The sequence below is a fragment of the Paenibacillus agilis genome, from assembly GCF_007786455.1.
GTDB classification, from domain to species: Bacteria; Bacillota; Bacilli; order Paenibacillales; family Paenibacillaceae; genus Paenibacillus_B; species Paenibacillus_B agilis.
The window spans coordinates 57062-114732 of the sequence record NZ_VNJK01000005.1 but is presented as its reverse complement, the minus strand read 5'-3'; the positions used below and the strand labels follow the sequence as shown (position 1 = coordinate 114732).

45 protein-coding genes and 1 riboswitch (1 of these 46 cut by a window edge) are annotated in these 57671 nt (G+C 42.7%); of the genes, 28 read left to right on the top strand and 17 right to left on the bottom strand.

What is annotated here, in order from left to right; genetic code table 11:
* The 6 genes from FPZ44_RS23135 to FPZ44_RS23110 all read left to right on the top strand — a co-directional run.
* On the top strand, window positions 1-768 hold the 3' portion of the coding sequence (locus FPZ44_RS23135) for a hypothetical protein (RefSeq protein WP_144994428.1). 609 nt of this gene lie to the left of the window's left edge; 768 of the gene's 1377 nt are visible here — the last part of the coding sequence; its start codon lies beyond the left edge, outside the window; the stop codon is at window positions 766-768.
* A gap of 215 nt (window positions 769-983) precedes the next feature.
* Window positions 984-1859 carry a radical SAM/SPASM domain-containing protein gene (locus FPZ44_RS23130; protein WP_144994426.1) on the top strand — a complete coding sequence of 292 codons (876 nt, stop codon included), beginning with the start codon at window positions 984-986 and terminating at the stop codon, window positions 1857-1859.
* A 106-nt stretch (window positions 1860-1965) separates the two neighbouring features.
* Window positions 1966-2074: riboswitch (SAM riboswitch) on the top strand.
* A gap of 111 nt (window positions 2075-2185) precedes the next feature.
* Window positions 2186-3196 (top strand): methionine ABC transporter ATP-binding protein, encoded by a 1011-nt coding sequence (locus FPZ44_RS23125; RefSeq protein ID WP_144994424.1) that lies wholly within the window; start codon window positions 2186-2188, stop codon window positions 3194-3196.
* The gene (locus FPZ44_RS23120; RefSeq protein ID WP_418789205.1) at window positions 3189-3857 is read left to right on the top strand and encodes a methionine ABC transporter permease; all 669 of its coding nucleotides are present in this window, start codon (window positions 3189-3191) and stop codon (window positions 3855-3857) included. Before FPZ44_RS23125 ends, FPZ44_RS23120 begins: the two co-directional genes overlap by 8 nt.
* 45 nt (window positions 3858-3902) lie before the next feature.
* Window positions 3903-4736, top strand: coding sequence for a MetQ/NlpA family ABC transporter substrate-binding protein (locus tag FPZ44_RS23115; RefSeq protein WP_186786211.1), 834 nt, complete (start codon window positions 3903-3905; stop codon window positions 4734-4736).
* 8 nt (window positions 4737-4744) lie between these two features.
* Window positions 4745-5974, top strand: coding sequence for an iron-containing alcohol dehydrogenase family protein (locus tag FPZ44_RS23110; protein ID WP_261378507.1), 1230 nt, complete (start codon window positions 4745-4747; stop codon window positions 5972-5974).
* Window positions 5975-6166: 192 nt separating this feature from the next.
* Here the strand turns inward: FPZ44_RS23110 and FPZ44_RS23105 are convergent, their stop codons facing one another.
* Genes FPZ44_RS23105 through FPZ44_RS23090 form a run of 4 tightly spaced genes read right to left on the bottom strand, consistent with a single transcriptional unit; the run spans window position 6167 to window position 8245 of the window.
* A complete protein-coding gene (locus FPZ44_RS23105; protein WP_144994420.1) occupies window positions 6167-6709 on the bottom strand; it encodes a phage tail protein in 543 nt (180 codons plus the stop codon).
* 21 nt (window positions 6710-6730) lie between these two features.
* A complete protein-coding gene (locus FPZ44_RS23100) occupies window positions 6731-7231 on the bottom strand; it encodes a phage tail protein (RefSeq protein WP_144994418.1) in 501 nt (166 codons plus the stop codon).
* A gap of 24 nt (window positions 7232-7255) precedes the next feature.
* Window positions 7256-7756 carry a phage tail protein gene (locus FPZ44_RS23095; RefSeq protein WP_144994416.1) on the bottom strand — a complete coding sequence of 167 codons (501 nt, stop codon included), beginning with the start codon at window positions 7754-7756 and terminating at the stop codon, window positions 7256-7258.
* 6 nt (window positions 7757-7762) lie between these two features.
* Window positions 7763-8245: a GNAT family N-acetyltransferase gene (locus FPZ44_RS23090; RefSeq protein WP_186786210.1), complete on the bottom strand. Its 483-nt coding sequence runs from the start codon at window positions 8243-8245 to the stop codon at window positions 7763-7765.
* Between the two features lie 232 nt (window positions 8246-8477).
* Here FPZ44_RS23090 and FPZ44_RS23085 point away from each other — a divergent pair, with 232 nt between their 5' ends.
* Complete coding sequence (locus FPZ44_RS23085) at window positions 8478-13388, top strand: cadherin-like beta sandwich domain-containing protein (RefSeq protein WP_186786209.1); 4911 nt, start codon at window positions 8478-8480, stop codon at window positions 13386-13388.
* A gap of 85 nt (window positions 13389-13473) precedes the next feature.
* Here the strand turns inward: FPZ44_RS23085 and FPZ44_RS23080 are convergent, their stop codons facing one another.
* Window positions 13474-13710, bottom strand: coding sequence for a DUF6953 family protein (locus tag FPZ44_RS23080; RefSeq protein ID WP_144994606.1), 237 nt, complete (start codon window positions 13708-13710; stop codon window positions 13474-13476).
* Between the two features lie 406 nt (window positions 13711-14116).
* On the opposite strand from FPZ44_RS23080, the gene FPZ44_RS23075 reads away from it, so the two are divergent.
* The 5 genes from FPZ44_RS23075 (at window position 14117) to FPZ44_RS23055 (ending at window position 20419) form a co-directional block, all read left to right on the top strand.
* On the top strand, window positions 14117-14833 hold the full coding sequence (locus FPZ44_RS23075) for a lysophospholipid acyltransferase family protein (protein ID WP_144994410.1): 717 nt from the start codon (window positions 14117-14119) through the stop codon (window positions 14831-14833).
* Between the two features lie 267 nt (window positions 14834-15100).
* The gene (locus FPZ44_RS23070) at window positions 15101-15817 is read left to right on the top strand and encodes a hypothetical protein (RefSeq protein WP_144994408.1); all 717 of its coding nucleotides are present in this window, start codon (window positions 15101-15103) and stop codon (window positions 15815-15817) included.
* 100 nt (window positions 15818-15917) lie between these two features.
* Complete coding sequence (locus FPZ44_RS23065) at window positions 15918-16580, top strand: HD domain-containing protein (RefSeq protein WP_144994406.1); 663 nt, start codon at window positions 15918-15920, stop codon at window positions 16578-16580.
* Window positions 16581-16807: 227 nt separating this feature from the next.
* Window positions 16808-19318 (top strand): excinuclease ABC subunit UvrA, encoded by a 2511-nt coding sequence (gene uvrA, locus FPZ44_RS23060; protein ID WP_144994404.1) that lies wholly within the window; start codon window positions 16808-16810, stop codon window positions 19316-19318.
* A 234-nt stretch (window positions 19319-19552) separates the two neighbouring features.
* The gene (locus FPZ44_RS23055) at window positions 19553-20419 is read left to right on the top strand and encodes a patatin-like phospholipase family protein (RefSeq protein ID WP_144994402.1); all 867 of its coding nucleotides are present in this window, start codon (window positions 19553-19555) and stop codon (window positions 20417-20419) included.
* A gap of 101 nt (window positions 20420-20520) precedes the next feature.
* On the opposite strand, the gene FPZ44_RS23050 is transcribed toward FPZ44_RS23055, so the two are convergent.
* On the bottom strand, window positions 20521-21630 hold the full coding sequence (locus FPZ44_RS23050) for a hypothetical protein (protein ID WP_144994400.1): 1110 nt from the start codon (window positions 21628-21630) through the stop codon (window positions 20521-20523).
* 361 nt (window positions 21631-21991) lie between these two features.
* Between FPZ44_RS23050 and FPZ44_RS23045 the strand changes: the two genes are divergently transcribed.
* The 4 genes from FPZ44_RS23045 to FPZ44_RS23030 all read left to right on the top strand — a co-directional run bounded on the left by FPZ44_RS23045 (window position 21992) and on the right by FPZ44_RS23030 (window position 25181).
* Window positions 21992-22894, top strand: a complete 903-nt coding sequence (locus FPZ44_RS23045; RefSeq protein ID WP_144994398.1) for an ABC transporter permease subunit — start codon at window positions 21992-21994, stop codon at window positions 22892-22894.
* Window positions 22895-22907: 13 nt separating this feature from the next.
* Window positions 22908-23819, top strand: a complete 912-nt coding sequence (locus FPZ44_RS23040; RefSeq protein ID WP_144994396.1) for an ABC transporter permease — start codon at window positions 22908-22910, stop codon at window positions 23817-23819.
* 201 nt (window positions 23820-24020) lie between these two features.
* The gene (locus FPZ44_RS23035; protein WP_144994394.1) at window positions 24021-24533 is read left to right on the top strand and encodes an SRPBCC family protein; all 513 of its coding nucleotides are present in this window, start codon (window positions 24021-24023) and stop codon (window positions 24531-24533) included.
* Between the two features lie 192 nt (window positions 24534-24725).
* Window positions 24726-25181 (top strand): SRPBCC family protein, encoded by a 456-nt coding sequence (locus FPZ44_RS23030; protein WP_144994391.1) that lies wholly within the window; start codon window positions 24726-24728, stop codon window positions 25179-25181.
* 79 nt (window positions 25182-25260) lie between these two features.
* On the opposite strand, the gene FPZ44_RS23025 is transcribed toward FPZ44_RS23030, so the two are convergent.
* The 4 genes from FPZ44_RS23025 to FPZ44_RS23010 form a co-directional block, all read right to left on the bottom strand.
* A complete protein-coding gene (locus FPZ44_RS23025; RefSeq protein ID WP_144994389.1) occupies window positions 25261-26103 on the bottom strand; it encodes a 1,4-dihydroxy-6-naphthoate synthase in 843 nt (280 codons plus the stop codon).
* Complete coding sequence (locus FPZ44_RS23020; RefSeq protein WP_144994604.1) at window positions 26100-26810, bottom strand: futalosine hydrolase; 711 nt, start codon at window positions 26808-26810, stop codon at window positions 26100-26102. The genes FPZ44_RS23025 and FPZ44_RS23020 overlap by 4 nt, the downstream gene beginning before the upstream one ends.
* A 279-nt stretch (window positions 26811-27089) precedes the next feature.
* Window positions 27090-28307: a hypothetical protein gene (locus FPZ44_RS23015; protein ID WP_144994387.1), complete on the bottom strand. Its 1218-nt coding sequence runs from the start codon at window positions 28305-28307 to the stop codon at window positions 27090-27092.
* Between the two features lie 61 nt (window positions 28308-28368).
* On the bottom strand, window positions 28369-29130 hold the full coding sequence (locus FPZ44_RS23010) for a C39 family peptidase (RefSeq protein WP_144994385.1): 762 nt from the start codon (window positions 29128-29130) through the stop codon (window positions 28369-28371).
* Between the two features lie 417 nt (window positions 29131-29547).
* Between FPZ44_RS23010 and FPZ44_RS23005 the strand changes: the two genes are divergently transcribed.
* On the top strand, window positions 29548-30114 hold the full coding sequence (locus FPZ44_RS23005) for an RNA polymerase sigma factor (RefSeq protein WP_186786208.1): 567 nt from the start codon (window positions 29548-29550) through the stop codon (window positions 30112-30114).
* A 165-nt stretch (window positions 30115-30279) separates the two neighbouring features.
* Here FPZ44_RS23005 and FPZ44_RS23000 read toward each other — a convergent pair whose 3' ends face one another.
* Entirely contained in the window at window positions 30280-31254 is a 975-nt protein-coding gene (locus tag FPZ44_RS23000; RefSeq protein WP_144994381.1) for a hypothetical protein, read from the bottom strand.
* 263 nt (window positions 31255-31517) lie between these two features.
* The gene (locus FPZ44_RS22995) at window positions 31518-32666 is read right to left on the bottom strand and encodes a hypothetical protein (protein WP_144994379.1); all 1149 of its coding nucleotides are present in this window, start codon (window positions 32664-32666) and stop codon (window positions 31518-31520) included.
* 240 nt (window positions 32667-32906) lie between these two features.
* Between FPZ44_RS22995 and fumC the strand changes: the two genes are divergently transcribed.
* The 3 genes from fumC to FPZ44_RS22980 all read left to right on the top strand — a co-directional run bounded on the left by fumC (window position 32907) and on the right by FPZ44_RS22980 (window position 35762).
* Window positions 32907-34295 (top strand): class II fumarate hydratase, encoded by a 1389-nt coding sequence (gene fumC / locus FPZ44_RS22990; RefSeq protein WP_144994377.1) that lies wholly within the window; start codon window positions 32907-32909, stop codon window positions 34293-34295.
* A 138-nt stretch (window positions 34296-34433) separates the two neighbouring features.
* On the top strand, window positions 34434-34853 hold the full coding sequence (locus FPZ44_RS22985) for an HXXEE domain-containing protein (RefSeq protein WP_144994375.1): 420 nt from the start codon (window positions 34434-34436) through the stop codon (window positions 34851-34853).
* A 129-nt stretch (window positions 34854-34982) separates the two neighbouring features.
* Window positions 34983-35762 carry an acyl-[acyl-carrier-protein] thioesterase gene (locus FPZ44_RS22980; protein WP_144994373.1) on the top strand — a complete coding sequence of 260 codons (780 nt, stop codon included), beginning with the start codon at window positions 34983-34985 and terminating at the stop codon, window positions 35760-35762.
* Here the strand turns inward: FPZ44_RS22980 and csaA are convergent.
* The 3 genes from csaA to FPZ44_RS22965 all read right to left on the bottom strand — a co-directional run bounded on the left by csaA (window position 35759) and on the right by FPZ44_RS22965 (window position 38305).
* Window positions 35759-36088 (bottom strand): chaperone CsaA, encoded by a 330-nt coding sequence (gene csaA / locus FPZ44_RS22975; protein ID WP_144994371.1) that lies wholly within the window; start codon window positions 36086-36088, stop codon window positions 35759-35761. The genes FPZ44_RS22980 and csaA overlap by 4 nt on opposite strands.
* Before the next feature lie 212 nt (window positions 36089-36300).
* Window positions 36301-37095: an SDR family NAD(P)-dependent oxidoreductase gene (locus FPZ44_RS22970; protein ID WP_144994369.1), complete on the bottom strand. Its 795-nt coding sequence runs from the start codon at window positions 37093-37095 to the stop codon at window positions 36301-36303.
* 190 nt (window positions 37096-37285) lie between these two features.
* On the bottom strand, window positions 37286-38305 hold the full coding sequence (locus FPZ44_RS22965) for an AraC family transcriptional regulator (RefSeq protein WP_144994367.1): 1020 nt from the start codon (window positions 38303-38305) through the stop codon (window positions 37286-37288).
* 544 nt (window positions 38306-38849) lie between these two features.
* Between FPZ44_RS22965 and FPZ44_RS22960 the strand changes: the two genes are divergently transcribed.
* The 4 genes from FPZ44_RS22960 to FPZ44_RS22945 all read left to right on the top strand — a co-directional run bounded on the left by FPZ44_RS22960 (window position 38850) and on the right by FPZ44_RS22945 (window position 46502).
* Window positions 38850-41246, top strand: coding sequence for a S8 family serine peptidase (locus tag FPZ44_RS22960; protein WP_144994366.1), 2397 nt, complete (start codon window positions 38850-38852; stop codon window positions 41244-41246).
* 467 nt (window positions 41247-41713) lie between these two features.
* Entirely contained in the window at window positions 41714-44017 is a 2304-nt protein-coding gene (locus FPZ44_RS22955; RefSeq protein ID WP_186786207.1) for a S8 family serine peptidase, read from the top strand.
* A gap of 213 nt (window positions 44018-44230) precedes the next feature.
* Window positions 44231-45463, top strand: coding sequence for an aminopeptidase (locus FPZ44_RS22950; RefSeq protein WP_144994362.1), 1233 nt, complete (start codon window positions 44231-44233; stop codon window positions 45461-45463).
* A gap of 172 nt (window positions 45464-45635) precedes the next feature.
* Complete coding sequence (locus FPZ44_RS22945; protein WP_144994360.1) at window positions 45636-46502, top strand: metal-dependent hydrolase; 867 nt, start codon at window positions 45636-45638, stop codon at window positions 46500-46502.
* Between the two features lie 725 nt (window positions 46503-47227).
* Here the strand turns inward: FPZ44_RS22945 and FPZ44_RS22940 are convergent.
* Together FPZ44_RS22940 and FPZ44_RS22935 are read right to left on the bottom strand one after the other, a co-directional pair.
* A complete protein-coding gene (locus FPZ44_RS22940) occupies window positions 47228-49039 on the bottom strand; it encodes a helix-turn-helix transcriptional regulator (RefSeq protein ID WP_144994357.1) in 1812 nt (603 codons plus the stop codon).
* Window positions 49040-49084: 45 nt separating this feature from the next.
* Window positions 49085-49705: a sensor domain-containing protein gene (locus tag FPZ44_RS22935; protein WP_186786206.1), complete on the bottom strand. Its 621-nt coding sequence runs from the start codon at window positions 49703-49705 to the stop codon at window positions 49085-49087.
* A 369-nt stretch (window positions 49706-50074) separates the two neighbouring features.
* Between FPZ44_RS22935 and FPZ44_RS22930 the strand changes: the two genes are divergently transcribed.
* From FPZ44_RS22930 to FPZ44_RS22915, 4 genes are all read left to right on the top strand, one after another.
* Window positions 50075-52294, top strand: coding sequence for a serine hydrolase domain-containing protein (locus tag FPZ44_RS22930; RefSeq protein WP_144994355.1), 2220 nt, complete (start codon window positions 50075-50077; stop codon window positions 52292-52294).
* A 145-nt stretch (window positions 52295-52439) separates the two neighbouring features.
* Window positions 52440-54659 carry a serine hydrolase domain-containing protein gene (locus FPZ44_RS22925; protein WP_144994354.1) on the top strand — a complete coding sequence of 740 codons (2220 nt, stop codon included), beginning with the start codon at window positions 52440-52442 and terminating at the stop codon, window positions 54657-54659.
* A gap of 105 nt (window positions 54660-54764) precedes the next feature.
* Window positions 54765-55973, top strand: a complete 1209-nt coding sequence (locus FPZ44_RS22920) for a serine hydrolase domain-containing protein (protein WP_186786205.1) — start codon at window positions 54765-54767, stop codon at window positions 55971-55973.
* 231 nt (window positions 55974-56204) lie between these two features.
* A complete protein-coding gene (locus tag FPZ44_RS22915; protein WP_144994353.1) occupies window positions 56205-57587 on the top strand; it encodes an acyltransferase in 1383 nt (460 codons plus the stop codon).
* The last annotated feature ends 84 nt before the right edge of the window (window positions 57588-57671 follow it).

The window sequence follows — 57671 nt, the reverse complement described above, 5'->3', positions numbered from 1 at the left end:
TTAATGACATCGTCTTTGCAAGGTTTTGATTATATTAAAACCATTTTGAGATACTATGATAGTAAGGGAAATCTATTAAAGACAGCAGAACGTCATGGTCCCTTAATCCATTTTGATAAAAATGAATATGTGTACGTAGTACGTTGGGATGAAGATAATTCGAAGTCAACGATTGGTGTGCGAGATGAAGCTGATAAGGTATTGTGGAAGTATACATACAAACATAAACAAGGGAAGTTGAAAAAAAATGAAGTAGAAAAAATGCGGAGAACTCAATTTTTTCCAGATGGCAAATTCGTAGTGTTTGCAGATATCTATGACAAAACAAAAGAAAAGGCGCCTCGCTTTGCCCAAATAAGTGTTTTTTCGAAGCATGGTAAATTGTTGTGGACGCATAAAGCGCAGACGCCAGATTCTATGTCCTATAAAATTTTCGGTGATCAATTATATGCCTTTGATTACAAAGCCGCTACGCTTGCAGAGGTTAACGATGGGAAGCTGACGAAGTCTGTTAAGCTCGCAAAAGAACCAGTAAATGAAGAAATGACTATTTTTACAGATGGCACATTTTATACAGAGAGATATGTAAGTGGTTGGAATGACAAAAATAACAAATTTCATTATTATGTCGGCGTTATAAAGCCTATACGTAATGTACTTCAAGTAATCGTTCCCGATCATACACGTCTGATATGGACTGATTCTACACAAGTGATGCTGATTAATTATACGAACAATCAGATTAGCTTGCTTCGTACAGGTCAGTAAGAGGGGCATACATATATATTGCTATGCACAATAAGGTGGAAATAGGAGACAGCTCAAGCAGAAGATACTGCTTGGGCTTTTTAGCTGTTTATAAAGCCAGTTCAGAGCCGTACACTTCATATTACAGCCAGACTATAGTAAAGTTAGGTGTAGTCATTTAAAAAATAACGTTATGCGTACACATATAGAGACAGATGAGGAATGAGGAACTGCCGTTGAGACAATTTAAAAAGGTTTACATTGAAATTACGAGCATATGCAATTTGGCTTGTACCTTTTGCCCACCTACCGAAAGGGCGAAAGGCTTCATCAAGCTCGATACGTTCAATCACGTACTTGATCAAGTAAAGCCGCATACAGATTTTATTTATCTCCATGTTAAAGGCGAGCCTTTGCTTCATCCGAAGATTGATGAGCTTCTGGATGCTGCACATGCGAAAGGGCTTAAGGTCAATATTACGACAAACGGGACGTTAATTACGAAAAATAAACATAAGCTGCTCGGCAAGCCTGCGCTGCGCCAAATGAATTTCTCGCTGCACAGCTTCGATGGTCATATCGGTTCTGAGAATCGGGAGAAATATTTGCGTGAAATTCTCTCGTTCGTTCGTGAAGCAGAAGAACATAAAGTTATTTTCTCGTTCCGTTTGTGGAATTTGACGCAGGACAATATGACGAATCTGGAGAAGCAGCGCAACCGCGAGACGTTGGAAGTATTGGAGAAGGAATTTGACCTCGACTTTAAGATTGAGGAAAAAGTCGTTCCAGGCAGTGGTGTTAAAATAGCGAATCGCGTGTATTTGAATCAAGACCATGAGTTCCAATGGCCGAGTCTGGATGCACCAGAGGATGATGGGAAAGGGTTCTGTTATGCGCTGCGCAGCCAAGCGGCTGTACTGGTCGATGGTACGGTTGTTCCGTGCTGTCTGGATGGCGAAGGTGTCATCAATTTGGGCAATGTGCATGAGAAAACATTTACGGAAATCATCGATGGGGAACGAGCGAACAATTTGTATTACGGTTTTTCCAACCGTGAAGCGGTAGAAGAATTATGCCGCAGGTGCGGATATAGACAGCGTTTCGGAACGTAATCGATAAATGTGACCGAACGAAACCCACAAGATTTTATTTAAAAATTTTGATTGACAACTTTTTCATATGTGTGTAATATTTCTTTCAATGCAACTTCATATTTTTACCTTATCAAGAGTGACTGAGGGAATAGGCCCTGTGACGTCCGGCAACCTTACCATCGAGTAAACGGTGCTAAATCCTACGGAATGTGAACCATTCTGAGAGATAAGTTAGCCAATGACACAAGTCTAACCTCTTTCTCTAGCGAAAGAGGTTTTTTTGTATACAGAAGGGACTATACGTACTGGCTAAGCAGCGAGAATGAAGCAATGGGGTGAGAGAGATGATCGAGATACAGAATCTCGTAAAAGAGTACAAGAGCAAGAAAGCAACGGTGCTCGGAGTAAACAATGTCTCCTTAACAATTCAAAAAGGAGAGATTTTCGGCATCATCGGACGCAGTGGAGCGGGGAAAAGCTCGTTGCTGCGCTGTATCAACTTGCTGGAAGAGCCGACTTCAGGGCATGTGTTCGTAGACGGTGTCGATCTGACGACGCTCAAGGGAGAGCAGCTGCGCCAAGCACGCCTGAAGATTGGGATGATCTTTCAACATTTTCATTTGATACGTGCGAAGACCGTCTATGAAAATATTGCATTCGCGCTCAAAGCGAATCGTAAGTCTCCGCAAGAGATCGAAGCGCGAGTTACTGAACTTCTCGAGATGGTTGGACTTGCGGATAAGCGGGATGCATATCCTGCGCAGTTGAGCGGCGGACAGAAGCAGCGCGTTGGTATTGCACGGGCATTGGCAAATGATCCGCATGTGCTGTTATGTGATGAAGCGACTTCAGCTCTTGATCCAGAGACGACGCAGTCGATTCTAGAACTGTTGAAGAAGATTAATCGGGAACTTCAGCTGACGATTGTACTCATTACACATGAGATGGAAGTTGTGAAGGATATATGTGATCGGATGGCTGTCATGCAAAATGGTATTATCGTCGAAGAAGGGAAGGTATATGATACATTCTCTGATCCGAAGCATTCGACTACGCAGTCGTTTATGAAGAGCTTGTTCCAATTCGAGCTGCCAGAACGCATGTTGAAGCAATGCCAAGGAACCATTGTCAAAATTCACTTCGTTGCTCCGCAAGCAGAAGAAGCAGTCATTACTGAAGTGCTTCGTGCGTTCGATGTTAGGGGTAACATTTTACACGGCAAGATTGAGTACATCCATGACAATCCTTTAGGCATTCTTATTTTGGAGTTATTAGGAGACGATGCTGAAGTACAGCGGGCGATTGATTATATTGCGAAACGAACGCATCGCGTGGAGGTGCTGCATCATGTTTGACTTTTCATCTGTGATTGAAATACTGCCGGATTTAAATAAATCATTTTTCCAGACACTTTACATGGTAGGGGTTTCGCTTGCGGCAGCCATTGTCGTCGGATTACCGATTGGGATTGTGCTGTTCGTGACGGATCGTGGATTATTTCTTGAAAATGTGGCTGTAAAGAACATTCTAGGTTTCGTTGTAAATATGATTCGTTCCATTCCATTTATTATTTTGATGGTGCTATTGTTCCCATTGACGAAGATGATTACAGGGACAACGATTGGTCCTACGGCTGCATCGGTATCCTTGTCGGTCGCTGCAATTCCGTTCTTTGCTAGGTTAGTAGAGCAAGCTTTGCGTGAAATTGATAAAGGAGTCATTGAAGCTGCGGTTTCAATTGGCGCAACCCCATGGATGATTATTAAAGACGTGCTGCTTCCTGAAGCAAAGCCAGGTATTATCCAAGGTATCAATATTACAGCGATTAGCTTGGTTGCTTACTCAGCTATGGCTGGTATTATCGGTGGCGGCGGTATCGGGGATTTGGCAATTCGCTTCGGCTACAATCGCTATGACGACACGATTATGTTTACAACCGTTGTCATTCTTATTTGCTTAGTACAGCTCATTCAATACGGCGGTGACTTCATCGCGAAAAAAGTGGACAAGCGTTAAGGCACATATATTTTACGGTTTAATAAAAGGTGGAGGGGTATTATCATGAAAAAATTTGCACTTATTTTATCCGTCATTTTAACGATTGGCTTGCTGGCAGGTTGCGGTTCATCTGACAAGTCTGGCTCTACAAATGAAGATACGAAAGCGCTGAAAATTGGCGCAACAGCTGGACCGTACAGTGATATGGTTACGAAAGTTATTAAACCGATTATGGAGAAACAAGGGTATACGATCGAAGTGATTGAGTTTGCTGACTATGTTCAGCCAAACCGTGCGCTTGGAAATGGAGAATTGCATGCGAACTTGTTCCAGCACAAAATTTATATGGAAAACTTCGCGAAAGAAAACGGTCTCCAGTTGTCTGAGCTTGTTATCGTACCGACAGCCCCAATGGGTATTTACTCGAACAAATATAAATCTCTAGAAGAGATTGCCGAAGGAAGCACTGTAGCGGTAGCGAACGATCCGACGAACTTGGCTCGTACGCTCGGTTTGCTGCAAGATGCAGGCTTGGTTACAGTAGACAGCAACGTTGATCCGCTGCGTGTATCTGAAAAAGACGTGAAAGATAATCCGAAGCAGCTTGTTTTCCAACCGATCGAAGCGGGACAATTACCGCGCGCGGTAGATAGTGTTGACCTGTCCTTAGTTCCAGGTAACTTCGCACTTGCAGCGAAGATGGATTTGCTGAAGGCTCTACAGTTGGAAGAGATGCCGGACGACTATCGTAACCGTGTCGTTGTAAACACGGCTGACCTAGAGAAGCCATTTGCAAAAGCGTTGAAGGCAGCTGTAGAATCACCGGAATTCGAGAAAGCGATTGATGAGAATTTTAAAGGCTTTGGCAAGCCTGAGTGGATGTTGAAAAGGAAGTGAGTGACATCGTGACAGCGTCAGCGTTGGATCAACGAATTGTCGTCAGAGGCGCGCCTGCTCTTTACTATTGTGAAGACGGGATTTTGAGCAGGTTGGAGTCATTGCTGCAGCCCTATAGTTTTCGCAGAGTACTCGTCATTCACGGCGATCGCTCTTTACAGGCTGCGCAGCCTTATCTGCCTCAACTGAAGCAAACAGAGGAGCACAATCAGGATCAGGAGCTCCAACGGGCTTTCGAGCATGGGCTGAGTGAAGAATTGATAGATGAGCTTGTTAAGGAGGGGGATGATCCATCCCTTTCCCTTATCTATGTTCGCTATCAAGGAGAATGCACGTTAGCCGAAGCATCTCGGCTAGCACAAGCTGCTCGAAATGAGCGTGCAGATGTAATCGTTGCGATTGGTGGCGGTAAAGTACTTGATGTAGCCAAAGCGGCGGCGTGTGAAGCAAAGTTGGAAGTTATTATGGTACCGACGCTGGCTTCGAATTGTGCGGCTTGGACGCCGCTGAGCGTATTTTATAACGAACAGGGGCAGTTTACGCACTATACGATATTTCCAAAAAGCTCGTTAATGATACTTGTAGAGCCGCGTATTTCCTTGGAAGCGCCTGTTGATTATTTACGTGCGGGCATCGCGGATACATTGGCAAAATGGTATGAGGCAGATGCACTTATACGCAAGCTGGAAGCGCCTGTTGCTGCGGTGCAAATTGCTCATCTTACGGCACGATTATGTCAAAGTGTGCTTTTGGAACATGGTTGGCAAAGTATCGCCGATGCGAAACGCGGAGAGCTATCATTTGCATTTGTAAAAGTGCTGGAGACGATTATTATGACGGGTGGTATGGTCGGTGGCTTTGGTGATCATCTAGGCCGCATTGCAGGAGCGCATTCCGTTCATAATGGACTGACAGTTGCTCCATCTACTCATCATCTGCTGCATGGCGACAAAGTTGCCTATGGCATTCTTGTGCAGTTGGTGTTGGAGGGAAACCTAGCAGAAGTAGAAAAGCTGCTCCCATACTATCAAAGCATGAATCTTCCTTATCAATTGTCGCATCTAGGGCTATCTGTTCAGGATGAGTTGTTATTGAGACAAGTGGCGTCTGGTACGACGAGTCCGCAGGAGTCTATTCATTTGATGGGTGATAGAATAACGGCGGAGCGGGTATATGAGGCGATATTGCGTCTGGAACAAGTTTCTCAACATTTTGATAGTGAAAGCGATGGGGAATAGCACGAACCGGTTGCATGAAAAGTTACTTAATTATCGGTAAAATAGGTGGCATGTTGTATCCGAGGGCAAAGGTTATTTTCCGCATAAGAGAATAGTCTGATCGACATGTTATTTTATTGGAAAAAGATAAGGCAGAGCATCCTAGCTAGTTGGCTAGAAGGAGCTCTGCCCTTTTCTATTTACTATGTAGGCTTAACCGCGGGGCGGAAATACACCATTCATACAAATGATAAAGGTTTGCGCAAGATAAGGCTGCATATTGTTGTGCGGTTGAGAACCGCCTGTTGGATACAATGCGTGAGGTGACAATGTTGTATTGATGGTCGTATCATACAGCGGATTTTGCTCTTCACGTCCTGGGCGACCTTGCTTAGGTGATTGTGCCCATATCTGATTCGCAGGATTGTTGCTTGAGCCCACATCATTAATTGCTTGTGGAATATGGGTATGTGAAGGTATTGCAGTCTCTAGTAATGTAACTGTTGGGCTTCCATTTTGTTCACCAATGGTTCGTGGTGTCAAGCCAGGTCCATCACCTTGATGCATGGGTGCTTGTCCCATGAGGTTAGGGAGAGCAAACGTTGATCTACCGTCTCCACCGTATTGGACACCGAGAATAGAGTATAGCGCAGTATATTGTGCAATTGGCATCAATTGTCCATTGCACAATTCCCATCCCTGTGGAGCAAAGTTTCCTGAGAAAATGCGAATTTCACCAAGATATGCTTCAGCCATAATAGTACCCTCCTAATATGATTAACCGCGGGATGGATATATCCCGGTTACTGCAATACAAAATTGTAAAGCAAGGTAAGGCTGCATATTGTTATGAGCTTGTGATTGACCAGCAGTAGAAAGCGCGTTGGCCGCCATCGGCACACTTTGCGGTAATGTGTCTTTGTAATTGTCTGCTGCATCGGACCAAGCATTATTTTGTGCTGAAACAGCAGTTGCCTGATTGGATGATGCCTGAGCCATATGAGTATGCATAGGCATTTCGTTTATAGTAAGGGTATGTACTTCTTCCCCAGCCGACTGTCCTAGTGGAATTTGTTGTGAATTGTGGATCGGAACACGACCGCGCAAATCGGGCAGCGCGAAGGTTGTTCTTCCGTCCCCTCCATACTTGTTTCCTAGTAATGAATAGAGTGCTTGGTTTTGATTAATTTGAAGGATTTGGCCGTTGCAAGCAGCCCAGCCTCGTGGGGCATAATTGATGGGGAATAATTTGATTTCTCCTAAAAATGGCTCAGCCATAATGAATGCCTCCTTTATACGTGTTTAGCCTTGTGAGGGATAATATCCATAAAGCGAGATAATAAATGAAATTGCTGTGGTAGGCATCATGTTGTCATGAGGTTGGTTGCCGCCAACTGTCCAAATGGATTGATTGTTCATATTAACTGTCGTGCTTGATTGTCCGTAGATGGGAGCTGGAGACGCAGCCCATAACATATTAGTAGGTGACGCACTTTGTCCAGCTGCGCCAACTGACATGACTTGATGCGTATGCGCGGGCAGTTGACTGCTAATTAGAGTTACGGTTTCGGTTCCTGCCTTGCTGCCAAGTGGAAGTGTATTACTGGTGTGAAGCGGAATACGTCCACGCAGATCAGGTAAAGCAAATGTCGTTCTGCCATCTCCACCGTATGTGGTGCCTATTAACGAAAATAATACTTCATTTTCCGCAATACTTATTATCTGTCCATTACATAATGCCCAACCTTGGGGTGCAAAGTTGCCCCCAAACATTCGAATTTCTCCAACATAGCTATCCATAATTGAACGTCACTCCTTAATAGGTGGATGAGGGGTCCATGTCATTGTTGCATATAGTCCTGTGTTCTGGATTATACAGAAACCAAGTCGTTCATACAGTCGTTTCGCAGTAATGTTGTGCTCGAATACAGATAGAACGATAGGTTTGCTTGTATGTATGGCTTCAGCTTGCAGCATCGTAAGAATAGATGTCCCTAGGCCTTGGTTGCGATACTGATGATGTATGGTGAGATCTACTAGGATGATATGCTGGTTGGAACTCCACAAAATATAGCGACCCACTGGAATATGCTCTTTTGTTGCTATGATGAAATGCTGCGCGTCTGGATATTGTGCGGCATAAGAGAGCTGCTGAGCTTTCCACTGCATTTGTAGAAAAGCATCTCTAGTTAATTCGTCCCATCCCCAGGTAAGGATTTCTTCCCTACGACTATCAGCATAGAGCTCAAATAAATACGGCTCATCTTCGCTGCAAGCGGGTCTGCACTGCAAAATGTCACCTCCTGTCGATATTGATAGAAAAATGTGGAATTACAATATGAATATATCATAGTTACCGATGAAAAAAAGTAGGAAGTATATATTTTTTTGCGTGAATAAAGTATAGGTGTCGTATATAATGAGTGTTAACATCACTGGAAAAAGTTGTAATATGTTAAGTTGTACATATATAACTGTCACATCTTGTCGAAGCAATCATACTAGTACGAGGTGGAACAAAGATATGAGAAGAAGTAGAGTTAGCAACTATCATTTATGGCGACGGATAGGGATTGGGGCGCTATGTTTTATTACGGTTTTAGTAGGTAGCTTAGGAGCAGTAGGCGGGGTTGCACAGGCAACTACATCTTGGTCGTCATACTCTTCAGGCACGAGTACGATGCTCAACAATGTAGCTTATGGCAATGGGCGTTGGATCGCGGTGAGCAATAACCGTGAAGTGGTTACGTCTATTGATGGAATCTCGTGGAGCAACCAGGCAACATTACCAACAAATACACTTGGTGTGCAGTATGTGCGAGATCAATGGCTTACGGTCGGTTACAGTGGGAGAATGTATAGTTCCTTAGATGGACTGACTTGGACACTAAGGAATTCAGGAGTAACAGAAACATTGAGCGCTGCAGCAACCGATGGTCAGAGATATGTTGTAGTAGGGGATACCGGTAGAATACTCACCTCTTCTGACGGTCATACATGGACGAGCTCGAAGCATGGTACATTGAATTTTTATTCTTTGACCTACGGTGGTGGGCAATTCGTAGCAGTTGGAGATGCAGGTATTATTTATACTTCTACGGATGGTGTTAGTTGGACGCAGAGGAATTCAGGTGTAAGTGAGTGGCTGCTGGGAGTGGCTTATGGTAATGGCACTTACGTTGTTGTTGGTGGCAATGGAACATTACTTACGTCAACGGATGGAGTTAGATGGAACAAGCAATCGGTTCCATCTGGGAGCAATAACTTGTATGCGGTGGCTTATGGTAACAACAAGTTTATAGTACCTGGTGACAGTGAGCTTATTTTAGCTTCAAACAATGGCGTGACATGGACGCAGGAGCGTTCAGGGGGAACTATCGGATTTACACATGCTGCTTATGGAAATGGTCGCTTTGTTGCCGTGGGACAAAATGGATTTTTGCTATCGCAGGCACAGCCATTATCAATCAATGCGGATTTGAGCAACTTGGTGCTAAGTACGGGCACATTAAATCCAGCCTTTGCGTCAGGTACGGTGAATTATACGGCAAGTGTATCGAATAGTGTGACGGAGCTTGATGTGACGGCAACGGTAGTAGAGAGCAATGCAACTGTAAAGGTGAATGGAGCGAGCGTGGCGAGTGGCAGCGCATCGCGAGTAGCGTTAACGGTTGGGGTAAATACAATTGCAGTCGAAGTAACCGCACAAGACGGAACAACGAAGAAGACGTACACGGTGATGGTGACACGAGCGCAGTCGAGCAATGCAGACTTGAGTAATTTGACGATAAGCGCAGGTGTGTTAAGTCCGGTCTTTGCGTCAGGCACGCTGAACTATACAGCAAATGTAACGAATGGTGTGACAGATTTGAATGTGACACCGTTTCTATCGGATAACAGGGCGAGCGTAAAGGTAAATAGTGCTGCCGTGACAAGTGGTAGCGCAATACGAGTGCCACTGAATGTGGGTCTAAATACGGTTACGGTAGTCGTTACAGCGGAAGATGGAACTACAAAGACGTACACCTTAATGGTAACGCGAGCGCAGTCGAGCAATGCGGATTTAAGTAATTTGACGATAAGCGCAGGCACGATAAGCCCAACCTTCGCGTCAGGTACGGTGAATTATACGTCAGGTGTATCGAATAGTGTAACAGAGCTGGATGTAACGGCAACGGTATCAGACAGCAATGCAACTGTGAAGGTGAACGGAGCGAGAGTGGCGAGCGGCAGCGCATCGCGAGTGGCGTTAACGGTTGGAGTGAATACAATTGCAGTCGAAGTAACAGCGCAAGATGGAACAACGAAGAAGACATACACGGTGACGGTGACACGAGCGCAGTCAAGCAATGCGAACTTGAACAATTTAACGCTGAGTGAGGGAACGTTGAGTCCAGCCTTTGCAACAGGCAACACGAGCTATACGGCAAGTGTATCGAATAGTGTAACAGAGCTGGATGTATCGGCGACGGTATCAGACAGCAATGCAACTGTGAAGGTGAACGGAGCGAGAGTGGCGAGCGGCAGTACATCGCGAGTGGCGTTAACAGTTGGAGTGAATACAATTGCAGTCGAAGTAACAGCGCAAGACGGAACAACGAAGAAGACGTACACGGTGACGGTGACACGAGCGCAGTCGGGCAATGCGGACTTGAGTAATTTGACGATAAGCGCAGGTGTGTTAAGCCCAGCCTTTGCGTCAGGCACGGTGAATTATACGTCAAGTGTATCGAATAATGTTACAGAGCTGGATGTAACGGCGACGGTATCAGACAGCAACGCAACTGTGAAGGTGAACGGAGCGAGTGTGGCGAGCGGCAGTACATCGCGAGTGGCGTTAACGGTTGGAGTGAATACAATTGCAGTCGAAGTAACAGCGCAAGATGGAACAACGAAGAAGACATACACGGTGACAGTAACAAGAGCGGTGCCGTTGTCGAGTAACGCAGACTTGAGTAACTTGGCGTTGAGCGTTGTGGCGCTAAATCCAGTGTTTGTATCTGGAACAACGAGCTATACAGCAAATGTGGCAAATCATGTGACCGAGCTGGATGTGACGGCAGATGTAGCGGACAACAAGGCGAGTTTGACAGTGAATGGTTCTACTGCAGTTAGTGGTGGTGCAGCACGTGTGGCGTTGAATGTGGGTCCGAATCCGATTACAGTAGTCGTTACTGCGGAAGATGGAACGACGAAAACATACACAGTAACAATAACGCGAGCGAAGTCGAACAATGCGGAGTTAAGCGATCTGATGCTTAGTGCAGGCACGTTGAACCCCGTATTTACACCGGGAACAACGAGCTACACGGTAAGTGTAGCCAATAGTGAAGCGGGGCTGGATGTAACGCCAACGTTAGCAGATAGCAAGGCGACCGTAACGGTAAATGGAGCAGCGACAGTAAGTGGAAGCACGTCTCGAGTGCCATTGAACGTAGGTCCGAACACGATAACGATAGTCGTGACAGCAGAAGATGGAACGTCTAAGACGTATACGGTGACAGTGACGAGAGCGGTGCCGCCGTCGAGTAATGCGGACTTGACCAGCTTGACGCTAAGTGCCGGAACGTTGAGTCCAGTGTTTGCGTCTGGAACAACTAGCTATAAGGCAAGCGTAACGAATGCCGTATACGATGTGCACGTGAGTGCGACAGCATCTGATGCAGCTGCCACCATTACGATAAACGGAACGGCAGCAGCAAATGGAACTGCTGTAAAAGTCCCGCTCACCATTGGGGCGAACACGATTAGCATACTTGTTACAGCACAGGATGGTACGACGCAATCATATACGGTAACGGTTACGCGATCAACGCCGCCATTACTAAGCAATGCAGACTTGAGCAGCTTGACGTTGAGTACAGGAACGTTGAGTCCGTCATTTTCATCTAGTACAACGAACTACACAGCAACGGTTACGAATGCTGTGTATGAAGTAAACATTAGTGCAATTGCAGCAGATGTCACTGCAACCATTACGATAAACGGAACGGTAGCAGCGAATGGAAGTGCAGTAAAAGTTACACTAAAAGTCGGAGTGAATCCGATTACGATACTCGTTACCGCACAAGATGGATCATCGAAGCTATACTCAGTAACACTTACTCGTGAAGCTTCAGCATCGAATGGTGGATCCAATGGCTCAGGTGGTTACACACCAAAAGACAGTAAGGGCAGCATTCAAGTAATTGATGCAAATGGTTCGATACTTCAAGTTCCTGTCGGACATTTAATTGATGCCAACCTGCCATTATCTGCGGATATTTACGATTCAACTAGCAACAAACAACTGCAGCAAAATATTGTGATTGCCTCTGATGGCACCTTTACATTTAAGCCCTTATCAACAGGCACGTATCGTGTATATTTATTGATAACCTCAGCAAATGGGGAAAGACTTGTGGGCACAGAAGGCGAGCTAGTTGTTAATTCCTCAGATAAGGCAGTCATGAAAGTAAAAGCCATCGATCCATTTAGTATCGTACGAGATGCTAAAACGCAACAGCCTATTGCTGGAGCTAAGGTGAGCTTATATTGGGCTGATACGACACTTAACAAACAAAAAGGTAGAGTTCCAGGTACTCAAGTGGTGCTGCCGAGAATCGATTCGAAAAAATTATCAAATAACGAGAATGTTCAGCACAGTGATACAGAAGGTCAATTCGGCTGGCTGCTCTTCCCTGAAGGCGACTATTATGTCATCGCTGAAAAAGAAGGATTTAAAACGTATGACAGCCGAAAGGAACAATCTGAACAATCCATTCACGTTAAAAATACGGCTGTGAAATTAGATATCCGTATGATTAATGAAGCTAAGGAACATGCACCATATATACTTGGCTATAAAGATGGAACGTTCCGACCGAATCAAGGAATTACAAGGGCTGAACTTGCTTCCATATTAGCTCGTCTGTTCCTTCAAGCAGGAGAGAGTAAACAGCAGACAGCAAATGTGGCATTTACGGATGTAGAAGCATCGCATTGGGCGAAAAAACATATTACTGCAGTTGCACAAAGCAAGCTCATGATCGGTGATAAAAATGGTCAGTTTCATCCAGAGCAAATTGTGACGCGTGCTGAAATTGCTATTATCGTGAGCAAGCTGAAGCAGTTGAAGAATAGCGGTGCTTACCAATTGAGCTTTACAGATGTGAAAGGTCACTGGGCTGAGGAGTATATTAAAACAGCTTCAGAAGCTAACCTATTGAAAGGCTTCCCAGATGGAACGTATCGTCCACAGCAATCCCTGACACGAGCAGAGGTTGTTGTGCTAATCAATAAGATACTTGGACGTACGGCTTCATCTATAGATGCGCTGCCAAAATGGAAAGATGTCCAGCCAACTTATTGGGCATACGACGACATTATGGAGGCTTCAACGACTCATCGATTTTTGCTAAAAGATGGCCAGGAAGTATGGCTTAAGCAGCAATAATAAATGAAAAAGCGCTGTTGACTGGCATCATGCCAATAATCAACAGCGCTTTTGTATTTCCTAGGCATGTTCGAGGAACCCCGATTTACGTCCAGCCCCAGAAAAATCCGTCGCGATCCCATGCGGCTCTACCGCGGTGCATTTTTTTAAATGCTTTCTTTACTTCTTTCTCGATCGATACATTTCCATTCTCATGTGCATATATAAAAGACTCGCCAAAATGCTCACGAATGTAAGCGACTGCGTGGTCTTGGTGCAGCGCGCCTGAAAATTGAAGTTCCTTCAACATCCAATCCGCAACTTGTTCTGCTGTATATTCCATCAATATTGCACCTCTTTCTTATCGTACATCGGTCATTCGCTCATTTATATGTGAGGCAAGCGATGTTTTATCATCATGATTCAACTTACTCATCATATCGCTGCTGCATGGACAAATCAATTCTATAAGCAGATTCAATGTATCCCTGTTTATGTGAAATACGTCGAAGGAAATCGAAACATGTATTATTATGGTGAAGTTTTCTCGGAAAATTCTACATTTATCATTAGCAATATGCTATATTCTTTCATGTTACAACAAGGTAAAATATCGCTTGGAATGAATAAAGATTAATAGTGAAGCATTTATCACAAGGCATATGAACAGGATTGTCGTTTATTTCCTTAAATCATAAATGCCTAAGCCGTGCTATACTCGGAGTACATTATTTGAAAGGACGGACTTCATGAAGATTATTCGCACCATAGTTTGGTTTATCTATTTCTGGATTTACTTAATAGGTCTGATTCCTCACCTTAACAAAGCTAAGAGGCTGCAGCGAGAAGGCCGAATAGAAGAACTTGATGCCCACGTAGCTAAGCATGTTGTAAAATGGGCGCGTTCTTTATTGCGAATGGCGGGAGCCAAAGTAACGGTACGCGGTGAAGAGAATTTACCTGCGGGGACAGCGGTTTACGTTTCTAACCATCAAGGAAACTTCGATGTGCCGATTTTACTTGGCCATCTTGGCAACCCGAAGTCGATGTTTGCCAAACAAGAAATTGGTAAGTTGCCACTCATCCGTGATTGGATGATGCTGTTCCGCTGTATTTTCGTTGATCGGAATAATATGCGTCAGGCGATGAACAGCTTGAAGGAAGCGACTGAACTTGTTGCTAACGGATACCCTGTTGTTGTGTTCCCTGAAGGAACACGCAGTAAAAGTGATCAAATCGGCGAGTTCAAAAATGGTGCTTTCCGCATTGCAACGAAGACAGGCGCACCTATCGTGCCGATCCGTATTTCAGGTTCTTATAAGCTCATGGAGGCTAATGGAGTCTGGATCTCTCCAGCAGAAGTTGAGCTAACGATTCTACCTCCTGTGCAGGTTGAGGGTCTATCTAAAGAAGAGATGGCTGAATTGCCAGAGCGAGTAAGAGCGATGATAGAAAGTGCTGGTTAGTTAGCATTTTAAAATAGTTGGCGATGTTATGTTTAAGCACTGCTTGTTATCCAATCAAAGGCTTATATAGATGCCTACAGGACTATAACCAAAGTCTGTATATGCGTGATTCGCATGTGCAGGCTTTTTTTACATCAAGCAGAAAATGCCATTCAATTTCCGAACATTGGCACCGATATAGGACTATATACAAATAAATGATAATATATGTATATATTCATTTATTATTTATATAGGTACTTTCTACTATAGGGGGATCTTGTCATAATGAGGAAAGCACTATTTGGTATGGTAATCGCAACACTAGTCGTCCTAAATGTTCTTGTCGTTACCGTAATTATGAAACAAATTAATGATGCTTCATCAGCAAAAGTAGAGGCCACATCGGCGCAATCGGACTCAAAAAAGGAGTCGAATAAGTCAACAGCTGATCCATCCGCAGACACTGTAAAAGAAAAAAAGAATGAAACTCAAGAAATAGAAGAAGCAATTGAGCAACAGCGTGAAGAAAGTAACTCGAATGATTATGAAACTGACGAGACAGGGACAATTAGCGGAGTTATAACATGGCAGTATAACGATGTTATTGGCACCAAGCCCGATGTCGGAGCTAAAATTGTACTCTTAAAGCCAAATCCTAAAGAAAAATATAATGTTCCTTTGTTGGCAGGAAGTTCAACAGGTGAATTGGTACATGGCAATGGAGTATATGAAGCAAAGGCTGATGGATATGGTAATTATATAATCAATGATATTCCTGTAGGGGAGTATATTTATATTATAAACTCACATAAAACGACAAGTGAGTTTGATAATAAACTACCTAAAGCAGATTCAGATTTAATTAAACAATTATTAACTGAAGAGCAGATTAAAGATACAGTTACATTTTTAGAAATATTTAATTATAAGATTGGGAAAGTTGAGATTAAGAACGGAAAAACCACAACGATTAGTCATGATTTTGGTTATACGCATCATTAAAAATTTTCTTTATGGGGCTGCTTCGTAGTTATCTTTTCTAACGGAGTCAGCTCTTTTTATATTGATAGTGATATTTACATAAAAGGAAGGTTGTTAATGAATGAATTCCATGGGAAACGCTAAAGAACAAGTTATTGCAGCGGCTGAACAGTTTGCTAGATCAGAGCTTGAGCAGGATTCGACAGGGCATGATTGGTGGCATGTATATCGCGTGGTGAAAATGGCGGAACGATTGGCAGAGGAAGAAGGGGCGGACATCGCGCTGTGTAAAATTGCGGCTTTGCTGCATGATGTTGCAGATGAGAAGTTGAATCCGTCGAAGGAAGCGGGGCTTCAGAAGGTTAGTGATTGGTTGCATGGAAAACCTCTCATCGAGGAAGAACAGGATCACATTATGGAGATTATCGCTACGATGTCCTATTCAGCAGGGAAGAATCCGCCGATGCGAACGCTGGAAGGCCAAGTTGTGCAGGATGCTGATCGGTTGGATGCGATAGGAGCCATCGCAATTGCGAGAGTCTTTCTCTATGCAGGCTGGAAGGGAGATCCGATTCATGATCCGATGCTTCAACCGAGGGAATCGATGACGATGGAGGAATATCGACATGGAAAGAGCACAGCCATTAATCACTTTTATGAGAAATTACTTAAGCTAAAGGACAAGTTGAACACCAACGCGGCGAAGCGCATGGGGGGAGAGCGGCATCGATATATGGAAGATTATTTGGAGCAATTCAAGCATGAGTGGGAAGGTGAGTTGTAAACAAACTTTAAAGACCAAGTACAATGTTTTGATCAACAAAATCTCGTAAATAAAGGATAATAGAACCTTAACCTTATCATTTGCATGAATGTAGTATGATAAGGATCTATTTTAATTGAGTTGCGAATTTATCCACATAAGGAATGACCGCTGGGTTTATCCGCGAAGCCTTCTACGCACATTTCACACGCTGGACTTCCGCAACCGTAATCAAGGAGGGGTATCATTTGTTCGAGACGATCAAGATTAAAGGTGCTAGAGAGCATAATCTGAAGAACGTAACGTTGGAAATTCCAAAGTATAAGTTTGTCGTGTTAACAGGACCGTCAGGATCCGGTAAATCTACACTTGCGATGGAAACGTTGCAAAAAGAGTGTCAAAGACAGTATATGGAGTCAATGGGGATGATTACGGACTCCTTCACGAAGCCCAAAGTTGATTCAATTTCCGGCCTTTCTCCTTCTATAAGTGTAGGGCAGCATGTGACAAACCGAAATCCTCGTTCAACAGTTGGGACCGTCACCGATATCCATCAATTTTTACGGTTTGTTTATGCAAGAGCAGGTAAGCGTCCGTGTCCATCCTGCGGTGAAATGGTCGGACAGGCAACGGATACTACAGCAGGTAACAGTATAAATGAGGAAGAAGAGCTAGAAGGGATGACTACCTGTCCTTCTTGCAGTGTATCTCTTCAAAAACTAACGATGAGGCATTTTTCCTTCAATACTCCTGAAGGAGCTTGTGGAGAGTGCGCAGGCTTAGGTGAAGTTGCTAGTTTGAATATAGATGCGGTGTTTGATTTGGAGAAAAGCTTCCGCGAAGGCGGAGTTGTCTTCCTTAATGAAGGGTTGATCGAATATTACGGTCATGTACTAGCAGCAGCAGGCAAGCATTACGGGTTCGAATTTGATCTGGATCTTCCTCTTGGCACTTACACAGAAGCTGCTAAGGATTTGCTTTACTATGGGGCAGAAAGTGAAGAGTTCTCCCGTCATTATCCAACCGTTCAGCAGCCGAAGACCGTGTCCAAGGGCAAGTTTGAAGGGATTATTACAGGCATGTGGCGCAGGTATAAAGATAAAGATGGCGATGCGGCAGGTGCATCCTATGGCCACTCGGGCGTATTGTTCACACAGCAGACATGTGAGTCCTGTCACGGCAAAAAACTAAATGCAGAAAGTCGATCGGTTCAAGTATATGGGGCATCCATATCAGATTTATCTAGTTGGTCCCTTTTGGATGTACATCAGTGGATTGAGGATTTACCTAATCAACTAACAGAGCAGGAACAGATCTTGCTTCAACCGATTATGGAAGATTTACCGAATCGGATTAAGCGGATTGTAGATGTTGGCCTTAGCTATCTTTCCTTGGATCGTCAAACGATTACACTATCGGGAGGAGAAGCGCAACGGCTTCGCCTCGCTACTTTACTTGGTTCTGGCCTAACGGGTGTCCTGTATGTATTAGACGAACCGTCTAGAGGGCTTCACCCGAAAGATACCGAAGGTCTTATTTCAGTATTGCTGCAGTTGCGCGATATGGGAAATACGGTATTGGTCATCGAGCATGATCCAGAGATGATGCGTGCTGCTGACCATGTTATTGATATGGGGCCTGGCGCGGGAAGCCGTGGTGGTGAAGTAGTGGGTGAAGGAACGTTGGAGCAGCTAAAGGCGATCCCTGCATCGGTTACAGGAGCTTATTTAAGAGAAGAGGAGCTTCCGTCTCGACCACGCAAACGTAGAATTGGAAATGGGCGCAGGTTAACGATTCATAATGCCCATTTGCGAAATTTGCGTAATATCGATGTTTCGTTCCCGCTAGGTGCATTATCCTCTGTAACCGGTGTTTCTGGATCAGGGAAATCGACACTAATGTTTGATCTGCTTGCAGAAGGCGGTATCGAGCATGCAAAGCGTCCTGGATGCGACCGTATTGATGGCTTGGAGCATATTGGTGAGCTTATCTTGGCTGATCAATCTCCGATTGGTCGGATGCAGCGCTCCAATGTGGCCACATATACGGATGTATTTACACAGCTTCGCAATTTATTTGCAGGCCTGCCTGAGGCAAAGAAGCAGAAGCTGACATCCAAACATTTCTCCTTCAATACAGCAGGCGGTCGCTGTGAGAATTGCCAAGGATTAGGCGTAGTTACGCTGGACATGAACTTCCTACCTGATATGGAGGTTACCTGCACGGCTTGTAAAGGTCGCCGCTTCAAAGAGGAAGTATTGGCGGTAACCTACAAAGATTACTCCATTTCCGATCTGCTTGATATGTCTATTGAAGATAGTTTGGAAGTTTTTGCGACGGAGAAAAAGGTTGCGAGTATGATCGAGCTGCTGTGCGAAGTGGGGCTGGGTTATTTGCACTGGGGGCAATCTGTTCGAACGCTTTCAGGTGGAGAAGGTCAGCGATTGAAGCTCGCGAAGGAGCTAAGCAAGAAAACGAAGAAGCACACATTATATTTACTGGATGAGCCTTCGACAGGGCTCCATCCGAAGGATGCGGAGCGCCTACTTATTTTGTTGCAGAAGCTAGTGGATGCAGACAATACGGTCATTCTCGTTGAGCACAATATGGATCTCGTTCGCGAATCCGACTGGGTCGTTGATCTTGGTCCAGAAGGCGGTGCAGCTGGTGGACAATTGATGGCCGCAGGTACACCTGAGCAGGTAGCAGAGGTCGCTGATTCACAAACGGCTGCATTTTTAAAAGCAGCATTGAAGTAACTTCTATGAAACTAAAATAAAATTATATAACTGTATTTTCAACGCTAATGATATAGAGTTATTTTTGCTCATGATGAATTGTCTAGCTCGGGGACATAGCATAGGAAAGCTCATCCCTCCTTATAGGACTATCGGATACTGCCTAGATCATTTGTTGGGTTTACATCACTCTGCAATTGATGTGTAATTATATAGAGGTTAACGCGAGGCATTAAGAACACGGCAGGTGAGAAGATGAGTGAGCATTCCGTTACGGTTCCGAAGTCAGGCAAGACAGCTTTAGTCGTTGAAGGCGGAGGGATGAGAGGGATATTTTCCACAGGAGTGTTGGATGCTTTCATTCAGCATTCCTTCAATCCCTTCGATATATGTATTGGTGTATCGGCTGGTGCTAATAATACAGCAGTTTATCTTGGTCAAATGTATAAGCGTAACTATAAAGTCATTACGGATTATTCAATAAGACCTGACTTTATTAATTGGAAAAAATTCATGCGTGGCGGACATTTGATGGATTTGGACTGGCTGTGGGATACGACCACGCGGGAGCTTCCCGTGCATCGGGAGCTTTTATTTAACGGTCATTCTCAATTTCTAATTGGGGTTACAGAGGTTGAGACGGGGAAGCCTGTTTATCTTGAACCTAACACGAATAATTTAGAACAGATGTTGAAGGCATCTAGTGCGATTCCTGTTCTTTACCGTGGGTTTGTTGAAGTGGATGGGATTCCTTATGTCGATGGTGGGGTTACCGATTCGATTCCCGTTTTGGAAGCGTACCGTAGGGGGGCGAGTACGATCATGGTGATTCGTTCTAGACCACATGCATTTACAATGCGTTCTAGTAAAGTCAATTATCCAACTCGCTGGGTACTGCGTCGATATCCACGGCTGGTAGATGCACTAGACAATCGAGCAAATAAGTACCAAGAAGCGATTGACTTTATGCGCAATCCACTTGAGGATGTTCGTATTATTGAGGTGAATCCTCCGGCTGAATTTAAGACGGAGCGCCTTACGAGGGATATAGAAGTATTGAATCGAGACTATATGCTTGGTTGTACGATTGGCGAACAGTTAGTCCGTGAATGGAATGGATAGAAAATAGAATCAGACCCTCCCATGCAAGTAGAATGTCGTACTTGCATGGGAGAGTCTTTTTTGTATATGAATGATTCAACTACATGTAAGTTTTATATATGTTATGGATAAGTAATTTGAATGAGTTGATCGTTTTTGAATAGTAGATAGGTAGTTCCGTTGTCACCTTTATATTGCCACTCCTCCAATTCACTCTCATAGTGCTGTAGAATTCCATACGAATCATATTGCGATTCACGTTGAATGGTTACTTGCTTATGATGAGGGGAGCCTAAGTTTGTCCCCAGAACAACATCCTGCTTGTTCATCTCAATTTTCGGACCGGGCAATATCTTTCTTGCCATGAATGGGAGTGCTTGTTTGCTATGTTTCTTATACAACGCGTCCCATTGGTTCTTCGGGACATACTGCTTCTTAAACTTTTCCATTTCTTCATGTGCTAAGCTGTTGATCTCGGGAGATATTCGGTAAAGAAAATAGTTAGCCGCCTTCTGGTTCCCCTGTTGTATACTGTACTTGGCTTTTAAGTAATTGTAGACAGGTTCGTGATAATAAGCATAATATCCGCTTTCAATATTCGTAAACACCTCTTTGTAATCGCCGTTTACAACAGCTGAATGAATATGTTCAATGTCTCGCAACGACGATGATAAATATATGATTTGCTTGTGGGCGGCTGTCTTAATGTGTTTAAGGTTTTCGCTAACATCCCAGTATATCTTGTCACAGTGATCATACACAGCCTCATAGAGATTCAAAGCCTCTCTATACTTTTTATCAGCTTCAAGCTGTTTTGCTTCTTTCATTCGCTGTTCCATATGCTTTGTGGCTGCAGCGGTCATTTCTTGTTCAAAATCAATATTGATTTCTATAAAAAAGGCACGCTCAGCTTCCTTATAGTGAGTATAGGCAAGCTTGTACTGTTGCTGCTCCATAGCTTGTTTCCCTTGCTTTATTAAATCTAATATTTGTTGATATTTGTTTGCATCGTACGGTGAGAAAGAGGAATCTTCCTGTTGTAAATAAATTTCCGCTTGCTGAAAATCTTTCATATTAATGAGACGATTGAGTTCTGAACTTGATTCCCTTAACGCCTCGCCCTCTACCATAATGTAACGGATGGCGAATACAATCAAGATGAGAATAATGGCCTTTTTTACATTGTCGTTTTTTGAGTTTCGACGTCGTCTGTAGTTATTGTTCCGCGACATGGCAGCCCCCTATGATAGCATTTTCTATGTAATTGAATACTTCTATTTTACAATGATACAAATAAATGTCCTGCCTATTTTTGTATGTGTTCGGATGAGCTTAGTGCTGTTTATACGAAATAAGATAACGAATGAAAGATATTATTGCTTTTTAATTGTTTCGTTTCGACCCCAGCTCAATTTCAAAAATCAATGAAAGCTCTTATATACATAATGTACAACTAGATACATATATTTTTCCAATTAAAGCAGGAGATTGTCGGAGTATGACGAAAAATCTATATAACATTTTATGATCCAAATTATGGATTGTAAATAGCTTCAATTCAGAGACAGAAATAGTATGGGGGATGGTAAGTAGATGCGCTCACAAATTTACAAGACACTAAGGCTCAGCACATTTGCAATGATATTGCTTGTCTTAGTTGTCTTATTTCCAAGAGATTTGGATATTAGTGTGGTGGGATTCGGAATGCATGTGGAATATCATTTTACTTGGGAGAAGTACGCTGCCAATATTAAAACGTTTTTTAATGGTCTTTTTTATGAACAGACGCTTGGTCCAACTCGTTTTGTAGGAGAAAAAGCGGAAGTTGCAGTAATAAGAACAGTAGGAAATAGCCTTGCCGTTATCGTTACCGCCTTTATTCTAAGTATGGGATTAGGTATTTTAAAAGGTATTTTCGATTATCAAAGCTCTGATCGCAAGACAAAATGGCTGGGCGGTATGACAACCTGGTTATTTCAGTCAATACCTGATTTTTTATTCATTCTGTTGTATCAATGGATCGCTATTAAATACTTTCCGTTTATCCGTGTTTTTGCAGATGAAGGTTGGCAGGCGTGGTTGATGCCTTCGTTATTATTATCGATTTATCCTACCTTTTATATTGCTCGGATCACTTCAGCTTCAATCGCATCACAAGAAGGCATGTTATATATTAAAGTCGCTCAGGCTAAGGGGCTAACTCGCACGAGAATTATGTATAAGCATGTGCTAAAAAATTGCATGAGTACGATTTTAAGCCATCTATCTTCTTTATTTGTATACATGCTCTCGAACTTACTGATTATCGAGTACTTTATGAATTATCCTGGGGCGGCCGATCGCTTATTTACAGCGATTGACTATGACATCCATTACGGGGCAGGAGCCAAATATGAGCCAGGTGTTATTATCGGGATTTGTTTCTGTTTTATGCTGCTGCTTGTAGCCGCTCAACTTGTAAGTATTATTTCAAAATATAAAAACGGGTTGCGTTGAAAGGGTGGTTGAGTTGAGAAATTTACCATTATGGATTGGTGGAACGATGCTCGCTTTCCTTTTGTTCGTTATGTTTGCTGGCCCGCATCTACCGTTTATAGATAAAGAGTTAACACCCGAGAAGCATCGCTGGAATGCAGATCGCACGAAGCTGACGATGCCTCCCTATAAGCCGTCTGAAAAAAATCCACTGGGTTCAGATAAAGCGGGTGTCGACAATTTAAGCAAGTTAGTAGTGGGGGCAAAAACAACGGTATTATTTGTGTTGGCAGTTACTTTAGTTCGATACCTCATTGCCGTACCGCTTGGTCTTCTTGCCCGTAAACAAAAAGGATTTACTTATTCAGTCGTGACTAGCATGAATCAGGTATTTTCTTTTTTGCCTGCGCTCTTCTTTGCTGCACTGCTGTTAAGTAGCCCGTGGATTCAGTATGGGGATTATCGCTTATTAAAAGTGATTACCATATTAGCACTTCTAGAAGTAGGCAGGGCGGCTTATGTCATTCAACAGCAAACATACCAGCTATCCTATGAGCCTTATATGGAGGCAGGAACTTCGCTAGGGTTAAGCAATAAGCGTTTGGCTGTTGGTTATTACTGGCCAGCGCTGCTGCCTGAGGTATTAATTAATTTTTGTATCGATGTAGGCAAGGTCATGCTGCTTGTGGGACAGCTTGGTGTACTTAGTATTTTTCTTACACATGATTGGGTAGAAGTTTCGCAATATACGATGCAATTTCTGAATTCCAGTACCGACTGGATGTCCTTGCTCGGGGAGCATCGTAAAGATATTATGTACAAAAAGTTTGGCTTTATTTTCTTCCCAGCATTAGCTATTATGTATGTGATTTTGACGTTTAATATATTAGGAGAAGGTTTACGACGTTATTTTAGCAGGCAATCTAGAGTTCAAATTGGAAACTAATCTATAAAGTTGTACCCTTTTCGTGTTTAAAAGATTGCCAGCATATTTGAATGGAAATAGACTCACATTTAACCTGCTGCTATAACATGTTAGAATATAAGCTACTCTACAGTTGGCGGGCTATATAGATGCTCAGTTGTTATCGGTTCTCCGTCGCTGTTAGCAGTGTAGATGTAAAATAGCAAGCAGGTGAGTAAGCAGATGAATATTTCAATTTCTATCGATATTGCCGCTCCGAAGGAAATGGTGTTTGAATCGTATATTCGTGATTCCTATGTTATGGAGTGGAGCGAGTTTGTAGTTGAGTATAAGTTTAAAGAGGAAGAAGACCGTGAATGTATCAAAAGAGGCGTTACATATACAAGAGCGGAAGAGTATCTAGGGAGATTTGTAGACATCCAATCTGAAATTATGGAGTATGAACCGAATAGACGTGTAACGGTAAAAGGCGCCTGCGAAGATTGGGAAGTATGGACGAATTTCCAGTTGGAACAGCATGAGCCTGGTGTTATGCGTGTAACGCTTACTCATACACGTGAAGTCGTTGCGTTGTGGGATCGGATATCTTCCCTTGTCACGAGATGGGTATTGAGAAAGCAGCTGAAGCAGGAATTGACTCGACTAAAAGCGTTTGTGGAGCGGCGTTATCAAAATAGCCTTAAGCCTCCGGAAGTGCCCGAGCCAGTGGAACAGGCTGAGAGCGGTGAAGATTGATAGCGAGATTACTAACAGAATAGAATTAGCAGTATACAACCTCTTACTATCAGAAGATGAATTATATTTTCAAATAGTAAGAGGTTTTGTTGTATATACTTAGATCTATGAGTGGTATTATACATAGGTAGATTTTTCTTTTTATCCATTTTTAGATACATACAATCACTAGTAGAATGGGAGATATTTTGCTTGCAAATTACGGTATCTGCGGAAATGAACGCATCAGTGGATAGAATCTTTCGAGCAATGAATGATGAAGAGGAAGTAAAGCGTTGGAGCAAGTTGGTTACCGGCTATATTTATGAAAGAGAAGAAGATCGCAATCAATGCTATCCTGGTTTAACGTACATTTGCGTGCAGAAGCAATTTGGTCAAGTTTTGGAAGTAAAGGCCAGAATTGTAGAATGCAATTTGCCCCACAGACTAGCAGCCAGAGCTATCATGGAAGATTTTACAGCCTTGATGACGTATTCTTTTGATAAGCAAGGTGAGGTAGTGAAAGTAACTCATCATCAGGAATATGACTTTCCATCGGGGAAGACAAAAGTTCTCTTTGTATTAACGAGCTGGATATCTAAAATGATGCTGCAAAATGAATTGAATCGTTTGAAAAAATATGTAGAGGCTCATCCGCATTTGGATTAGTTATTGTGATTGCACATATAGGTTTATGAAAAAGGACAGCTATCCTGTTGGAAGAGCTGTCCTTTCTTATTTACTTAGGTTACAGCCTTAGCAAGGCTGGATCGAATTCAGGTACGAGCCCTTCAGCAGCAGCTCTGCTAAGCAGGGCTTCTACAGCGTTAAAGCCATCTTCACCTAGATCAGCGGAAAAATGGTTCACATAGAGATCGATATGCGCTTGTGCTACTTCAGGCGACAGCTCTTGAGCATGCTGCATGACATAATCACGAGATGCTTCGGGCTGTGCCCAAGCATATTGCACCGAAGCACGCACCCATTCAGAAATAGCATTCAAGTCGAGTGTGCGGCGAGCGATAATGGCTCCAAGTGGGATTGGCAGCTTTGTATCTTCCTCCCACCAGTTTCCGAGATCGACTAGCATAGATAGTCCGTAGTTCGGATAGGTAAAGCGCGCCTCATGGATAACGAGGCCTGCATCGATATGGCCATCTCGTACGGCGGGCATAATTTCATGGAATGGCATCACGACGATCTCGCCAACGCCGCCTGGCACATGCTTCGCTGCCCACAGTCGGAACAACAAATACGCAGTAGATCGTTCGCTCGGTACGGCAACACGTTTGCCAGTTAACTGAGCAGGATCGTTGTCTTCGGTGGCCTGTCCTTTCGTAAGGACGAGTGGTCCGCAGCCTCTTCCTAAGGCACCGCCACATGGTAGCAATGCATACTCTTTGAGTACCCATGGCAATGCAGCATATGAGATTTTAAGAATATCTAGATCATTTTCACGCGTTGCCAATTCATTCGTGATATTGATATCCGCGTAGGTTACATCCAGTTGAGGAGCACCGGGGACTAATCCATGGGCCCAAGCATGAAATACAAACGTATCGTTTGGACATGGTGAATATGCAATTTTCATCGTAGTACCTCCTTCAAAATGGAACTAGCGACTTGCAGCGCTGCTAATGCGTCGCCGATCCGCCATGCATCCCGATCACGAGGGCCGATCGGGTTCGAAATTGCACGCAGCTCCAGCACGGGAATTCCGCTCTGCTGAGCAGCAACGGCTACGCCGTAGCCTTCCATCGCTTCGGCTGCGGCTTCAGGAATGCGCTGCGCTAATGCCGCAGCAGTCTCGGCTGTGCCGGTAACGGTAGAGAGCGTTAGCACCGGAGCAAGTGCAACCGTCTGCTCTGCAGCTTTCAGCGCCGCCGTTAGTCGGCTAGCCAACTCTGTCTCTACGGCGACAGAGGCGGAGCCAAAGCCGAGCTCGTCCACGCGGCGGAAGCCTTCAGCCGTCTCTACACCGAGGTCGGCAGCGATAATCTCGCTCGCTACGACGAGTGTGCCAACTGCGGCGCGTCCTGTGAAGCCGCCGGCTATGCCTGCACTGACGACTAAGTCATAGTTGTCTCGTGCAAACTTGGTCGCGGTACTTGCTGCAGCGGAAGCAGGCCCGACCCCGCCTGCGATAACCTCGAAGCGGCTGTCGCCTTCGAGTCCGCGCAGGACAGCATCTCTCTCAACGTCAACAGCGGTGACGATGAGGACGCGCTGGTAAGCGACGGACTGGTGTATATGTTCATGCTCAGAATGAGATGTAGGAGAGCTGTTGTTTGTATTCATCAGATAAGCTCCTTTTATCGTTTCATGTGGCTGTTTTAATGTATATCGATACATATAAAATAGCAGTGATAAGCAATATCATTATATATAATGCATCTTGCAACATGCAATGCGGATGTCCGATTGTTGGATAAGTTGGGAGCCATACTAATCTATCGTAATAGCGCGAATCTCAATACAAACTCTCAGTTTAGTCCTATTCTGGACCGTATATAACATGTAAAAAGGAGCTCCAGATACTAATCTGAAGCTCCAACGCTTGCAACGTATTTGTTACGGTTATTCATCCACCTTAATAACATTCATTTCGTATTCTCCACTGGTGTCTCTGGCACCACTATAGGAGAAGCCTAAGTAGCCGTCGCTATTAAATAGTTTGGATGTAATGAGACGATCCGGTGAATATTCCGTCACGGTTCCACTTACAAGATCTAAACAATAGATTTGATACATAGAATAACGGTAATAGACCAGGTCGTTATAAATAAATGGAGTATCTAACGTTAGCTCTGGATCCGGTCCTTCTATAATATGTTTAATTTCTCGAGTAGATCGATCCGCAGCATAAAGCTTGCCAAATGTCGTCCATACAAACCACTTATCGTTTGCAGTAAAATCAATTACTCTATCCGCATCCTCTTGCATAAGTTCAGGAGCTTTCGATTTGTCATATGGATAGAAAGCAACTTGAATACTTTTGCCTTCATTTTTTTCAATTTTAGGATTAAACGTAGACTGTTGTATAAGCATTCCGCCTTGTATAGGCCGTTGAATAATCATAAATATGCCATCGCGCTTTTTCATTGTTTCATCTAAAGTTGTTTCTGCGATTATCTTTGTTTCTTTTTTGCTAGGGTCATAGGCGATGGCCGAACTGGTAATGACTTTATTGTGCACACTTTTTCGTATCCAGGTCACGATTCCTCCCGACATACGAAGAACAGGCGGTTCTAGATCAGGGAGAAGGGCTCCGCCTTCAATACGGATGACTTTATTCGTTTTTAAATGTAAAGATTTTACTTCCCAATTCCATTCTTCATCAACTGAGCGATCATATTCAACCCAGAATAATTCATTTTTTACACCAACTAAGGCGTTAATGATTTTATTTTTTTTAGCCGTGTATACGACTTGAAAGGACTTCTTTTCACTACGATTCATTACGGCTATTGCGCTTGTTCCCACATTTTCTGCTTCGCTAATATCATACTCGAATGCTAAGATAGTATCACTAATATAGCTAGGGGCAATTGGAGCTGATTCAAATCTTTTATCCTTAATCATATATTTTATAGGCTCTACATGTTTGATTTTTGCTTGTGTAGGCTTCACTTCTTTTTCATCGATCTTATTTGGAGGTTCAGTAGCGATTTCTTTTTGTTCTTGGTTGGAAGGTTCGGGTGGTGCATTTTCTATTCCTTTATTAAAAAGTAGATAACCTCCAATACTCAGTAACAAAATACCACTCGCGAGTCCGATCCTATACTTTTTATTCAAAAATAACCCTCCAGTCTTTTGTGACAATGGAGGGCGCAGAAGCACCCTCCACATAAATTTATTACCAAATTACCGCTTTACGGAAGTGATCTTGATTTGCGTTCCAAACGCCATCAAATGGATGCCATACATTTCCGAAAGTTACACCGCGTTGACCTTGATCAAATGGATCTGTTAGACGAATTTGCTTCTTGTTAGCATTGACTAGATCATACCCAGAAGTATTCAATATATGCCCCTCCACTGTAGCAGTGTACAGCGGCATATTCTTTGATGTTATTCTAAGATCAAGTGCTGTCGGATATCCCCAGTCAGTAGTAAGAATGACAATGGATTTCCATGTTTCATATTCATGTGCAGCGAAGTCACGGTAGGTATAATTATGTTTGCTTTGGTGACTGTTTAATACATTATCTATAAGTGAGAAATCGGTTCCATCTGTAGTAGTACCAAGCTTTTGTGCATAATAAGTTTGAGAGTTTGAAGAATTGTTGAATGAATGCAGCATTTGCTTTACAGTAGCAGGGCCGCACCAATAATTTGTTTCCTGTTTGAAAGCTGAAACAGTAATCGTTCTTTTTTCTGTATCTTTCATGGGGCTAACAATTGAAGCATCTTTAGCTGCTAGCTTAACTTTATGCTCTTCGACTAACTGCATTTTATAGGCTTCAGCAGCTTTTTGTGCAGCAGTTGGCTTATCTGGTGTAAATAATGGGTTGTCTCCAGTTCCCGCAGAAAAAATGGTTGATGGTCCAAGAAGTGTAAACATGAGTGCGGCAGTTGTAAGTACTTTTGCAGCTTTCGTTACCATTTGTTTGGACATGGACTTTGCTCTCCAATCAATTCGATATTGATAGTCATCATTTCAGTTGCGCGCGCGAATACAACCTTAACTGGGCTACCACTACAATAAACAACAAAAAATAGCAAAAGGTTGCATATCAATTCCATTTTTTTATAAATTAATTCTTGTAATGATGAATATATCTTTTAATGTATACTGTTTCGATATCATTACGTTTGAGTTCCGCCTGTTTGTTGGACCGTTATATGAGAATCTGCTACTTATGAACTAATTTTAAATGACAGTACTTCTATATGTTGACAAATTATCATTGAGAAAAATATACTCTTGATTACAAATGAAGGTAAATAAAACTATATCTAGATTTTTTTGTGAGTGCTGTGTATTGTTTAATGTTACTTTTCGTTAGTTGTGAAAATGAAGGAGACTGTTTTCATGGTAGAGAAATTATTACTTTTACAAATCCATGATTTTAAGTCCATGGAGACAGAAACACAGGGTGAAATCTACGCTCAATATTACCACTTGTTCTATACACAGATTTTTTATATGACACGAGAGCATTTTATGACAGAAGATATTATTCAAGAATCATTTTTAAGAGTAATTAAGTATTTTCCAAAAGTTTGCGATAGCGAAAAACTTAAAGCCTGGCTCAAAACAGTTATAAAAAACACGACTTTAAATTACTTGAAAAAAGAAAAGAGAGCCAGAGAATGTATAGAAAATGACATCTTAGATCACATTGCTATCATTGAGGGAGTTGAAAGGGAATTTGAGTTAAAAGCCATGATAGAGGTTGTAGAAAAATACTTAATTGAATTGAAACCCGAATACCGTCAGTTGATCGAACTGCGCTGGAAGGAAGAAATGAGCCATAAAGATATTGCCAATATGCTAGGGATATCGGAACAAAAAGCAAAATATACATTATGCCGTGCTAGAAAATCAATAAAAAAACGAGTTGTAAAGGAATGGCCATTTTTCAATTCATCAAAATAAACATTCATAATAAGTGTAAGTTAGTTAATAATGAAAAAGACCAACCGATACAGTTAATGGCTAAGATAATAGCTGACATCGATTGGTCATATGGTTTAAATACTACATTTTATAATTGCAGACAACATAAATTTCAAGTCCTTTAAGCGGTTTTTATTATAGTCTTTATCGCTTGCCACGCGAACCGCCACTACTTTTACTACTGCCTCCACTGCTAGAACGGCTGCTGCTCTTCGAAGAAGATTTGTTTGAAGACCTTTTATCCTGCTTGTACTTTGTTTGTTTCGACTTAGATGATTTTTTGTCTTTTTTCTTTTTATCGTTGCTCTTCTTGTTCTTATCCTTGCTATTGCCATAACTATTGTAATCATAGTCATCATCGTAATCTTCTTCATCGTCCTCTTCAAGCGCGCTTTCAGCTGCTTTTTGCTCTATCTCGGCTAGCCAGTTTTTACGTGCATTCGTAAACAACTTCTTTTGACTCGATGTTAGGGCGACTTTGTGATGCTTGTTATATTGTTTCTCCCATTCACTTTTTGGCACATGCTTCTCTTTGAAACCCAAAATTTCTTTGCTGTACTGGCCAGTATAATCAACGGGAATTCGGTAAAGAAAGTTTTTAGCTGTGGAGATGGAGCCGGACTCTTTACTCTTTAGTGCAAGTATGTAAAGGACGACAGCTTCCTCAGCATAGTTTTTCTCATCTTCATATTTCGTTAAAGCATAGTCATAATCACCATCGTGTGCATAGCTCAAGGCTGAACAATTACGCTCCAATTCCTCAACTTCTTGCTCTACATATTTAAATTTAGGGTAGGCTTCGAGAAGTTCGTTTAATTTCGTCTCCTCCATATAATTAGCGGAACAATAATCTGTATCTTGTAGCTCTGCTCGAATTTTTTTCATTAGCGCTTCGATAGGGTATTTTACAAGTTCATCTGTTCGTTTCTTTATTTCAGAATCTTTGAAATGCATTTTATGATATTGTTCAAATGCTTCTACATAGTGTTTAGCCTCATAGTGCGCATCGCCCGCCTTCTTTTCTCTTATCGAATTCTCTATATAAACGTAGCTAGAAAAAATGTCAGGAAGGTAATTGTTTAGAAGCTTCTCTGCCTCAGTCCACTTGCCGGTCAACAATAAGTTTTCAATTTCCTTTAACTGATCAGTTTAGGCAAACGTTTTTTCTGTTGCAACAGGCATTTTAGGTTTCTCTGGTTCCTCCTCCATAGTAAATAATCCAAAGAACCATAATATGATCAGAAGAATAATTAAATAGACCCATTTCATGATGTAGACCTTCCTTTATTTCAGAATATATCTTTTTCTCTTTTTACGAATGCTAATTTATAATCTAAAGTAGTTATGCATTACAATAAGCTTTCGATGGGACAATTCTGAAATTATCTGCGCCCACCACCGCCGCGTGAGCCGCCGCCACTGCTGTAACCTCCGCTATATCCGCCTCTACTACTGCTGCCACTACTGTAACTGCGGCTACTCGTACTACCACTGTTACTACTACTGCCTTTGTAGCTGCTTCCGGAACTGCTCTTACTTCCGCTACTTCCTTTCGAACTACTACTAGTGCTCCCATTTGTACGATTCGTACTGTTACTGCTCTTGGACTGGCTTCCTTTATTGCTGTTCGTGCTACTATTTACTTTGTAGCCGCTGTTACTGCGTCCTTTGTTAGTACTGATCTGCTTGTTCTCTTGCTTCTTATTGATATAGCTGCTTTTGTTCGTTATAGTACTCGTAAAAACGGCCTTTTCATAAGCAGTAAATGCTAATTTATGATACTTGCTATACTGCTGCTTCCACTGGTTTTTCGGTATATATTTCTTTTTGTAAGAAAGAATCTCCTTATAATACGGTCCGTTATAATCAGCAGGTATGCGATATAGGAACTTTTTCATCGTCGAGTAGTAAGCGATATCTTCACTCTGTAGAGCAAGAATATAGAGTACAACAGCATTAGTTGAATAGTTTTCTACTTGTTCAAAATACGATAAGGCTTCACTATAATCACCAATCTCAACTGAACTCATAGCTTTGGAATGGAGGAAGCAATCCTTTAGCTGTTGTTCAAGTTTGGCCGGACTGTATTTCACATAAGGATGGGAGTTGGCGATCTCTTTTATTTTGGAAATGATACTTTCAATGTCATGGCATAAGCCGGTTTGTTGAGATTTGAATATTTTCTTTTTCAGGTCATCAACCCGATATTGTGCAAGGTTTTTGCTTCTTGTTACTACAAGCTCGTCTTTAATCGGCATTTGATCGTATTCAATAAATGCGTCAGCATAACGCTTGTTTGTGTAGTGTTTGTCCGCTTCTTTCTTGTGTGTAATAGAAGCTTCTATATTTTTATAAAGAGAAGAGTGCGGTTGTCTGGTTGTTTCAAGGAGCTTTTCTCCTTCTTCCCATTGGCCTGATTTTATGAGAGATTCGACATTAACTAGGTTTTTATAGTCGGATTGCATACAGCCTGACAATATCCCTAACATCACCAATACAATTACAATTATTTCAAATAAACGTTTCATCATTAAGACCGCCTTAAATAAAATAGGAACATATCGAATCGTAGTTTCATTGCATATTTCGGCATTATTTGCCTATATCCATTAAGGTAGTCTACACTCGCAAAATGTCGATGTAAAGGTAGATTATGGAGATGTTGACAACGGTGAATGATTTTGATCATAATAAAACTATCATTGAAAATCATTATCATTTGCAATCTCACGCAATCCATTACGCTTTTATCCAAATGAGGAGGGCATCACATGGAGTACAGATTGGAAAAGGACACACTAGGCGAAGTAAAGGTACCTGCTGATAAGCTTTGGGGGGCGCAAACACAGCGCAGCTTTGAAAATTTCAACATTGGTACAGAGCAGATGCCTAAGCCGTTAATTCGTATGTTTGCGATTTTGAAAAAGAGCGCTGCTCTAGCCAACGAAGAGTTGGGCAAATTGGACAGCCAGAAGGCTCAAGTTATCGTTACAGCGGCTGATGAAGTTATCGCTGGGAACTGGGATGAGCATTTCCCGCTAGTCGTGTGGCAAACTGGTAGCGGTACACAAAGCAATATGAACGTAAATGAAGTAATTGCACACCGTGCGAATCAATTGCTAGAAGAGAGTGGGAGCACACTTCGCGTCCACCCGAATGATGATGTCAACAAATCACAAAGCTCGAATGACACGTTCCCGACAGCCATGCATATGGCGGCGCTAGTCGCTGTGGAAGAGGAACTGCTGCCATCTATTCATAAATTAAAAGAAACGCTTCTTCAAAAGAGTCAACAATTTGAGTCTATTATTAAAATAGGTCGTACCCATTTGCAGGATGCAACACCATTGACACTCGGTCAGGAAATCAGCGGTTGGCATCGAATGCTGGAGAAAAGTGAACGCATGATTAGTGATAGCGCGTCTTCTTTAAGCGAGTTGGCAATCGGCGGAACAGCGGTAGGTACAGGGATTAATGCCCATCCACGCTTTGGGGATATGGTTGCAGAGCAAATTAGTCAACAGACAGGCAAAGCATTTACTTCTGCAAGCAACAAATTCCATGCGTTGACGAGTCATGATGAGCTTGTATATGTGCACGGTGCGCTCAAAGCGCTTGCAGCAGACTTGATGAAAATCGCGAATGATGTCAGATGGCTCTCCAGTGGCCCGCGTAGTGGACTTGGCGAAATTCGCATTCCTGAAAATGAACCGGGAAGCTCGATTATGCCAGGTAAAGTGAATCCGACGCAGAGCGAGGCACTGACCATGGTTGTCTGTCAGGTGATGGGGAACGATGCTACAATTGGCTTCGCTGCCAGTCAAGGCAACTTTGAGCTGAACGTATTTAAACCAGTCATTATTTATAACTTCCTGCAATCTTGCAGATTGTTGGCGGATGCTATCGTGTCGTTCAACGATAACTGTGCGGTAGGTATTGAGCCGAATGTAGACGTGATTAAAAGTCACCTTGATCGTTCGTTGATGCTCGTAACTGCTTTGAATCCTCATATCGGGTATGAAAATGCAGCTGCGGTTGCAAAGTTAGCACATAAAGAGGGGATAACGCTGAAAGAAGCAGCATTACGCTCCAACTTGCTGACGGAAGAGAAGTTCGATGAGGTTGTCCGACCTGAGCTGATGATTCATCCGAAGGCGTAATTTTTTTAAAACTAGCAATAAGGCGGGTATTCTATGGTTCATAGAATCTCGCCTTTTTAATTGTGTTATACTGGAAATGTTTATATTCATTTCTACATATGAAATATACTTCTCAGGGATAGTCAGGAGGCAATGCAAATGCTACAACTAGAACTGCATAATGCAATATGGTTATTTGTCGTGGTATTTATGCTTCATGATTTCGAGGAAATTATAACGGTAGAACATTGGGCGAAAAGAACGGAGAGCTTAGTACGGAATAAAAATAGCAAATTGGCGGTAATGATCTGGAAATTTTGGAACGTAAACTCGTATTCTTTTGCCAAACGCGACGTGTTTATCTTTTTAACCATGTCTATGATTACGTTTCTAAAGGTTCAATATATAGACAGTACATGGAGTGCGGTGTTGTTTATAGGGTTTCTTCTATTTGTACTTATACATAATATCGTTCATATTTTGCAGACGATTGTATTACAAACCTATACGCCAGGATTATATACGTCTATCTTCTTAGTAACACCTTATGTCATTTATTTGCTTAATCGAATCGTTTGAAGTTAGATGGCGCAATCTGCATTCATTTGTTTGTCTCATTTTAGCTGCTGCCTAAATTAAGATAGCATTGGACTATACTACTTATACATCTATATAAGATTCGAGGGTCTTGATACTGGAGGGATCGATATGAAACAACGCTGGACAGAAGAGCATTACATACATTCAGATAATTGTGATTTTAAACGAGTGTGCAAGTTGTCGACATTGCTCGAATGGATGCAGCGGGCAGGGGATGCGCATATTGCTGCGCTTGGTGCGCCCATTGACGAAATGATGCAGCAGCACGGGATGGCTTGGATGTTGACGACCATTGATCTTGAACTTATTCGGATGCCGGAGTATGGTGAGACAATTACATTGGTCACGTGGAACAAAGGTGCTAAAGGCGTGCAGTGGCTGCGTGATTTCCGTGTTTATAATGCGAAAGAAGAGACTATTGGACAAGCGAGAACGGTGTGGATACTCGTTGACTTGAACAAGAGGCGCATTTTGCGTGCTTCGGCGCTCCCTTATGTTGTTGAAGCGAACGAAGAGGACTCGGTCGGGGATATTCCAGAGCGTGTAAATATAGCAGATGATGTCGAGTTAGAGCATACGTACACATTGCAAGTGCGCCAGAGCAGCATTGATATGAATGGGCATCTAAACAATGCGCGGTTTGCAGATATTTGCTTGGATGCACTGACTCCGCCAGAACTAGAGCAGAGACTTGTACGCTTCCGCATTAGTTATTTGCAAGAGGCAGTACTAGGGGATGAAATTCAGATTCATCGAGCTCAAATACCGAATGGAGAAAATGAAAATGCCCTCAACATCACTGACCTGACAACAGAATGTTTCATCACAGGACAAACGGTTGAAGGCAAACGGTATTTCGATGCATATGTGCAGCTAACTGCCGTCTAAGCGATAGGGGTGCCATTTGGGAGGGTGATGTCAGGTTTAAGCAGAACTACATCACCTTCACTGGGAACGCCGCCTAAGACTAGAACCTCCGACTTAAAGCCAGCTATGCGCCTTGGAGGAAAGTTCACGATAGCGACAACTTGATTCCCAATCAGCTGTTCTGGTTCATAGCGCTGGGTAATTTGGGCTGATGATTGCTTCATGCCGTACTGACCGAAGTCGATAGTTAGCTTGATGGCAGGTGTACGAGCCTCGGGGAAAAATTCAGCTTGAATAATGGTACCGACGCGGATGTCTAGCTTTGTAAAATCTTCAATTGTAGCCATAGTAATTTCCTCCGATTTGTCCGTCTTTTAAAAATGCGCGTAGTTGCTTATTTGCAGTATATTTTATACCATTTATTGATGTTTGGCCTATTATGCAGAAAGAAAATAAATGATCGTTCTTGCTGCATATGAACGATCCTAGTGATTCCAGCGAAACAAGAAGCTGCACAGTTTTATAGGTGCCGTTTTTTTCGATCTTATTTTACATAGAGTTAAAAAATAGTAGGAACCATTCCTCCGTCCACTCGGATTGGAGAACCTCTAAATGCTGATGCATAAGGGCTACACAAAAATGCTGCGAGTTTACCTATTTCGATTGGCTTAATAAATCGCTGAATTTCAGATTGAGGCAGGTTTGTTGTCATAAACTCTTTTTCTTTTTCGGAAAAAATTCGGTCATCATTAGGGTACATGTCCTCGATGATTTGCTGCACATTTTCAGAAAGTGTCGGGCCTGGCATAATCGTGTTAACGGTAACTTCCTTTCCTATTGTTAATTTAGATAAGCTTTTGGACAAAGATAGCAGCATTGATTTTGTCATACAATACTGTGGCATTAATCCTGACGGCATAATAGCTTCTTCACTTGCTATAAAGATAATGCGGCCAAAATCATGTTTCAGCATGCTCGGTAAATAAAACTTAGCTAAACCATTTGCAGCAAGAACATTGGTACGGAAGTAATGCTCCCATATTTCATCATCAATATCCTCATATTGCATAACTTCATAAATCCCCATGTTGTTAACTAAAATATCAATAGTCGGGAATTTACAAAATAAAGCTTCTCTATGTTGAATGCTAACGATATCGGATGCAGCATTTTGAGGGAACGTAGCTGGAAAATTGGACTTGATTTCATTTACAGTTCGTTCTACCTCATCATGATCTCGTCCATTAATAAGAACATTAGCGCCTTCTTTGGCGAGTTCAATAGCAATTGCTTTACCTATACCTCGTGTTGATCCTGTAACTAAAGCAGTCTTGTTGCTCAATCCCATATCCATCGTACATTTCTCCCTTACATTGAATGTATACATTTGAAAAAGGTAATAAAATAAGTTCATAGTTTATTGCAGTCATTTTTCCGGATAGGGTTATATTACTTTGTCAGGATTGTAAGGTAACTAGCATGGTGCGCCAAAGTTCTTGCATCATACGCCAACTAATAAACATAGTCATTTTTCTTTCGACATCTTATCGTATCGGGTTTTTACCTACATGTTCATTCCGCCATGTTAAAGGAGTGATCCCTTCCCACAAGTGAAAAGCACGATAGAATGAGTTTTGGTCTTCATAGCCAACTAAAAACGCGACATCTTTAATATCAAGTGTGGGGTCTTGTAAGTACACCCGGGCTTGCTCATGCTTAACTTGTGCTAAGAGATGTTTAAAGCTCGTGTCTTGGGCAGCAAGCCGGCGCTGTAAAGTTCGATCACTCATACTCAGTTGTTTGGCGACAGCTTGAATGTCAAAGTTCCCTCCTGCCAGATTGCGTTTGATGATCCATGTGACCACCTCAGTAATAGAGTGGCTGTATTGCTGTTCATGTAAAGATTGATCCAGAGCAGGAGTAAGGATTTCTAGCAATTCCTCGTTATACGTTGTAAAGGAACGATCCAAGTCGCTGCGATGCAGCGTAAGTCGGTTGCATTTTGCACCTGTCCGGATACGGCAGCCGAAGTATTTTTCAAGAGTCCGCATATCTCCCATTACATGTGAAAATTCGACAAATTGAGCTGTCAAAGGTTGACCTGTTCCTCGGCGTCCAAGCTCCAAGAGAAATGCAAGCGTGATGCCAATGAGAATCTGCGGACCAGTATGTTCTTTATCCAACCATTCCAATTCTATTTTACAGATATCATTCTCCTCGGTTATACGTAGGCTTTCAGGGGGACACAGTTTTTTGTATCGAACCATTCGGTTTAGCGCATCGCGATAGTCACGAGAGTGGTAGGTGGCTAAGACGGTTGGCGGATAGGTTGCTGTATCAAAGACAGTCGCGAGTTTGATAATGGCTTCAGGAGTATCACCAATAAGGTCGGAATAGGCTTCCCAAATGGAAAAATATTGGGTGGTGGTGACCGTTGGTTTGGAAACAATGGAAAAAGGAAGCTGTGCTTTTCGAGCCACATCGTGGGCTGTAATACCTAATTGGATTAATCCCGTCCAAAATCCTGGAGCAATTTTAATATAGTCAGAGGTCGGAGACTTCATATACATACTCCTTTATGTAAACAAATTTTTATATATCCATAAGCAAGATGCTTCAGCATCTTCGCTTTGATCGATTTTCTCCTCATACGTAGCGTTTCAACCTATTCATTCAGAGATATGGTGATCAATATGCCATTCTTTTCATGGTAAAACAGATGTAAGCACGAAGAAACTACTTGTTTTCTACCAAGAGGTTGTTCAGATCCGCGAAAACGATGTCTACGAATGGTGCTCGAGTAGAATAGAGTGGCTATCGATTCTCATATATTGAACCCTGCTCAATAAAGCGAAATGAACTAGGCGACATAATAAAAGTAACAAAAATGTTACTTTTATTCTAAATACAATTTTATTAAAGCGCTTACACTTAAGTCCTGTCTCGTTTATTTAGATTACTAACATGTAATAATTTTTGTTGATCATCAGATCAATGCAGGTTATTATCAGAATAAGCCATTGCCCAGCAATTGTTAAATCTAAGAGGTGGTAGAGAAAGTAGTAGGGGAGTCTTACTACAATATTTTGCTCATGAAGGAGAATCAATATGATGAAGAGAAAGATGATCATCGGCTTATCTATGATGCTCTCACTTAGTCTGCTTGCGCCCGCAATTCAGCCAACAGGTTACGCAGAGCCAGGAGCTGAGCCAGCTCGAACGGTATTTTTAAAGTCGGGTCAAATTGATTTGAAGGATTACCCTGCGCAAGAAAGCATGTTTCATGAAACGCCTTCACAGTCTCCCAAGCTGTACATCGTCCAATTTAAGGACGTGATTACGAATGAGTCCAAGCAGCTGTTGAAGCAGCATGGCGCTGAAGTTGGTAACTACCTTCCGGATTTTGCTTATCTCGTACGTATTACAGATCAACAAGCTATCAGCCTCTCCACAAGCAACCTCGTATACAGTGTGTCCCGCTTTCTACCAACTTGGAAAGAAGGAACTTTCGCAACAGTTGATAGTATCCCCAATGAATATGTGCTCTCTACATTTAAAGGCAGCGAAGCAAGCGTAGCCTCACTTATCCAAACCATTGCTCCTCAGCAGTTATCGGTTTCCTCCGGAAGTATAGAAGCCACTCTAACAGATGCCCACATTCAAACGCTAATTCAGACGGAAGAAATCACCTATGTTGAACCCAAGCTGCAAACCGATATATCTAATGATTTCATCGCGGCTCAAGTTAAAGCTTCTACGCCAAATGGAATGTGGAGTCGCGGTTTAACTGGGACAGGGCAAGTTGTAGCTGTTGCAGACAGTGGGTTGGATACAGGAGATGTATCCACTTTGCATGGTGATTTCCAAGGACAGTTGCAAACGACACCTTTCGCGGTAGCGGTGCCTGGAAACTGGTCTGATGCAGATGGACATGGGACGCATGTAGCTGGAACGGTGCTTGGCACAGGAGCTTTGTCGAATGGACAATATAAAGGTATCGCACCTGGAGCTAAGTTGGTATTTCAGGCAATAGGTTGCGGTACAAAAATTTGTCCAGGCGATCTGAGAACCTTGTTTGGACAAGCTCAAAGTAACGGTGCGAAAATCCACACGAACTCATGGGGATCACCTGTAAATACATACAACAGTATGGCGGCACAAGTGGATGAATATACGTTCGCCAACAAAACGTTCAATGTATTGTTTGCAGCTGGAAACTATGGGAGCGAAGCCAATACACTAGCTACACCAGCGACCTCTAAGAACTCTATTTCTGTAGCCAATCTCTCTAAGAAGGCTAATAATATCTCTATGACATCCAGTCGAGGATACGCTTTTGATGGACGAGTGAAACCAGATCTTGCCGTAACCGGCAGCGACATTATTTCTCCGCGTTCTGCCGTTTCAAATCGACCAGCTGACCCGAATACTTATTATACGAGGATGTCCGGTACTTCAATGGCAACGCCGGCAGTAGCAGGTGCGATTGCTATCGTACGTCAACATTTTATGGATGTGAAACAGGTTGAGCCAACCGCTGCACTGGTTAAAGCGATATTGATCAATGGAGCGAAAGATGTCGGCTTTGGATGGGGCAGCCGTGAAATAGGATGGGGACGTGTAGATTTGGAAAGTTCACTGTACCCGACAGATGGTATTAAAGCGCAGCATGAAGATCATACAACTGGCATCCAGACTGGTGATGTGAAAACGTACTCAGTCACGATAGGAAGCGGACAGCCACTTAAAATCTCAACCGTATGGACGGACTACCAAGCAGCAGTGCAGTCTGCTAAAGCATTGGTAAATGACCTCGATCTCGAAGTGACATCCCCAACAGGCGAGGTATTTAAAGGGAATTGCTTTGTCAGTAATAATGCAAGTTCAACCTGTGCTGCTTTCGACCGTATTAATAACGTTGAAAATGTATATTTCAATACAGCGAATGCGGGTACGTACACCATTAAAGTGAAAGCTTACAACGTTCCTCAAGGGACGCAACCATTTGCTTTAGTGGTATCTGGTAGTAATGCCTCACTGAGCGTAGGAGGCGGATCTCAGCCGCAGCCAACTGACTTGCAAGCTCCGATCAATGTGAGCGTATCCGCTAAGACACAAAATAGCGCGACATTGACATGGACGGACCAAAACGTACACACGACTGCACCTACTTATGAAATATTCAGCAATAACCAACTGGTAGGCGCTTCTGCTACGACCTCTGCCGTTGTTACTCAATTGCAAGCGGGCACTACTTACAGCTTTACTGTTAAAGTACGAGCGGGCACCCTTTTATCGCCAGCCAGCCTTCCCGTTTCGGGGACAACGGATTCGACAAATCCGAATCCTGGATCGGGCGCTTTGCCTTGGAAAGCGGGGCAGCAGTATAAAGTCCATGATCTTGTCACTTATAACAATGCCACGTATCGGGTTATCCAAGCTCACTATTCCCTAACAGGATGGGAGCCTTCTAATGTGCCAGCCTTATGGGCTAAAGTCAATTAAACGATTTGTATGGTTATAAAAATGTGCCTTCTAAGAGTTAATTGATCTAGTATGAGCCCTTCACATCATAGTTTCATATGATAGGGAGGGCTTGCTTGTAAGGCCCATTTCTTATGCACAAAATAGAACGATGTACAATAAAAAATAGCCGCTATTTATCGAAAAATGGTAGACAAGATTAGGGTTATTTCTCATTTTTCATTGTGTCGAAAGTTGAAAGTGTTTTCATTTTTTTGATAGATAGTATCGCTAAAGCCTTGATATATAAGGGTTATCGATGTAACAAAATTAATTTGATAAAACCTATTGATCTAGTGAGAAATAACAGGTATGATTCTAAACAAGCTATAGCCCATTAAATGGTTTTTGTGGAAAGGTGGTGGATTGAAAAGGTTCTGATTATTTTCACTAGTTTTATAGTTGTTCCATTTTTGTAAGTTCAAATTTAATATGATGGAGGTATGTGTATGAAAAGAAAGCTTGCTATGGGTCTATCGATTGCACTTACACTGAGCCTGTTTGCTCCCGTGTTCCAGTCAAATGGTTTTGCCGCCGAACCAAGTCCCTCTCTCTCTCGTACTCTATATTTGAAGACAGGAGATGTGAATCTGCAAGACCTCCCTCAACAACAGAGTTTGAGCGAACAAGCTCAATCTAATGAGTCAGCGTTGTATGTCGTTCAATTCAAAGATGTTATTACTCAGGCATCTAAAGAACTTTTGAGCAAAAATGGAGCAGTTGTCGGCGATTATTTACCAGACTTTGCTTACCTCGTACGAATAAATGGTAAGCAAGCACACCAAATTTCAACAAGTGACCTCGTATACAGCGTTACACCTTTCCAAGCAGATTGGAAGATAGGAACGTTCGCGACCCCAGACAGTATCCCAAATGAGTACGTTATCTCCACATTCCCAGGCAGTGAATCCAGAATCGCTTCCCTTATCAATCCTACAGCCCCACAAGATGTCCGAGTATACGATGGCAGCATTGAAGCTACGCTGACCGATCAGCAAGTATACACCTTGCTTCAAGATAAGGACATTACCTTTATCGAAACAAAGCTTCGTTATGAAACGTCGAATGAATTTATTAACCAACAAATCGGTACTTCCACACCTGTTACAGGCGTTTGGGCGAAAGGTTTGACTGGTGCAGGACAAATCGTTGCAGTTGGCGACAGCGGCCTCGACTCCGGTAATGTGTCTACGGTACATCAAGACTTTACGGGTCAATTGCACGTAACTCCGATTGCCAAAGCAATCCCTGGCAACTGGTCCGATCCTGGCGGACATGGCACGCATGTAGCGGGAACGGTACTTGGAACAGGCAAACAGTCGAGTGGCAAGTACAAGGGTGTCGCTCCAGGCGCTAAGCTTGTCCTTCAAGCACTTGGTACAGGTGGAGGCGGAATTAACCCTGGTGATGTCCGTCAACTATTCGCTGAAGCAGAAGCACTAGGCGCCAAAATCCACACGAACTCATGGGGAGCTTCCTCCAACTCATACAATACCAATGCTCAACGAGTAGATGAGTATACCTTCAAGAACAAACACTTTAACGTATTGTTCGCAGCAGGTAACTCTGGAAGCTTTGGCAACAACACCATTGCAACTCCAGGCACATCGAAAAATGCAATCACAGTAGGTAGCTTGGCCAAGACAGCTCCTAACTCCATTGCATCTTATTCCAGCCGCGGCTTTACCTTCGATGGTCGCACAAAGCCAGATGTTGTTGTGACTGGTACAAGCATTATTTCTCCTCGCTCTACGATTTCAACTCTTACAGGTAATCCAAACCAGCATTATGCGACACTGTCCGGTACTTCAATGGCAACGCCAGCAGTAGCAGGTTCAGCTGCTCTCGTTCGTCAATATTTCAACACTGTGAAGAAGATTGAGCCTACTGCTGCACTTGTAAAAGCTACCCTCATTAATGGTGCTCAAGATGTTGGCTATGGTTGGGGCAGTCGTGAAACAGGTTGGGGACGTGTCAATTTGGAAGCGACACTCTATCCGACGAACGTAACGGCTCATCATGAAGATCATACAGCGGGTCTAAGCACGGGCAATGTGGCTACTTATACGGTAGATGTGGCAAGCGGTCAGCCGCTTAAGATTTCTACAGTATGGTCAGATTTCCAAGCTGCTGTATCCACTACAAAAGCGCTTGTAAATGATCTTGACCTTGAAGTTGTTTCCCCTTCTGGCCAAGTGTACAAAGGAAACTGCTTTGTAAGCAACACGGCTAGCACAAGCTGCGCTTCGTTCGATCGTGCGAACAACGTTGAAAATGTATACTTCAATACATCGGAAGCGGGCAAGTACACGATTCGTGTTAAAGCGTATAACGTTCCACAATCCACGCAACCATTCGCACTAGTTGTATCCGGTAAAAATGCTGCTCTTACAAAAGGTGGCGCTGCTCCTGTCGAAGGTCAATTGCTTGCGCCAACGAATTTGACGGCAACACCAGATGCTGCTGGCGGTGTGGTACTATCATGGACAGATTCGAACAATCATGCAACACCAGCTTCCTATGAGATCTATAACAATGCAGAGCAAATAGGCGCATCTTCTTCACCAACACTTGTTATTAATCAGGGGTTAGTAGAAGGGGCCACATATACGTTCACTGTTAAGGTAAGGAATAGTCAAAATGTTCTATCACCTGCCAGTAACGCCGTGACGTTTATCGCGCAACCGATTGAGGAACCGGAAAATGAACCAGAAGATGAATTGGAACAACTGCCGGTGAAAGATTTGAAGTAGGACCTATTAGGTTCTCCTCCTCACTTAGCATTCATGATTGTACAGGCAATTAACAGCAAGCTCTGTTCGCTGACACAACTTCTGTGGATGCGAATAGGGCTTGTTGTCATATTTTTTTTGAATATTGGTCAAATTACTGGACTTAAAGTGGGAAATAACATATACAATATAAGTTATGTATAACCTTCACTTTACATAAAAGGAGAATGACCAATGACGCAGTTCGAACAAAACCTTGAAAAATATGCAGAATTGATTGTAAAAGTAGGCGTTAACGTCCAGCAAGGACAAGAGGTGTTCGTGAATAGTACGATTGAGTCAGCTCCATTGGCTCGCCTGGTGGCAGCTAAAGCTTATGAAGCGGGCGCAAGCAATGTACATGTTGATTGGACAGATGAGGCTTTGTCTCGCTTGAAGTATGAAAAAGCACCAGATGAAGTGTTTACAAGTTATCCAACTTGGGAAGTGGCAAAGCGTGAAGCGTTCCTGGACAAGCGTGCAGCATTTATCTCGATCGTTTCGTCGAATCCAGATTTGTTGAAGGGTATTGATCCTCAACGCATTGGTAATCATCAGAAAGCGGCAGGCCAAGCATTGACCAAATACCGTCAATTTATTCAGTCTGACAAAGTAAGCTGGACAGTGGTAGCAGCAGCTTCTGAAGCATGGGCAGAAAAAGTATTCCCGAATGCATCTGCGGAGCAAGCAGTAGAACAGTTATGGACGGCCATTTTCGATTCTGTTCGTCTTCATCATGAAGATCCGGTTCAAGCGTGGGAAGCGCATAACAACAATCTTCATGCGAAGGTTGATATTTTGAACGAACAGCATTTCCACAAGCTGCATTACACAGCGCCAGGTACTGACCTGACGATTGAGCTTCCAGAGAAGCATCTGTGGGTTGGAGCAAGTAGCACGAATGAGCAGAAGGTGAACTTCATGGCGAATATGCCTACAGAAGAAGTGTTCACTGTGCCTTATCGCGATGGAGTGGATGGTTACGTATCCAGCACAAAGCCGCTTAGCTATGGTGGCAACCTGATTGACAACTTCAAGCTTACGTTCGAGAAGGGCCGTATTGTGAAGGTTGAGGCAGAACAAGGTCAAAGTATTCTTGAGCAGCTTGTTAATACGGATGAAGGAGCTCGTTATCTTGGTGAAGTGGCGCTAGTGCCGCATCAATCACCAATTTCGGAATCCAACATTTTGTTCTATAATACGTTGTTCGATGAGAACGCATCGAACCATTTGGCAATCGGCAGTGGTTATGCGTTTAACGTTGAAGGCGGCAAGCAGATGTCACAGGATGAGTTACGCGCAGCAGGTGTAAACACGAGTATTACACATGTTGACTTCATGATCGGCTCGGCTGAAATGAACATTGACGGCATTCTTAAAGATGGAACGTCCGTGCCTATCTTCCGTAACGGAAACTGGGCAATTTAATACAAACAGCGGTACGGGGGTAATTCCTGTACCGCTGTTTTTGTTGTAGGGATGACTTTTTGTCATTTCCTCGAATTGAGATATCTTCATTTTTAAATAAATTGTCGATTGTCTATATTGCTTCCTCGTCTCTCTATCCTTACAATGACCATTATGGGGGGATTAAAAAGCAATGGATACGATAACACATACACTATTCGGATTATCCTTATATGCGGCTGTTGATAAAAAGCGATTTACGACGAATGAAAAACGAGCGCTGCTTCTTACGACAGTCGTAGGTTCTAACATACCTGATATCGATGTCATTTCTCAGTGGTGGGATACAGCAGGACGCTATCAAATGTGGCATCGCGGCATTACTCATTCTGTCTTTCTTGTGCCAGTGTGGGCAGCACTGCTAGCTGTTGTGAGTTGGTTACTGTTCCGGGTTAAGGACTGGAAGCTGTTTGCGATGGGAATTGTGGCGGTGTTTATTCATAACACGAGCGATTTATTTAATGCGTGGGGAACAGGATATTTGGAGCCGTTCTCTTCGATACGGGTTACATTCGGTACGATTCCGATTATAGATTTTGTGTTCTGGATCATTATGTTGGCAGGCTGGTTGCTAGTTCGGTACAAGCGGAATGTATCGTCATCACGTGTATTCAAATGGGTCTGGGTCTTGATGATCGTTCATCTTATTAGTCAATCGGTTCAAGGCTACGTGATTCAGAATCAATATGCGAAGCAATATGATGAGTTTGCGCTGTCAGCAGGCTTTATTCCAGGACAGTTTCAAATGATCGGCAAAGAAAGCGATAAGGTTTCTATCCATAACGTAACCGTATTTAGCGAGCCGAAGCTTCAAGTTGAGCTGAAGTCGGATGAGAGCGTCAGCCTTGATAAGCTGTTTGCAGAGAACCCGGAAGCGAAGACGTTGTATGAATGGTCGCCATTCATTGTTGTTGTAAATGATGATAAACATATCGGCATCTATGATCCGCGTTTCTATCGCAATGGTGCATCATTCCTATACGAGAAAATAGATAAATAAGTAAAGTTATATAAAGTGGTATTCAAAAAGACCGTTCCCATAAAGTGAAGTGCTTCTCGTTTGTTAGAAATGAAATGACTAACGATGGAGCTCACTCTATAATTGGAGCGGTCTTTTATGTATGGTTGAAATGAAGTTACAACTGTAGATGTAAGTCGCAGCTGTAGATTAACGTATCATATGCACAAATTACATCGAAAAAGGTCGCTTTTTCGATAGAGTCGTTTGTAACATTAAAAGATTCGAAATAGAAAGCAGCAACCGTATGACACAATTTGCGATGCTAACTTTAGAGTTGTATAAATATGTAATTATGGTGGGCGCGTAATATTTAGAGGAGCTAAAGTCTTCTTTTGTGCTGCGATACGTTATCAAGTTACCTGTGTACAGAATTTGTTGTAAGCCGGCGCTTTCTCTAACAAGCGCTGTTGACGTTATTTCTCCTAAATCGACCATAGTAGGGTTTTAACGGTCATCAGAGTACTTATTTTAGCAATTATGACGAATTCATCGCTAAATCTGACAAATAAGCTCTCTGACATCCTTTATGTCTCCAAATAAGTGAAAGTAAGCCAGATAGCCTCTGTGACAACCGTTAGTGCACGAATGGTACAATATTCAGCATCATTAATGCTGTCTCCACACCTCGGTGCAGCCTTCTAAATGATATCTAGTTTCCTCTACCTCTAGCATCTTCAAGCATTCCCGAGCATGTACATATTCATTTAATGCAAGCCCAGTCCCTCTGTGCGTGCTTTCTCAATCGCATCTTCCCGATTACTCACCCCGAGCTTGGAATATAGCGTTGAGCAATAGTTGCGTATCGTTCCTTCCGACAAAAATAACTTGGCCGCAATTGATTTGTAGCGCAGTCCATTGCTTAAATGCTGCAAAATTTCTAGCTCTCGTTTCGTAATTCCATACGGATTATTTTCCGGGGAATAATTTTGATTGCCCAACTGTTCCCGTTGACGCTTCATCTCCTCGAATACTTGAACGGTAATGTTCTGATCAATCCATGTTCCTCCGTTATGGATAAGTTTTATTGCTTCAATCAAATCTCGCGGATGAATCGATTTAAGCATGTATCCTTCTGCGCCAAGTTCTATCGATTTGACAGCTTGCGACACATCTTCAAATGTGGTTAATAGAACAACTTTCATCTGAGGCCAGCGCTGTTTCATTTCACGCAGCGCTTCGATACCATCCATTTCTGGCATGCGCACATCCATAAGTACGATATCGGGCAGAGCTGTCACGCATCTCTCCAAAGCTTGCCGTCCATTTTCGGCTGTTCCGATAACTTTGAGATCGGGTTGTTGTTCTAGAATGCGCTGCAAACTTTCTGTAATAATAGGTTGATCATCGACGAGTAGAAGCCGTATTCCTGTGTGAGCAGGTTCTGCTTTTAGAGGGAGAGTACAGATGATGACCGTACCTTCATTAGATCGAGAATGTACAGCTAGATTGCCTGTGCATTCATCTAAGCGTTCCTTCATGCCGGATAACCCGAAGCCAAACCGTACTTGCTCCATGCCTATGCCGTTATCTTCAATTTGCAAGCGAAGTTGTTGGTTGTCGTAAAATAACTGAACTTGTATCGTGCTCGCTTGCCCATGTCGAACGGCGTTGGTAATAGATTCTTGCAGGCAGCGATACAAGCAGAAGCTGATTTGTTTCGTGATAGGAACTTCATTTCCAAATGTACGGAAACTAACCGTTACTCCTGTTGCATTTGTGAATTCTCCGATAAGTTGTTGCAGAGAATCACGTAACGATTGGCTCATTGGCGTTGCAGCTAGATGATGCAGATGCTGGCGAATATCATCCAACCCATGGCGGGCCAAATCGACAAGGGTATCGATTCGCTCGCTTTGATTGGAAGGGAATGACGTTTTCAATGACTCCATGCCTACAATTAGCGAGGTTAGCGTATGGCCGATCGTGTCATGCAACTCATGTGATAGTCGGTTCCGTTCCTCTTTCAAAGTAAGTTCCTCGATCTGATTAATGTGCTGCTCCAGCACTTTTTTCTGCTCCTGAATAATCTTACTTTGTTTATGGTTCAAGGCAAGTACTTGAAAAGCATAGCCTAGCGCAAATACAGCGCCGTGATTAAACATATAGTTTAAAATAATAGCTAGAATAGGCTGGTCAGCCAGCCATCCGTTGATACCAGGGATGATAAAAATAGTGGGTATTGCTGTCCACAAATAGTTGCTTTTGTCACTGTAAAAGCCAATTACAAATGCGATTATAATAAATTGCCAAGAGAGAAGTGGTTGATCGGAAGTAAGAAACATATAAAATGATCCAGACAACACAATTTCTGAGACTAAGTACCACTTTTTACTGAACTGTTGGATGAGAAAAGGAATCGAATGAATCAAAATAGCTGCTACAATGATAACCCATGACGGCACAGAAAATGGTATTGGATTAACTAGCATATTTAAAACTATGGCTATCAAGAGTAATAACCGAATAAAGAAACACATCCAATCGTACCAAAACCAATGCCTCGTTATATTCCACATTAGAAGTTCTCACTCCATCTTCATAATAAGCACCAATTCGGTACTTTACTGTTTTGTTTTATATAAATACCCCACTTCAATCATACGACGTGTGTAGCCGACTAAGTACTTCGCAAAGGCATTGCCTACTCGTGTACTAACGACCAACCATAAACAAGCCAGGGCGCTTACCGCCAATGCGGCTGGGAGTGTTTCAATTTTATTTAAAAACACATGGAACGGGAGGATCTTATACAGCAGCGGTGCAGGTAATAACATAAGAGGTGCGACGTACATCAAGACTGAAAGGATAAGACTACCCATCCCAATTACCAATTTATACATCAATAATCTAATCATGATCCAATAACTGTGATTCGTCAATGTCGCTCTCATCTGTTCCCATGAATCTTGATTTGGCTCGTTGTAATGGAAGTGTTCTTCATTACTTGGCAGGTGAATCAACGGTAAGGATGTATATTTCTCAATGATTCGAGCGTCTAGGCGTACGAATTTAGGTGCTGTTTGCAGCACATAGACCAGGATTGGAATTCCCACAACAGTGATCGATAACCCCACACCTAATGTGACCCCGACTGAAAAGAAAATGAAATAAAATAATCCGCTCACAAACGTATACAGCATAAGTTGTGCATGTTTCAGGTTTCGAATGAAATGCTCTTTCATCGTTAACTTCTCCTTTTTCATAGATAGTAGTAAGTACAGCAGTCGCATGTCCGCTGATTGATAACCCTAGCATAGATGAGATGCTGTCACAGCGGGTAGTGAGGGACTGTCATATGACATCAATCATAAGAATTATGACGAAGGATCATGTTAAAATGATCGTTTTCATCACTATGGGATATGACTTATCTAGCGTTAATGTCAGGTCAGGAGGTGACGGAAGTTACGATGCATGTTCGCTAAACGAATGGAAGAATTACCGAGTATCCAACTAATATGAAAAAATATCGTGTGAAAAGATGAAGGGTTATCTGTTTATGTGATGTCAGATTATAGTAATTCCGCTTCGATGAAAAAGGAGGAGAACCTATGAAGTTTAAAGGATACAAATTAGGATTAATTACATTATCCGCGTTAACAGCAGGAACTGTGCTTTTACCTACGCAAGGAACATTACACGCAGAGAAAGCGAATGCAGCACAGCAAATTTCGCAGCATTCTACTAATAAGCAAGTGGCTAACGCTCATGACAATAGAAGCTCCGTCAAAAAGATTATCGATCAAGCTGCTAATCAGAAAGACATTCCAGGGGTCATCGTCGGTGTTACAAAGAACGGTCAAAAGTGGTCTTACGCCTCAGGCGAAGCAACTATCCACGACAAAACCCCAGTGAAGACAAATTTCCACTTCCGAATCGGAAGTACAACAAAAACATTCACAGCTACAGTAATCTTACAGCTCGCTGGGGAGAAGAAGTTGAACTTAGATGACACGGTGGAAAAGTGGCTTCCAGGTGTTGTGCAGGGCAATGGTTACGATGCAAGTAAAATTACGATTCGTCAGCTGTTGAATCACTCAAGTGGGATTGCGAATTATACATCGGATGAAACATTTGGGAAAGATATGCTTGCCAATCCATATAAGAGCTATACGGCTGAAGAGCTTGTCCGGATAGGAATCAGCATAAAGCCGTCATTTACTCCAGGAACGAGCTGGGAATACTCCAATACGAATACCGTGCTTGCTGGGCTGATTATCAAGAAGGTTACAGGTGAAACGTATGGTCAGCAAATTAAAAAGCGCATTATTGATCCGCTGCAGCTTAGTGGGACTTCAGTGCCGGGAACCTCTACTCATGTGCCCGGACCACATGCAAGAGGATACAATTATCAATCTGATAAGCTCGTTGATATGACTGAATTTAATCCTTCTACTGCAGACGCGGCCGGAGGTATGATCTCAACCGTGGATGATTTAAATACGTTTTTCCAAGCACTTCTAGGAGGGAAACTGTTGGAGCCTGAAATGTTACAGCAAATGCTGACAGGGGTACAGTCACCACTTGGAAAATACGGACTTGGAATCTACGAGACAAAATTAAGTAACGGTGTTTCGCTCTGGGGACATGGGGGCAATATTCCTGGGTTTTCTACGATGGCAGGGGGCGTTGAAGGAGGCAAGCATGTTATCGCGTTGAACACAAATGTGCTGTCCGAATCAGCTGGCATCCACCATATTAACATTATTACAGAAGAATTCAATGGAACGGAGTCCAAGACGAAACGCGTGCAAGAGCAGCTAGATAACATAACGAAGCACGGCGTTGTAGGTGCTGCTGCGGTTACGTACAATCAGGGCAAAGTTCAAGGCTACGCATCTGGTAAAGCGGACATCACAACAGGTCGCAAAATGGGATCAGATGAACGCTTCCGTATCGGCAGCATTACAAAAACATTTGTAGCGACGGTCGTACTTCAATTAGCAGGTGAGAACAAACTCAATTTGGATGACTCCGTAGAAAAATGGCTGCCAGGTGTGGTGAAGGGCAACGGTTATGATGGAAATAAAGTTACGATTCGCCAACTGCTCAATCATACGAGCGGTATTAATAATTACACAGCCGTTCTTTTTAAAGACCCCAACAACCTAGATAGTTTATATCGCAACTATAAGGCAGAGGAATTAGTGGAAATTGGATTGAAAGAAAAACCGTTATTTAAGCCAGGGACTGCCTTCAGTTACTCGAACACGAATTATGTGCTGATCGGTCAAATTATTAAAAAAGTAACAGGTGAGACGTATGATCAGCAAATCGAAAAACGCATCATAGAACCTCTCAATCTTAATGAAACCTTCCTGCCAGGAAGTAGTACCCTTATACCCGGTTCTAAGCATGCTAGAGGATACGTTTATTTTCATCAAAAGTTAAAAGATGTAACACAAATGAATCCATCTTGGGGTAATGCAGCCGGAGATATGATTTCCACTGGACAAGATTTGTCTACATTTATGTCCGCACTTCTTGGCGGTAAGCTATTGAAAGAAGAGCAGCTAAAGCAGATGTTGACGGCTGTGAAGACAGAGCAAGTTGGCGACTATGGACTGGGCATTTTCTCGATGAAGCTGCCAAATGGTCAAGTACTTTGGGGACACAATGGTGGCATACACGGATATGGAAGTTTTGCATTTGGATCAGTAGATGGTAAGCATATTATGGTTTTGAATGTAAATTCAAGTCCAGATTCGGAAGAAAAAGCAAAGGCAGTAATAGATTCTGTTGATTCTGCGTATGCAGAGGAGTTCAAATAAATCACGAACGGTGCTTTACCATTATTTAAATGTTCCACATCATCAAGCGGAGTAACTGTCTGCCTCCTATTTTCCAGGGGGAAGTAACTTGATAATTAGTAGGAGGCAGTGCTCCGATGGTGTGCCAAAACAAGGAGGAAAAACTATGAAGTTTAAAGGCTACAAATTAGGAATGATTACTTTATCCGCATTATTAGCAGGAACCTTGCTTTTGCCCGTGCAAGGAACATTGCACGCCGAGAACGTGAATACAGCACAGCAAACTTCTCAGCATTCTACTAATAAGCCAGGGGCTAACGCTCACGACAATCGAAGTTCCGTCAAAAAGCTCATTGATCAAGCTGCTGATCAACAAGACGTTCCAGGGGTCATCGTTGGTGTTACAAAGAACGGTCAAAAGTGGTCTTATGCCTCAGGTGAATCTACTATCCACGACAAAACTCCAGTGAAGACCAATTTCCATTTTCGAATCGGAAGTACCACAAAAACATTTGTAGCGACGGTCATTCTTCAATTAGCAGGTGAAAATAAACTCAGTTTGGATGATTCCATTGAAAAATGGCTGCCGGGTGTTGTGCAAGGTAATGGATACGACGCAAGCAAAATTACGATCCGTCAGTTGCTCAATCATACGAGTGGAATCGCGAGCTATACAGCAAATGAGTCCTTTATGAAAGGTCTTCAATCGAGCTCGAACAAAAACTATACAGCTGATGATCTTGTTCGTGCAGGCATTAGCGCAAAGCCTTCGTTTGCGCCAGGCTCAAGCTGGGAGTACTCGAACACGAATACGGTGCTGGCGGGACTTGTTATTAAGAAAGTTACAGGCGAAACATACGGTGAGCAGATTAAGAAACGTATTATCGATCCACTAAAACTCAAGGGAACCTCAGTCCCAGGCAGTTCTACACATCTCCCTAGTCCTCATGCAAGAGGATACTTCAAGCTTGAAGGCAAGCTTTTGGACACAACAGAAATGAATACTTCATGGGCAAATGCAGCCGGAGATATGATCTCGACGGTAGATGATTTGAATACATTTTTCAGTGCACTACTAGGTGGGAAATTATTGAAGCCAGAGTTGCTTAAGCAAATGATGACAACGGTTGAAGCTCCTCTTCTTGGGAAATACGGACTTGGTATTTATGAAACGAAACTGCCAAATGGAACTTCATTCTGGGGACACGGCGGAAATCTGCCTGGATTCTCTACTATGGCAGGAGGGATCGCTGGCGGTGAACATGTGATGGCATTGAGCACCAATTTACTTGCGGATAAAGATGCCCTTCATCATGTGAATATCATTGCAGAAGAATTTGGCGGAACTGCTTCCAAAGTTGAACGAGTACAGAAACTCATTGATAACTTCACGAAGCTTGATATTGCAGGTGTCACAGCAGTGACATACAACAACGGCAAGTTCCAAGGCTACTTAGCTGGCAAGGCTGATATTAAGACAGGACGCAAAATGGAGTCTGATGCACGTTTCCGTATTGGCAGTATTACGAAAACATTTGTAGCGACTGTCGTGCTTCAATTAGCTGGGGAGAACAAGCTTAATTTAGATGACTCCGTGGAGAAATGGCTCCCTGGAGTTGTACAGGGCAACGGTTACGACGGTAGTAAAATTACGATTCGCCAACTACTTAATCATACAAGCGGGATTTATAACTATACGAGTGTTCTTTTTAAAGACCCTAATAATCTAGAACTTTTGCAGCGTACCTATACAGCAGAAGAGTTAGTGGCGATGGGTCTGAAAGAAAAGCCCGTATTCAAGCCAGGAACTGACTTCCAATACTCCAATACGAACTATGTGCTGCTTGGCCAAATTATTAAAAAAGTAACAGGCGAGACGTATGATCAACAAATAGAAAAACGCATCATAGAGCCGCTTCATCTTAACGATACTTTCTTGCCAGGCAGCAGTACCCTCATACCTGGATCTAAGCATGGAAGAGGATATATCACACACAATCAAACGTTGTTAGATATTACAGAATTGAACCCAACCATTGCAAATGCGGCAGGAGATATGATTTCAACAGGAAAGGATTTGTCCACATTTTTGTCTGCGCTGCTCGGCGGCAAGCTATTGAAGGAAGAGCAGTTGAAGCAGATGTTAGCGACCGAGAATGGTGACGGTAGAACATATGGATTGGGTATCTATCAAACGAAACTCCCAAATGGTCAGGTTCTCTGGGGTCATGATGGAGGAATTCATGGATTTGTAAGTATGCTACTTGGAACGTCTGATGGCAAGCGCATTATGGCTATGAATATAAACTCACAGCCGAATTCGGATGAGTTAATAAAAGCATTTAACGAGAATATGAGCAATTTACTTACGACTGAATTCAACTAATCCTTATTCCCTTAAGAAGAAAATGCCTCCTATTTCAGAGTTAAGTTACTTGGCGTTAAGTAGGAGGCAGTCTTTTCTAGACAATGAAAATATGGAGGAGAAACGATGAAATTAAATAAATTTAAAATGTTGACGGTATCGGCGATGGTTGCAGCTTCAGCTCTACTGCTGCCTGTGCAAGGAAATGTACAAGCCCAGTCGGATAAGATAGCATCCCAGCAGACACAAGGTATCCAAACTTCTTTACAGCAGCAATCCACTCGTGCAGCAATTGAAGTAAATAGCTCCGTTAAGCAAGTTATTGATCGTCTTGCTAACCATAAGAACATTCCAGGAATCATTGCAGCAGGCATGAAAAATGGAGAGCGGTGGGCTTACGCATCAGGGGAAGCGAGCATCTATGATACACGGCAAGTGAAGGCGGACTTCCATTTTCGAATAGGTAGTGTGACGAAAACGTTCGTCGCGACTGTTATTTTGCAGCTAGCTGAAGAAGGGAAGCTCCACTTGGATGACTCTGTAGAGAAATGGCTGCCAGGTGTCGTACAAGGAAATGGCTATGATGGCAGCAAGATTACAATTCGGCAGTTATTGAATCATACGAGCGGCATTGCGAACTACACATCGGTATCATTTATAAGAGATAGCATAGTGAAGAATCCGTATCATGGATATACGCCTGAAGAGCTTGTCCGTAAAGGATTAGCTGAAGCACCATTATTCGCTCCAGGAACGAATTGGAGTTATTCAAATACGAACTATATTTTAGCGGGACTTATTATTAAGCAGGTGACAGGTGAAACCTATGCGGAGCAAATTAAGAAGCGCATCATTGAGCCGCTTCAGCTAAACGAAACATCTATACCGTTAAGCTCTTCTTATATTCCGGATCAGCATGCAAGAGGGTACTTTAAAGAGAACGGCAAGTTTATCGATATGACAGAGTTGAACCCTTCATGGGGAGATGCAGCGGGTGATATGATTTCGACAACGGCTGACTTGAATACGTTTTTCAGTACCTTATTAGGCGGCAAGTTATTGAAGGCTGAATCTTTGCAGCAAATGTTGACGGGGGTTGATACGCCTGTTGGGAAATATGGACTGGGCATTTATGAAACAAAGCTAGCAAGTGGTAATTCCATTTGGGGACATAGTGGGGGCATTCATGGATTTGCTACGATAGCTGGCGGTCTTGTAGGTGGAGATCATGTGTTGGCGATGAGCACGAACATACTCGATAATGATATGAATGAGGAACAGGCCAATTTACTAGAGATTTTCGAAGAGGAATTCAGATCAGTAAGTTTTAAGTAGAGGGTTTATGTAAATGAACTAGTTATATGTAATGGATGTGCAGCCATCAATCAGTACAGCTTGATTGATGGCTTTTTTTGTTTGAGAAAAAGGGAGGGTGACACTTTTAAATTCGACAGAAATGGATACTAATGAATCTTTCTTTATGCCTCTTTCATCTCGTTTTCAGGTTAGAGCGATAACATTATGCACGAAGCTGTTATATGGATAACGTGACAATGAGGTGAATCTGTGACCGAATCGAACCTGCAAGGGAAGACAACGATGAATACGATTGCTGTGATGGACGATACCACAGAAGTAGAGGCTGTTCCTTTCGAGAAACAGGAAAAAGATAAGAAAAGTGCAAATACAGATGCTGTACCTAACCATACATCGTCTACGTCGAAAAAAAGAATAGAAGAGCTCACGATACTACGAGCGTTCGCCTTTTTAGCAATTGTGCTGCAGCACAGTATTGGTGAATATATTGTCCGTGAAGATATCAATCGGACTGACTCGATTTTGATCAGCCTGCTCTATCACTTTACGAGATTTGGTACGCTGACTTTCGTATTCATATCAACCGTCCTTTTATTTTATAGCCGTCATTCCTCTATGAAATACGGCGCTTTTTTGAAGCGGCGAGCACAGGGACTGCTTGTCCCATTCGCATTATGGACCTTGATCTATTGCGCATTTATTTTGCAAGGAGATATGTTCACTTTAGATGGCTGGATGAAAATGTTGCAGCAGTTTGTTAACCCGACATATGGGTATCATCTATGGTTTATTTTAATGATATTCCAATTGTATCTTCTCTTTCCTTGGTTACTCAAAATTGTACATAAAGTACAAATAAAAATACGTGCAATAACTTTGGAAAAGGGAATGAAGATAAGCAAGCGTTGGCTAGTTTTGTTGATGATAGGGATCGGCCTTCTCCATCTAGCCTTGATGGACTGGTCTTACCGTATCGCGCCCGGATGGACGTCCGATGCGAGTGGGGCTGCAGCATATATGTTGGGGCACCGTACCATGTTTGCAGGCATGTATATACTCTATATTGCAATGGGCATTCTCTGTGCGTACCTCCTCCCTGAGTGGCGGCGATGGGTACAGCGTGTGCTGCCGTGGAGTGCGATGGTGTTTGGCGCTGCGTATCTGTACAGCAGCTATCGTTTGTTAGCAGGTGGTGTGGAACCAGTAAACGTAAATATCTCAACGTATTTGAAACCGTCTATCGCTATATTGGCCGTTTCACAGATGCTGCTTCTGTACGTGCTTGCGCTGAATATCGTAAAACGCCAAGGCATGCTGTACCGTTGTTTGAAATGGATTGGATCGTACTCTTTCCCTGCTTATTTAGTACATGCACTTGTGTTGTCAGGGGTTGCTTTGTGGACGCGAACATTGATGCTTGAAGGACAGCATTTTATCGTGACAATAATAACGTGGGTGGTTGTTGCAGTGGGGTCTTTACTATTGTCCAAGATGATGGAGCTCATGCCATATGGGAAATGGCTGACAGGTAATGTGAGCCGAAGAAATCCTCAAGCGTCGTTGGTAAGTGGAGAACAGCAGAATGGTCTTGAATCGATAGAACAAAAAGATAGGTCAAAACCTGTTTTTTAAAAATGGGGTTGACAATGTTTGGAATACCGCTTTATGATAAGTCCATATTACACGAAAGGAGGCCGACGATAACATGATGATGCT

Coding starts and splice junctions, on each gene's coding strand:
- FPZ44_RS23125 (WP_144994424.1), top strand. CDS start 2,186: ATGATCGAGATACAGAATCTCGTAAAAGAGTACAAGAGCAAGAAAGCA.
- FPZ44_RS23120 (WP_418789205.1), top strand. CDS start 3,189: ATGTTTGACTTTTCATCTGTGATTGAAATACTGCCGGATTTAAATAAA.
- FPZ44_RS23115 (WP_186786211.1), top strand. CDS start 3,903: ATGAAAAAATTTGCACTTATTTTATCCGTCATTTTAACGATTGGCTTG.
- FPZ44_RS23105 (WP_144994420.1), bottom strand. CDS start 6,709: ATGGCTGAAGCATATCTTGGTGAAATTCGCATTTTCTCAGGAAACTTT.
- FPZ44_RS23100 (WP_144994418.1), bottom strand. CDS start 7,231: ATGGCTGAGCCATTTTTAGGAGAAATCAAATTATTCCCCATCAATTAT.
- FPZ44_RS23085 (WP_186786209.1), top strand. CDS start 8,478: ATGAGAAGAAGTAGAGTTAGCAACTATCATTTATGGCGACGGATAGGG.
- FPZ44_RS23080 (WP_144994606.1), bottom strand. CDS start 13,710: ATGGAATATACAGCAGAACAAGTTGCGGATTGGATGTTGAAGGAACTT.
- FPZ44_RS23075 (WP_144994410.1), top strand. CDS start 14,117: ATGAAGATTATTCGCACCATAGTTTGGTTTATCTATTTCTGGATTTAC.
- FPZ44_RS23070 (WP_144994408.1), top strand. CDS start 15,101: ATGAGGAAAGCACTATTTGGTATGGTAATCGCAACACTAGTCGTCCTA.
- FPZ44_RS23065 (WP_144994406.1), top strand. CDS start 15,918: ATGAATTCCATGGGAAACGCTAAAGAACAAGTTATTGCAGCGGCTGAA.
- FPZ44_RS23055 (WP_144994402.1), top strand. CDS start 19,553: ATGAGTGAGCATTCCGTTACGGTTCCGAAGTCAGGCAAGACAGCTTTA.
- FPZ44_RS23050 (WP_144994400.1), bottom strand. CDS start 21,630: ATGTCGCGGAACAATAACTACAGACGACGTCGAAACTCAAAAAACGAC.
- FPZ44_RS23045 (WP_144994398.1), top strand. CDS start 21,992: ATGCGCTCACAAATTTACAAGACACTAAGGCTCAGCACATTTGCAATG.
- FPZ44_RS23035 (WP_144994394.1), top strand. CDS start 24,021: ATGAATATTTCAATTTCTATCGATATTGCCGCTCCGAAGGAAATGGTG.
- FPZ44_RS23025 (WP_144994389.1), bottom strand. CDS start 26,103: ATGAAAATTGCATATTCACCATGTCCAAACGATACGTTTGTATTTCAT.
- FPZ44_RS23020 (WP_144994604.1), bottom strand. CDS start 26,810: ATGAATACAAACAACAGCTCTCCTACATCTCATTCTGAGCATGAACAT.
- FPZ44_RS23010 (WP_144994385.1), bottom strand. CDS start 29,130: ATGTCCAAACAAATGGTAACGAAAGCTGCAAAAGTACTTACAACTGCC.
- FPZ44_RS23005 (WP_186786208.1), top strand. CDS start 29,548: ATGGTAGAGAAATTATTACTTTTACAAATCCATGATTTTAAGTCCATG.
- FPZ44_RS22995 (WP_144994379.1), bottom strand. CDS start 32,666: ATGATGAAACGTTTATTTGAAATAATTGTAATTGTATTGGTGATGTTA.
- fumC (WP_144994377.1), top strand. CDS start 32,907: ATGGAGTACAGATTGGAAAAGGACACACTAGGCGAAGTAAAGGTACCT.
- FPZ44_RS22985 (WP_144994375.1), top strand. CDS start 34,434: ATGCTACAACTAGAACTGCATAATGCAATATGGTTATTTGTCGTGGTA.
- FPZ44_RS22980 (WP_144994373.1), top strand. CDS start 34,983: ATGAAACAACGCTGGACAGAAGAGCATTACATACATTCAGATAATTGT.
- csaA (WP_144994371.1), bottom strand. CDS start 36,088: ATGGCTACAATTGAAGATTTTACAAAGCTAGACATCCGCGTCGGTACC.
- FPZ44_RS22970 (WP_144994369.1), bottom strand. CDS start 37,095: ATGGATATGGGATTGAGCAACAAGACTGCTTTAGTTACAGGATCAACA.
- FPZ44_RS22965 (WP_144994367.1), bottom strand. CDS start 38,305: ATGAAGTCTCCGACCTCTGACTATATTAAAATTGCTCCAGGATTTTGG.
- FPZ44_RS22960 (WP_144994366.1), top strand. CDS start 38,850: ATGATGAAGAGAAAGATGATCATCGGCTTATCTATGATGCTCTCACTT.
- FPZ44_RS22955 (WP_186786207.1), top strand. CDS start 41,714: ATGAAAAGAAAGCTTGCTATGGGTCTATCGATTGCACTTACACTGAGC.
- FPZ44_RS22950 (WP_144994362.1), top strand. CDS start 44,231: ATGACGCAGTTCGAACAAAACCTTGAAAAATATGCAGAATTGATTGTA.
- FPZ44_RS22945 (WP_144994360.1), top strand. CDS start 45,636: ATGGATACGATAACACATACACTATTCGGATTATCCTTATATGCGGCT.
- FPZ44_RS22940 (WP_144994357.1), bottom strand. CDS start 49,039: ATGTGGAATATAACGAGGCATTGGTTTTGGTACGATTGGATGTGTTTC.
- FPZ44_RS22935 (WP_186786206.1), bottom strand. CDS start 49,705: ATGAAAGAGCATTTCATTCGAAACCTGAAACATGCACAACTTATGCTG.
- FPZ44_RS22930 (WP_144994355.1), top strand. CDS start 50,075: ATGAAGTTTAAAGGATACAAATTAGGATTAATTACATTATCCGCGTTA.
- FPZ44_RS22925 (WP_144994354.1), top strand. CDS start 52,440: ATGAAGTTTAAAGGCTACAAATTAGGAATGATTACTTTATCCGCATTA.
- FPZ44_RS22920 (WP_186786205.1), top strand. CDS start 54,765: ATGAAATTAAATAAATTTAAAATGTTGACGGTATCGGCGATGGTTGCA.